This window comes from Faecalibacterium sp. PGM34 (assembly GCF_054456555.1).
This window is the reverse complement of sequence record NZ_CM136898.1, coordinates 391,883-449,553: the sequence shown is the minus strand read 5'-3', so window position 1 is coordinate 449,553 and position 57,671 is coordinate 391,883. Positions and strand designations below refer to the sequence as shown.

General features: G+C 59.0%; 48 protein-coding genes and 1 tRNA gene (2 of these 49 running past the window's edge). 28 read left to right on the top strand and 21 right to left on the bottom strand.

Translation table 11 applies throughout. From position 1 onward, the window contains the following. The 4 genes from ACXPUX_RS02225 to ACXPUX_RS02210 all read left to right on the top strand — a co-directional run. A protein-coding gene (locus ACXPUX_RS02225; protein ID WP_458829700.1) for an RpiB/LacA/LacB family sugar-phosphate isomerase crosses the window boundary here: on the top strand, positions 1-310 show its final stretch. 326 nt of this gene lie to the left of the window's left edge; only the last 310 of its 636 coding nucleotides appear in the window; its start codon lies off the left edge, out of view; it ends in the stop codon at positions 308-310. A gap of 15 nt (positions 311-325) precedes the next feature. Further along, positions 326-742 (top strand): DUF1622 domain-containing protein, encoded by a 417-nt coding sequence (locus ACXPUX_RS02220; protein WP_458829698.1) that lies wholly within the window; start codon positions 326-328, stop codon positions 740-742. A 235-nt stretch (positions 743-977) separates the two neighbouring features. After that, positions 978-2,717 carry an ammonium transporter gene (locus ACXPUX_RS02215; protein WP_458829696.1) on the top strand — a complete coding sequence of 580 codons (1,740 nt, stop codon included), beginning with the start codon at positions 978-980 and terminating at the stop codon, positions 2,715-2,717. 262 nt (positions 2,718-2,979) lie between these two features. Further along, on the top strand, positions 2,980-3,252 hold the full coding sequence (locus ACXPUX_RS02210) for a type II toxin-antitoxin system RelB/DinJ family antitoxin (protein WP_458829694.1): 273 nt from the start codon (positions 2,980-2,982) through the stop codon (positions 3,250-3,252). 90 nt (positions 3,253-3,342) lie between these two features. Here ACXPUX_RS02210 and thrS read toward each other — a convergent pair whose 3' ends face one another. Then, positions 3,343-5,127, bottom strand: coding sequence for a threonine--tRNA ligase (thrS, locus tag ACXPUX_RS02205; RefSeq protein ID WP_458829692.1), 1,785 nt, complete (start codon positions 5,125-5,127; stop codon positions 3,343-3,345). A 475-nt stretch (positions 5,128-5,602) separates the two neighbouring features. On the opposite strand from thrS, the gene ACXPUX_RS02200 reads away from it, so the two are divergent. Beyond that, positions 5,603-6,523, top strand: a complete 921-nt coding sequence (locus tag ACXPUX_RS02200) for a nucleotidyltransferase family protein (protein WP_458829690.1) — start codon at positions 5,603-5,605, stop codon at positions 6,521-6,523. A gap of 92 nt (positions 6,524-6,615) precedes the next feature. Here the strand turns inward: ACXPUX_RS02200 and ACXPUX_RS02195 are convergent, their stop codons facing one another. The 3 genes from ACXPUX_RS02195 to malQ all read right to left on the bottom strand — a co-directional run bounded on the left by ACXPUX_RS02195 (position 6,616) and on the right by malQ (position 9,636). Further along, on the bottom strand, positions 6,616-7,056 hold the full coding sequence (locus tag ACXPUX_RS02195) for a hypothetical protein (protein ID WP_458829688.1): 441 nt from the start codon (positions 7,054-7,056) through the stop codon (positions 6,616-6,618). A gap of 60 nt (positions 7,057-7,116) precedes the next feature. Further along, complete coding sequence (locus ACXPUX_RS02190) at positions 7,117-7,923, bottom strand: GGDEF domain-containing protein (protein WP_458829686.1); 807 nt, start codon at positions 7,921-7,923, stop codon at positions 7,117-7,119. 147 nt (positions 7,924-8,070) lie between these two features. Then, positions 8,071-9,636, bottom strand: a complete 1,566-nt coding sequence (gene malQ / locus ACXPUX_RS02185; RefSeq protein WP_458829684.1) for a 4-alpha-glucanotransferase — start codon at positions 9,634-9,636, stop codon at positions 8,071-8,073. A gap of 490 nt (positions 9,637-10,126) precedes the next feature. On the opposite strand from malQ, the gene ACXPUX_RS02180 reads away from it, so the two are divergent. The 7 genes from ACXPUX_RS02180 (at position 10,127) to ACXPUX_RS02150 (ending at position 17,613) form a co-directional block, all read left to right on the top strand. Then, positions 10,127-11,317 carry an alanyl-tRNA editing protein gene (locus tag ACXPUX_RS02180; RefSeq protein ID WP_458829682.1) on the top strand — a complete coding sequence of 397 codons (1,191 nt, stop codon included), beginning with the start codon at positions 10,127-10,129 and terminating at the stop codon, positions 11,315-11,317. Continuing rightward, positions 11,314-12,081 (top strand): tRNA (guanosine(46)-N7)-methyltransferase TrmB, encoded by a 768-nt coding sequence (trmB, locus tag ACXPUX_RS02175; protein ID WP_458829680.1) that lies wholly within the window; start codon positions 11,314-11,316, stop codon positions 12,079-12,081. Before ACXPUX_RS02180 ends, trmB begins: the two co-directional genes overlap by 4 nt. Next, entirely contained in the window at positions 12,074-12,253 is a 180-nt protein-coding gene (locus ACXPUX_RS02170) for a DUF6472 family protein (protein ID WP_458829678.1), read from the top strand. The genes trmB and ACXPUX_RS02170 overlap by 8 nt, the downstream gene beginning before the upstream one ends. 15 nt (positions 12,254-12,268) lie before the next feature. Next, entirely contained in the window at positions 12,269-13,354 is a 1,086-nt protein-coding gene (locus ACXPUX_RS02165; RefSeq protein ID WP_458829676.1) for a putative ABC transporter permease, read from the top strand. Positions 13,355-13,542: 188 nt separating this feature from the next. Next, a complete protein-coding gene (locus ACXPUX_RS02160; protein ID WP_458829674.1) occupies positions 13,543-16,209 on the top strand; it encodes a bifunctional diguanylate cyclase/phosphodiesterase in 2,667 nt (888 codons plus the stop codon). Positions 16,210-16,543: 334 nt separating this feature from the next. Next, complete coding sequence (locus ACXPUX_RS02155) at positions 16,544-17,287, top strand: AzlC family ABC transporter permease (RefSeq protein WP_458829672.1); 744 nt, start codon at positions 16,544-16,546, stop codon at positions 17,285-17,287. After that, positions 17,284-17,613, top strand: coding sequence for a branched-chain amino acid transporter permease (locus ACXPUX_RS02150; RefSeq protein WP_458829670.1), 330 nt, complete (start codon positions 17,284-17,286; stop codon positions 17,611-17,613). The genes ACXPUX_RS02155 and ACXPUX_RS02150 overlap by 4 nt, the downstream gene beginning before the upstream one ends. 65 nt (positions 17,614-17,678) lie before the next feature. Here the strand turns inward: ACXPUX_RS02150 and ACXPUX_RS02145 are convergent, their stop codons facing one another. Continuing rightward, complete coding sequence (locus ACXPUX_RS02145) at positions 17,679-18,632, bottom strand: asparaginase (protein WP_458829668.1); 954 nt, start codon at positions 18,630-18,632, stop codon at positions 17,679-17,681. 168 nt (positions 18,633-18,800) lie between these two features. On the opposite strand from ACXPUX_RS02145, the gene ACXPUX_RS02140 reads away from it, so the two are divergent. Continuing rightward, entirely contained in the window at positions 18,801-19,658 is an 858-nt protein-coding gene (locus tag ACXPUX_RS02140) for an NAD(P)/FAD-dependent oxidoreductase (RefSeq protein WP_458829666.1), read from the top strand. Between the two features lie 5 nt (positions 19,659-19,663). Further along, a complete protein-coding gene (locus ACXPUX_RS02135; RefSeq protein WP_458829664.1) occupies positions 19,664-20,350 on the top strand; it encodes a Crp/Fnr family transcriptional regulator in 687 nt (228 codons plus the stop codon). Positions 20,351-20,407: 57 nt separating this feature from the next. Here ACXPUX_RS02135 and ACXPUX_RS02130 read toward each other — a convergent pair whose 3' ends face one another. The 3 genes from ACXPUX_RS02130 to ACXPUX_RS02120 all read right to left on the bottom strand — a co-directional run bounded on the left by ACXPUX_RS02130 (position 20,408) and on the right by ACXPUX_RS02120 (position 24,198). Then, positions 20,408-21,391, bottom strand: coding sequence for an aldo/keto reductase (locus ACXPUX_RS02130; protein WP_458829662.1), 984 nt, complete (start codon positions 21,389-21,391; stop codon positions 20,408-20,410). A 133-nt stretch (positions 21,392-21,524) separates the two neighbouring features. Continuing rightward, positions 21,525-23,129 (bottom strand): peptide chain release factor 3, encoded by a 1,605-nt coding sequence (locus tag ACXPUX_RS02125; protein WP_006735394.1) that lies wholly within the window; start codon positions 23,127-23,129, stop codon positions 21,525-21,527. A 202-nt stretch (positions 23,130-23,331) separates the two neighbouring features. Further along, the gene (locus ACXPUX_RS02120; protein ID WP_458829660.1) at positions 23,332-24,198 is read right to left on the bottom strand and encodes a bifunctional GNAT family N-acetyltransferase/class I SAM-dependent methyltransferase; all 867 of its coding nucleotides are present in this window, start codon (positions 24,196-24,198) and stop codon (positions 23,332-23,334) included. 205 nt (positions 24,199-24,403) lie between these two features. Here ACXPUX_RS02120 and ACXPUX_RS02115 point away from each other — a divergent pair, with 205 nt between their 5' ends. Then, positions 24,404-25,783, top strand: coding sequence for a S1C family serine protease (locus tag ACXPUX_RS02115; protein WP_458829658.1), 1,380 nt, complete (start codon positions 24,404-24,406; stop codon positions 25,781-25,783). Positions 25,784-26,209: 426 nt separating this feature from the next. Here the strand turns inward: ACXPUX_RS02115 and pulA are convergent, their stop codons facing one another. From pulA to ACXPUX_RS02090, 5 genes are all read right to left on the bottom strand, one after another. Beyond that, positions 26,210-28,126 carry a type I pullulanase gene (pulA, locus tag ACXPUX_RS02110; RefSeq protein WP_458829656.1) on the bottom strand — a complete coding sequence of 639 codons (1,917 nt, stop codon included), beginning with the start codon at positions 28,124-28,126 and terminating at the stop codon, positions 26,210-26,212. A 296-nt stretch (positions 28,127-28,422) separates the two neighbouring features. Then, on the bottom strand, positions 28,423-30,180 hold the full coding sequence (locus ACXPUX_RS02105) for a tyrosine-protein phosphatase (RefSeq protein WP_458829655.1): 1,758 nt from the start codon (positions 30,178-30,180) through the stop codon (positions 28,423-28,425). A 124-nt stretch (positions 30,181-30,304) separates the two neighbouring features. After that, positions 30,305-31,033 (bottom strand): glucosamine-6-phosphate deaminase, encoded by a 729-nt coding sequence (nagB, locus tag ACXPUX_RS02100; protein ID WP_458829654.1) that lies wholly within the window; start codon positions 31,031-31,033, stop codon positions 30,305-30,307. Between the two features lie 201 nt (positions 31,034-31,234). Beyond that, positions 31,235-31,771, bottom strand: coding sequence for an ECF transporter S component (locus ACXPUX_RS02095; protein WP_458829652.1), 537 nt, complete (start codon positions 31,769-31,771; stop codon positions 31,235-31,237). A 16-nt stretch (positions 31,772-31,787) separates the two neighbouring features. Continuing rightward, positions 31,788-32,168: a hypothetical protein gene (locus tag ACXPUX_RS02090; protein ID WP_458829651.1), complete on the bottom strand. Its 381-nt coding sequence runs from the start codon at positions 32,166-32,168 to the stop codon at positions 31,788-31,790. A gap of 14 nt (positions 32,169-32,182) precedes the next feature. On the opposite strand from ACXPUX_RS02090, the gene ACXPUX_RS02085 reads away from it, so the two are divergent. The 7 genes from ACXPUX_RS02085 (at position 32,183) to ACXPUX_RS02055 (ending at position 40,414) form a co-directional block, all read left to right on the top strand. Further along, positions 32,183-33,034: a transketolase gene (locus tag ACXPUX_RS02085; RefSeq protein ID WP_458829649.1), complete on the top strand. Its 852-nt coding sequence runs from the start codon at positions 32,183-32,185 to the stop codon at positions 33,032-33,034. A gap of 1 nt (position 33,035) precedes the next feature. Then, on the top strand, positions 33,036-33,983 hold the full coding sequence (locus ACXPUX_RS02080) for a transketolase family protein (protein ID WP_129872703.1): 948 nt from the start codon (positions 33,036-33,038) through the stop codon (positions 33,981-33,983). A gap of 508 nt (positions 33,984-34,491) precedes the next feature. After that, on the top strand, positions 34,492-36,195 hold the full coding sequence (locus ACXPUX_RS02075; protein WP_458829647.1) for a peptide ABC transporter substrate-binding protein: 1,704 nt from the start codon (positions 34,492-34,494) through the stop codon (positions 36,193-36,195). A 135-nt stretch (positions 36,196-36,330) separates the two neighbouring features. Beyond that, positions 36,331-37,266, top strand: a complete 936-nt coding sequence (locus tag ACXPUX_RS02070) for an ABC transporter permease (RefSeq protein ID WP_458829645.1) — start codon at positions 36,331-36,333, stop codon at positions 37,264-37,266. Next, a complete protein-coding gene (locus tag ACXPUX_RS02065) occupies positions 37,267-38,370 on the top strand; it encodes an ABC transporter permease (RefSeq protein ID WP_112091310.1) in 1,104 nt (367 codons plus the stop codon). It begins immediately after the preceding gene. Positions 38,371-38,383: 13 nt separating this feature from the next. Next, a complete protein-coding gene (locus ACXPUX_RS02060; RefSeq protein ID WP_458829643.1) occupies positions 38,384-39,481 on the top strand; it encodes an ABC transporter ATP-binding protein in 1,098 nt (365 codons plus the stop codon). Beyond that, positions 39,482-40,414 carry an ABC transporter ATP-binding protein gene (locus ACXPUX_RS02055; protein ID WP_458829642.1) on the top strand — a complete coding sequence of 311 codons (933 nt, stop codon included), beginning with the start codon at positions 39,482-39,484 and terminating at the stop codon, positions 40,412-40,414. Between the two features lie 1,314 nt (positions 40,415-41,728). Here ACXPUX_RS02055 and ACXPUX_RS02050 read toward each other — a convergent pair. The 5 genes from ACXPUX_RS02050 to ACXPUX_RS02030 form a co-directional block, all read right to left on the bottom strand. Continuing rightward, entirely contained in the window at positions 41,729-42,637 is a 909-nt protein-coding gene (locus tag ACXPUX_RS02050) for a sugar ABC transporter permease (protein ID WP_458829640.1), read from the bottom strand. Beyond that, entirely contained in the window at positions 42,634-44,073 is a 1,440-nt protein-coding gene (locus ACXPUX_RS02045; protein WP_458831135.1) for a carbohydrate ABC transporter permease, read from the bottom strand. Before ACXPUX_RS02045 ends, ACXPUX_RS02050 begins: the two co-directional genes overlap by 4 nt. Positions 44,074-44,201: 128 nt before the next feature. Continuing rightward, a complete protein-coding gene (locus ACXPUX_RS02040; protein ID WP_458829638.1) occupies positions 44,202-45,482 on the bottom strand; it encodes an extracellular solute-binding protein in 1,281 nt (426 codons plus the stop codon). Positions 45,483-45,772: 290 nt separating this feature from the next. Beyond that, on the bottom strand, positions 45,773-46,804 hold the full coding sequence (locus ACXPUX_RS02035; RefSeq protein WP_458829636.1) for a LacI family DNA-binding transcriptional regulator: 1,032 nt from the start codon (positions 46,802-46,804) through the stop codon (positions 45,773-45,775). Positions 46,805-46,946: 142 nt separating this feature from the next. Then, positions 46,947-48,929 (bottom strand): beta-galactosidase, encoded by a 1,983-nt coding sequence (locus tag ACXPUX_RS02030; RefSeq protein ID WP_458829634.1) that lies wholly within the window; start codon positions 48,927-48,929, stop codon positions 46,947-46,949. Between the two features lie 1,060 nt (positions 48,930-49,989). On the opposite strand from ACXPUX_RS02030, the gene ACXPUX_RS02025 reads away from it, so the two are divergent. From ACXPUX_RS02025 to ACXPUX_RS02000, 6 genes are all read left to right on the top strand, one after another. After that, positions 49,990-50,436, top strand: a complete 447-nt coding sequence (locus ACXPUX_RS02025; protein WP_005937050.1) for a plasmid mobilization protein — start codon at positions 49,990-49,992, stop codon at positions 50,434-50,436. After that, positions 50,399-51,961, top strand: coding sequence for a relaxase/mobilization nuclease domain-containing protein (locus tag ACXPUX_RS02020; protein ID WP_458829632.1), 1,563 nt, complete (start codon positions 50,399-50,401; stop codon positions 51,959-51,961). The genes ACXPUX_RS02025 and ACXPUX_RS02020 overlap by 38 nt, the downstream gene beginning before the upstream one ends. Before the next feature lie 189 nt (positions 51,962-52,150). After that, positions 52,151-52,606 (top strand): CHC2 zinc finger domain-containing protein, encoded by a 456-nt coding sequence (locus tag ACXPUX_RS02015; RefSeq protein WP_458829630.1) that lies wholly within the window; start codon positions 52,151-52,153, stop codon positions 52,604-52,606. After that, positions 52,569-53,894: a DNA primase family protein gene (locus ACXPUX_RS02010; protein WP_458829628.1), complete on the top strand. Its 1,326-nt coding sequence runs from the start codon at positions 52,569-52,571 to the stop codon at positions 53,892-53,894. Before ACXPUX_RS02015 ends, ACXPUX_RS02010 begins: the two co-directional genes overlap by 38 nt. A 493-nt stretch (positions 53,895-54,387) precedes the next feature. Beyond that, the gene (locus tag ACXPUX_RS02005; protein ID WP_458829626.1) at positions 54,388-54,693 is read left to right on the top strand and encodes a helix-turn-helix domain-containing protein; all 306 of its coding nucleotides are present in this window, start codon (positions 54,388-54,390) and stop codon (positions 54,691-54,693) included. 14 nt (positions 54,694-54,707) lie between these two features. Beyond that, a complete protein-coding gene (locus ACXPUX_RS02000; RefSeq protein WP_117530134.1) occupies positions 54,708-56,111 on the top strand; it encodes a site-specific integrase in 1,404 nt (467 codons plus the stop codon). 155 nt (positions 56,112-56,266) lie between these two features. Here the strand turns inward: ACXPUX_RS02000 and ACXPUX_RS01995 are convergent. The 3 genes from ACXPUX_RS01995 to ACXPUX_RS01985 form a co-directional block, all read right to left on the bottom strand. After that, a tRNA-Lys gene (locus ACXPUX_RS01995) sits at positions 56,267-56,342 on the bottom strand. Between the two features lie 105 nt (positions 56,343-56,447). Next, positions 56,448-57,074: a hypothetical protein gene (locus ACXPUX_RS01990; RefSeq protein ID WP_458829624.1), complete on the bottom strand. Its 627-nt coding sequence runs from the start codon at positions 57,072-57,074 to the stop codon at positions 56,448-56,450. Between the two features lie 259 nt (positions 57,075-57,333). Continuing rightward, positions 57,334-57,671, bottom strand: the 3' portion of a protein-coding gene (locus ACXPUX_RS01985) for a hypothetical protein (RefSeq protein WP_458829622.1). The gene runs 64 nt beyond the window's last position; 338 of the gene's 402 nt are visible here — the last part of the coding sequence; the start codon falls outside the window, past its right edge; its stop codon occupies positions 57,334-57,336.

The following is a 57,671-nucleotide window of genomic DNA, read 5'->3' as shown; positions in this document are numbered from 1 at the left end:
CGCCGTTGCCATGCCCTTTGCCAAGGGCTTCGGCTGGGGCGGCGAGCTGAACCTTGAGTACTGCTTCGAGAAGCTGTTCGGCTTTGGCCACGGTCAGGGCTACCCCAAGGAGCGCGTTGTGCCCGAGCAGCGCAACAAGAAGATTCTGGACGGCGTGCGCGCCGCCACCTTCAAGCCCCTCATCGAGTGCCTGAAGAGCATCGATCAGGATCTGCTGAAGGGCGCTGTGGCCGGTGCAAAGTTCTCTGAGCTGTTCTTCGCCTCCTGCAAGGACGAGGAGCTGGCCGCTTACGTCAAGACCCTGCTGTAAGCTGCGGAGGAGATCATGCAAGGACTGACCCTGTTCAACCTGAACCTCACACACCTGCTGGATGCCTTTCTGGAAACTGCAGTGCCCATGATCGCCGGTCTTGCCGAGGTGGTGGGTCTGTTCATCATCATCACCAGTCTGGCCAAGGCCACCTTCTACTATGTCCGCGCCACCTTCTTCAACGACCACCGGGACTTCCACCATGAAATGAGCAGCGGCCTGACCACCGCGCTGGAATTTCTGATGTCGGCAGAGATTGCCAAGACCTTCCTGCTGCAAAATCTGGATTCCGTGGTGCCGCTGGCGGCTACCTTTGCGCTGCGCGCCTTGATGAGTATGCTGCTGCACTGGGAGATGGAAGGCGGCCACCGCCCGGCCAACGCCAAGGAAAAGAATAAGTCCGGCTCCCCGAAGGACGGCGAAAACGGCTGACAGGCAAAACATTTGCCAAACTTTAGCAGGGCAAAGTTTCGCCGTATTGTGAAAAACGTAAAACCTTGAGATGAATACTTGACAGGTTTGCACAAAGAGACTATACTCGTGCCATCGAAAGCAAAGGCGCTGACGGAAGCAATTCCGCCAGCGCCTTTTGTGTTTTCGGGGATACTGACGCACGGAGAGAATAGAGGGCTCCCTGTGCAAAAAACGACCGTAGGAGGTAGGAAAAATGTTCAACTCCGTCAACACCTGTTGGACGCTCGTGGGAGCGTTCCTAGTGTACTTCATGCAGGCCGGATTCGCCCTATGCGAAGCCGGCTTCACCCGGGCAAAGAATACCGGCAACATCCTGATGAAAAACATGATGGATTTCTGCATCGGCACGCCCTGCTACTGGCTCATCGGCTTCGGCCTGATGTTCGGCGGCACCGGCGCACTGATCGGCGGTTTCGATCCCTTCATTCAGGGCGATTACAGCCACTTGGGTCTGGACATCCCCCTGTGGGTGTACATCGTGTTCCAGACCGTGTTCTGCGCTACGGCAGCCACCATCGTCTCCGGCTCCATGGCCGAGCGCACCAATTTCAAGGCCTACTGCGTGTACTCCGCCGCCATCTCGCTGGTGGTGTACCCCATCTGCGGCCACTGGATGTGGGGCGGCGGCTGGCTGCAGAGCATGGGCTTCCACGATTTTGCAGGCTCCGCAGCCGTGCATAATGTGGGCGGCGTCATCGCTCTGCTGGGCGCTTGGATGCTGGGCCCCCGTATTGGCAAGTACGATAAGGACGGCAACCCTCACGCCATCCCCGGCCACAACCTGACCGCCGGTGCTCTGGGCGTGTTCATCCTGTGGTTCTGCTGGTTCGGCTTCAACGGCGGCTCTTCCCTGAGCCTGTCCACCGATGCCACCATGACCCTGACCGGTCTGGTCTGCTTCAACACCAACCTTGCCGCAGCCGTTGCTACCTGCGTGACCATGATCTTCACTTGGCTGCGCTACGGCAAGCCGGACGTCTCCATGACCCTGAACGGTTCTCTGGCTGGCCTTGTGGCTATTACCGCAGGCTGCGATACCGTCTCCCCCTTCGGCGCTTTCTTCATCGGCTTTGTGGCCGGTATCCTTGTGGTGCTGAGCGTGGAATTCTTCGATAAGATCGCCAAGGTGGATGACCCCGTAGGTGCTGTTTCCGTCCACTTTGCAAACGGCGTCTGGGGCACCATTGCGGTGGGTCTGTTCTCCACCGGCTCCAACACCGCCCACGCCGGTCTGTTCTACGGCGGCGGTCTGGCACAGCTGGGCACCCAGCTGCTGGGTCTGGTCTGCGTGGATGCCTACGTTGTGATCGTGATGTTCATCGTCTTTAAGATCATTGATAAGACCCTTGGCCTGCGTGTGCCCGCCGAGGTAGAGATCGACGGTCTGGACATCCACGAGCACGGTCTGACTTCCGCTTATGCAGGCTTTGCCATCTCGGATGCCAACTCCGCTGCTATGACCCCCAACGAGAACACCGATCTGGGTGAGGACGATGTTACCAAGGCTTCGGCAACGCAGGTGGATGCCGCCGTGCCGGTGGTGCGTGAGCCCGTGATCCACGATGGCGTCTACGACACCGGGATGCACAAGGTGTCCATCATTGCAAAGCTGGCTAAGTTCGATCAGCTCAAGACTGCCTTGAATGATCTGGGCGTCACCGGCATGACCGTGACGCAGGTCATGGGCTGCGGCATCCAGAAGGGCACCCCTGAAAAGTACCGCGGCGTGCCGGTGGATACTACCCTGCTGCCCAAGATCAAGGTGGAAGTCATCGTCTCCCGCATCAGCGTGGACGCTGTGGTGGAAGCCGCCAAGAAGGCGCTGTACACCGGCCATATCGGCGATGGCAAGATCTTTGTCTACAACGTGACCCGCGTGGTCAAGATCCGCACCGGCGAGGAGGACTACGCCGCTCTGCAGGACGTGGAGTAACGCTCCACAAGCTTTTCCGCTGTTCCCGCTGCGGCGGCAGCCCGGCTGCTCCGACACAGTCCCCGCCGCCCGGCGTGACAGATAGATCGTTCTCCTTTTTCCTTTTCCTTTTTTTGTTCGAGTCAACAGTAAGTCGAAAGCCCCGCTCCTGCGCACAAGGGAGTGGGGCTTTTGCTGTGCCGCGAATTTGTAAATTTTATGTGCAGCGTATTGCAATCTTCGTGCAATGCACATATAATAAAGGCGAAAGGAGCTGATCTGTATGGCAACTACCAATGTCAGTATTCGGATGGATTCCGACCTGAAGGCGCAGGCCGATGCCCTGTTTGCAGAACTGGGCATGAACCTTTCCACCGCGTTCAACATCTTTGTGCGGCAGTCCTTGCGGGAGGGCGGTATTCCCTTCGAGATCCGCACCGAGCGCCCGAACAAGGAGACCGTGGCCGCTATGCTGGAAGCAGAGCATGTCGCGGCAGACCCGAAGGCAAAGAAGTATCGGGATCTGGATGAGCTGTTTGCGGATCTGGAAAAATGAGAGAAACAAAGCTGACCATCATCCCCACCCGTGAAAAAAAGTACCCCGGAAACGCCGACAGGCGTTTCCGGGGTACTTATCATTTATACCTTACAGGCTGCGGGTGCGGATCTCGGTGGTGACCTTGGCGATGAAGTCCTCAAGGCTCATCTCGGTGGTCTCGCCCTTACGGTCGCGCACGGAGATATTGCCGGCCTCGGCTTCCTTGGCGCCCAGCACCAGCATATAGGGCACGCGGTCTACCTGCTGTGCGGCACGGATCTTGTAGCCGATCTTCTGGTTGTCGTCATCCAGCACAACGCGGACACCGGCATCGGCCAGCTTCTCGGTCACATCCTGTGCGTACTCCAGCGTCTTTTCGGAAACGGGCAGCACCTTGACCTGCGTGGGAGCCAGCCAGGTGGGGAACTTGCCCTTGGTCTCCTCGATCATATAGGCCATGAAGCGGTCCAGAGAGCCCAGAATTGCGCGGTGCAGCACCACGGGGGTCTTTTCGGAGCCGTCCTTGTCCACATAGGTCAGGTGGAACTTTGCGGGCAGGCAGAAGTCCAGCTGGCAGGTGGACAGGGTGTACTCGGCACCCACGGCGGGCTTCACGTTCACGTCCAGCTTCGGGCCGTAGAAGGCAGCCTCGCCGATCTCCTCGGTGAAGTGGATGCCCAGCTCGGTCAGCACCTCGCGCAGAGCGCTTTCGGCGTGGTTCCACATGGCATCGTCATCGTGGTACTTCTTCTTGTCGGCGGGGTCACGCAGGCTCAGCACGCAGCGGTAATCGGTGATGTTGAAGTCCTTGTACACCTCAAAGATCAGGTTGCACACGTCTGCCACTTCGCTCTTGATCTGCTCCGGGGTGCAGAACAGGTGGGCGTCGTTCTGGCAGAAGTGACGGCCGCGCTCGATGCCCTTCAGGGTGCCGGAGGACTCGTAGCGGAAGTCGTGGGCGATTTCGCCGATGCGCATGGGCAGGTCACGGTAGGAGTGGGGACGGTTTGCGTAGATCATCATGTGATGGGGGCAGTTCATCGGGCGCAGCACATAGCTTTCGCCCTCCATCTCCATGGCGGGGAACATGTTCTCACGGTAGTGATCCCAGTGACCGGAGGTCTTGTACAGGTTCACAGTGCCCACGCAGGGGGTCATGACGTGCAGATAGCCGCGCTTGCGCTCCTTCTCCTTGATATAGTTCTCCAGCTCCTGCCAGACGGTGTAGCCTGCGGGCAGGAACATGGGCAGGCCGCGGCCCACCAGATCATCGGTCATAAACAGGCCCATCTCCTTGCCGATCTTGCGGTGATCGCGCTCGCGGGCCTCCTGCTGCTCCTTCTCCCATGCGTCCAGCTCCTCCTGATTGCGGAAGGCCACGCCGTTGATACGGGTCAGCATCTTGTTTTCCTTGTCGTTCTTCCAGTATGCGCCGGACTGCTGAGTGATCTTGAAGGCCTTCAGTGCCTTGGTGTAGGTCAGGTGAGGTCCGATGCACATATCCACGTACTCGCCCTGCTGGAAGAAGCTGAACTCGGTCTCGTTGGCAAGGTCTGCCATGTGCTCCACCTTGTAGTGCTCCTGACGCTCCTCCATCAGCTTTTCAGCCTCGGCGCGGGGCAGGATGAAGGGCTTGATGGGCAGGTTCTCCTTGACGATCTTGCGCATCTCTTTTTCGATGTTGGCCAGATCCTCGTCGCTCAGCTTCTGGTCACCCAGATCGACATCGTAGTAGAAGCCATTCTCGGTGGCAGGGCCGAAGGCAAAATCAGCCTGCGGATACAGGCGCTTGATGGCCTGTGCCATAACGTGAGCAGCGGTGTGACGGATAACGTGCAGCTCCTGATCCTGCGGGCACTCGTCCACATGACCGTCCTTGTAGATGATCTTCATAGTAGGTTCTCCTTTGACAATGTGGTTTGAACAAAAATAAAAAGCGCTTCACCCCGTAAAACTCACGGGATGAAGCGCCGATCAAATGTCTGCGTTCCACGGTTCCACCCGAATTGCGCGTTCCCCGGCGGGGAAACGCGCCCCTCGCAGTGCTGTAACGGGCACGCCCGGCAGAGGTTCGCCTCTGCACTCTGCGGTGGTAGAAGCCGGGGTCATGGCAGGCTGCTTGCAGCACCCGGAAACCCGGGGCAGCCCTCTCTGCGGCATGAAAAGCGGGGCTTCAGTTTGTCCGCATCAATGTTTTGGACAGGATGAAACTACGCTGATTGTAGCACGCCGGAGCAAAAAAATCAAGGGATAGCGGCAGAAATGTAAAAACTTCCCTCTGCACCTTGCCACAGGCGGCGAAGCAGTGTATAATAGCCTCAGAACGCTACAACGCCGGAAACCCCGGCAGATACAGGAGGAATTGCAGATGAATAAACCGGTACTGGTCGTCATGGCAGCCGGCATGGGCAGCCGCTACGGCGGCATGAAGCAGATCGACCCGGTGGGCCCCAACGGACAGGTCATTATGGACTATTCTCTCTACGACGCCCGCCGCGCCGGCTTTGAGACCGTGATCTTTGTCATCAAGCACGAGATCGAGGACGCCTTCAAGGCTGCCATCGGCGACCGCGTGGCGAAAGCAATGAACGTGAAGTACGCCTTCCAGCAGCTGGAAGAGCTGCCCGCCGGTTTTGCCGTGCCGGAGGGCCGTGTAAAGCCCTGGGGCACCTGCCACGCCGTGCTGGCTGCAAAGCCCCTGATTGACGGCCCCTTTGCGGTCATCAATGCAGACGACTACTACGGCCCGGAGGCGTTTCAGGTGATGTACGATTACCTGTCCACCCACGCCGATGATGATTTCTACCGCTACTGCATGGTCAGCTATCTGCTGAAAAACACCCTGTCCGAGAACGGCAGCGTGGCACGCGGTGTGTGCATCAAAAACGAGGACGGCACCCTGCAAAGCGTGACCGAGCGCACCCGCATCGAGCCCTGCGACGGCGGCGCACACTACACCGAGGACGGCGGTGAGAGCTGGGTGGATCTGCCCGGCGACACCCCCGTGAGCATGAACCTGTGGGGCTTTGGCAAGAGCTTTCTGGACGAGGCCGAGCAGCGCTTTGCGGGCTGGCTGACCGAGAATCTGCCGGTGAATCCCCTGAAGTGCGAGTACTTCCTGCCGCTGGTGGTGACCGAGCTGATCGAGGAGAACAAGGCAAAAATTCAGGTGCTGCGCAGCACCGATAAGTGGTTCGGCGTCACCTACCGGGAGGACAAGCCCTTGGTGGTGGATGCCATTGCCCGCAAGACCGCCGAGGGTCAGTACCCCGAGAAGCTGTGGGAGTGAGTGCCCGCAATAGCGGAAAATTATTTTAAGCAGAACAAAGTCGGACAGCCCGCAGGCTGCCCGACTTTGTGTTTTCATGGGGTGGAACGTATTTACAAAAACCGTTCCAGCTGGATGCGGTTATCCTCTTCAAAATCCTGCAGCCGCTGGGCAAGGCGCTTTGCGCCCGGGGCGGCGTTGGGGTAGTCCTTGCAGCTTTTCACGCAGTCCACCACCCCCATGCCGCTGCCCTGCGTGAGCATCTCCGCCAGATTGCGGGTGGACTTGTCCGTAAGAGTTTTAAGGCTGATGCCCATTTTCGTGTTCAGCTTTGCCATGGTGCTCTGCCCCTGTGCACTGCCGCCGCAGGCTTCGATGGCGGTGTGTGCCTCCTGATTGAGCTGGTGGTAGATGTTCCGCTGGCGCAGCAGCTCGGCCTTGAACTGCACATCGTTGGTCATGGGTAAGATCTGCTCCAAGGTATTTTTGCCCATCTCGGTGTTCTGCACTACCGCTTCCAACAGGTTCAGGTTATCGTTTTTCTGGTTTTCCATACAAAAAATCCCCCTTTGGCACCTAGTATGTGTCCAAAGGGGGATTTTATGCGTTGTTTCTCAGCAGATCTTATTGCCGCCGGAGATCTGGATGCCGCGCAGCCGCTCGTCACAGATGGCGTACAGGCGCTGCCAGCAGTTGGCGGCGCTGTCCAGCTCGTCCAGCCCTGCCACTGCGACGCTCAGGGTAAAGGGCACCCGCTTCATCATGCCCATGGAGGTGACGCACTCGTGGGGCATTCCGGCGTAGATGTTCCGCATCTGCTGTGCCAGCTGCCCGCCGTCCATGTCCAGACAGCCTACCACAAAGGTGGTGCCGGTCAGGCGGCAGACGATCTGACTGCCCGGAATGTCGAAATACTTTTTCCACTGGTTTGCCACAAAGCAGATCAGCTGATCCATCACCGGCTGACCGTAAGTGTCCCGCAGCTGTGCACCGCTATCCAGCGATATCAGCGCCACGGCGGCCTTGCGCCCCTGCTCTGCCCAGCGGTCCAGCTCGGCGGCGATCACGGTCTCCAGATAGCGGCGGTTGTACACGCCGGAAAGAAAATCGTGGTTCAGATCCTCGCGGCACAGCTCCCGCTCGCGGGCGCTCATGCGCTCTTCCGGCAGCAGATTGCCCGCCAGCGGGGCAGACATGGTGATCCGCCACAGCTTGCCGTCTGCCCGCACCGTGCGGTGCAGCACGCAGCTTACCCGGCCGTTGCACAGGCTATAACTCACCTGTAAGCCCTCGTCCTGCCAGCCGGTGTCCTGTGGCAGCTCGTCCAGCAATACCGTTTCAAACGCAGCCTGTGCGCCCTCGGCAAAGGCGCGCAGATCCTGCTCTGTCCATTCTCTGTCCATCTGTAATTTCCCCATCATCAGTACGCGCCGCCGCTTCCGACGGGCGAAATTCCAATTTTCCCACAAATCCGGGAACTTACGGCTATTATACCATTGAAATACAAATTTTTCCAGCAAAACGCACAAATTTTTACGGCAATTTTTACAATTTCGTCAGATTGCTAATTATTTCACGTTTTGAACGTCTGCATTGCAGCGGCAGTACACGGCGCACTCAGCTTCGATCTGTGCGGCAAGGGCTTTGGAGTCAAAACCGGCCTTGGCACGCCATGCCCAGTTGCCGCCCAGCTTGCCCGGGGTGTTCAGGTGCGCCTCGGCACCCAGACCCAGCCAGTCGTACATGGGAATGATGGCTCTGTCCGCCACCGAGCCCAGCGCCGCCCGCAGCAGGGCGGTGCGCGCGGCTGCGGTCTTGACCGCTGCCACCTCCTTGGCGGTGGGCTTGCAGGGGGTAAGGTGCAGATAGGCCGCAGCGGTGGCTTTTTCCTTTTTGGAAGCGCCGTTCTCCCACCAGTCGGTCAGGGTGGTGTTGTCGTGGGTGCCGGGGTAGACCACACCGTTCTTGACGTGGTTATGGGGCAGATACTCGTTGTCCCCGCCGCCGAAGGCAAACTGCAGCACCTTCATGCCCGGGAAGGTGCTGTCGGCCAGCAGCTTGCGCACGCTGGGGAACAGCTCGCCCAAGTCCTCTGCGATGATGGGCAGCTTGCCCAGTGCGGCCTCCAGTGTGTCGAACAGCTCCATGCCGGGGCCGTTCTCCCACTTGCCGGTGCGGGCGGTGGTGCTGTCTGCCGGGATGGCCCAGTAGGTGTCGAAGCCGCGGAAGTGGTCGATGCGCAGCAGGTCGTAGATGCCCAGTGCATGGCGCACCCGGCGCACCCACCAAGCGTAGCCGGTCTTTTTGTGGTACGCCCAGTCGTACAGGGGGTTGCCCCACAGCTGGCCGTCTGCGGAGAAGTAGTCCGGCGGGCAGCCTGCCACCCGGGCAAAGCGGCCGTCGGCGTCCAGCTCAAACAGCTTGCCGCCCACCCATGCGTCCACCGAGTCGGCAGAAACATAGATGGGGATATCGCCCAAAATCTGCACGCCCTTTTCGTTGGCATAGGTCTTGACGGCCTGCCACTGGACGCTGAACTTGTACTGCACAAACTTCCAGAAGCCGATCTCCTCTTCATTTGCGGCGGCAAAGGCGGCCAGCGCGGCCTTGTCGCGGCGGCGGTAGGGTGCGTCCCACTCCACCCAGTTCTTCATCTTGTTGGCGACCTTCAGCGCCATGTACAGGGCATAGTCCTCCAGCCAGTCCTCGTTGGCAAGGGTAAAGGCGTAGTAGTCATCGGGGTAGTAGTAGGCACAGCCGTGCAGCCCGGCGCACTGGCTGCGCCATGCGGCGTAGGCCTTGCGCAGCACTGCAAAGCGGCTGACATACAAAGTGCCGTAGTCCACTTCCAGCGGGTCTTTGCCCCAGCTTTCTGCCTTGAGGTCTGCGGCGGTCAGCAGACCCTCTTTTTCCAGCGTTTCCAGATCCACAAAATAGGGGTTGCCCGCAAAGGCAGAGCAGCTCTGATAGGGGCTGTCGCCGTAGCCGGTGGGGCTGAGCGGCAGCAGCTGCCAGATCGTCTGCCCTGCCGCAGACAGGAAATCCACAAATTGAAATGCCGCCTTGCCAAAGCAGCCGATCCCGTAAGGGCCGGGCAGACTGGATACCGGCATCAGAATACCACTTTCACGCATGATCCGTTACCTTCCTCGCTGTCAATTTTCGGGAATATTCGTTGTTTCCTATCATAACATAACCGCAAACTATTTTCCACAGGCAAAAATCGTGGTATACTGAAAAAGATGACGCTTTGAACTCCCTCAGGCAAAGCCTGACGGCTTTGCCAGCTCCCTCTGGGAGGGAGCCTTTGGCATGGCGGGAAAGTTTCTTGTTGCGTCTGAAACTTTAGTGACAGGGCTAACGGCGTGCGCCCTCTCCGTCATCGCTGCGCGATGCCACCTCTCCCAAAGGGAGAGGCAAGAGCACTGCCGGAAGCTTCCTCTTTGCACCTAATACTTTAGCGATGCGCTTTACGGCTTGGCTCTCCCTTTGAGGAAAGACTTCCCCCGTTCCGGGGGAAGATGTCACCGCAGGTGACAAAAAGGGGAATCTGGCGCGGGAGCGCCTGAGAGGGCGTGCGCTCCCCCATTTTCAATCGTTCTATCTACAGGAGGTACTCGCGCTATGCAGCGCACAGAAAAATACTTTGAGCAGGACGCCTTCCGCACCGGGTGCGAAAGCGTCATCCTTGCCGCAGAGCCGGACGAAAAGACCGGCGGCGGGCGCATCGCGCTGGACGGCACGGTGTTCTACCCGGAGGGCGGCGGTCAGCCCGCCGACCGGGGCACGCTGACCCTGCCGGACGGCACGGTGCTGCAGGTGCTGGACGTCCACGAGCAGGCGGGCGTCATCTGGCATACGGTGGATGCCCTGCCCGCTGCCGCAGCGCCCGGCGCAGCCGTGACCGGCTGTATCGACTGGGACTGGCGGTTCGATAAGATGCAGCAGCACACCGGCGAGCATATCCTTTCCGGCATTTTGCACCAGATGTTCGGGGCGGAGAATGTGGGCTTCCATGTGGGCACCGAGGCGGTGCGCATGGACACCAGTGTGCCCATCAGCCCCGAGGGGCTGCGGCAGGCCGAGCTTGCCGCCAACCGCATCGTGTGGCAGGATGTGCCGGTGCTCATCAGCTACCCCACCCGGGAGGAGCTTGCCGCCCTTGTCTACCGCTCCAAAAAGGAGATCGAGGGGCAGGTGCGCATTGTGACCATCCCGGGCGCGGACGTCTGCGCCTGCTGCGGCACCCACACCCGCACCACCGGTCAGGTGGGGCAGATCAAGATCCTTGCCAGCGAGAACTACAAGGGCGGTGTGCGGCTGAGCGTGGTGTGCGGCGCCCGTGCACTGGCGGCGGCGCAGGCCATGCGCGCCCGGCAGGCGGAGATCGGTGCGCTGCTCTCTGCCAAGGCCGACCAGACCGCTGTGGCGGTGCACCGGGTATACGATGAGTATACCGCGCTCAAGTTTACACATTTCGGACTGTGCAGCCAGCTGTTTGATGCCCTTGCGCAGCTGACAGCGCCCGATGCAGACGCCATCCGCATCCTGCCGGGGCTGGACCCGGACGGGCTGCACCGGCTGGCTGTGCGCTTGACCGAGGCCACTACCGGCCTGTGTGCCGCCCTGACCCCTACCGAAAAGGGCACCGGCTACTGCCTTGCCCGGCGGGACGGCGATGTGCGCGCCCTGACCAAGGCTCTGAACGCCGCGCTGAACGGACGCGGCGGCGGCAAGCCCGGCATCTGTCAGGGCAGCTGCGCCGCCACCCCGGAGCAGGTGGAGAGATTTTTGAAGGAGAACAACAAACTATGAGAATGCGTTTCAAACCCTATGCCCACGACGAACTGATGGCCGCGGATTTCCATGTGCACGAGCCCCTGATCTGGGGCGGTAAGTGGCACGGCCAGTACGCCCGCCCGGAGCAGCCCTTTATTCTGGAGCTGGGCTGCGGCAAGGGCGGCTTCATCTCCCAGCTGGCCTGCGCCCACCCGGAAAACAACTATCTGGGCATCGATATCACCGACAAGGTGCTCATCCTTGCCAAGCGCAAGATCGAAGCCGCCTATCAGGCAGCGGGGCGCCCCATCGACAACGTCAAGATCATGAGCACCGATATCGAGCGCATCAAGGGCGTCATCACCCCGGAGGATACCGTCAGCCGCATCTACATCAACTTCTGCAACCCGTGGAGCAAGAACGACTCCTCCCACAAGCACCGCCTTACCTACCCGCGCCAGCTCATCGCCTACCGCGAGTTTTTGAAGGACGGCGGCGAGATCTACTTCAAGACCGACGACGATGATCTGTTCCGGGACAGTGTGGAGTACTTCCCCGCTTCCGGCTACGACATCGAGTGGATCACCTACGACCTCCACGAGAACGAGCCGGAATGGAACATCCGCACCGAGCACGAGGGCATGTTCACCGAGATGGGGATCAAGATCAAGGCGCTCATCGCCCGCAAGAAGCCCGGTGCCGACAGCGTGACATGGGTAGACCCCAAGGTGCTCAAGCGGATGGCGCGGGAAGCTGCCGCCGCCGAAGCCGCCACGCAGGAAGGCGAAGCCAATGTCTGACCCCTGTGAGCTGTGCCTGAATAATGTTCAGGACGAATACGGCAGCTATTACTGCGCGCAGGGCGCTGCGCTGGACGAGGACGAGATGGCGCGCTATCTTGCCCGCAGCACCGCTGCCTGCCCCTTTTTTGAGCCGGGGGACGAATATAAGATCGTATCCAAACAGAACTGAAGAACGGAGGTGCCTATGGTAAGCTTTCTTACCGATACCGTGGTATGCGGCTTTTCGCTGTACCATATTCTGGCCTATTTCCTGATCTACTCCTGCATGGGCTGGTGTCTGGAGGTCATCTATGCCGCCGCCACCACCGGTCAGCTGGTGAACCGGGGCTTTTTGAACGGCCCGGTCTGCCCCATCTACGGCTTTGGCATGATCATCGTGCTGTTTGCCCTTACGCCCTTGCAGCACAGCATCCTGCTGCTGTATCTCGGCGGCGTCATCCTGCCCAGTGCGCTGGAGCTGGTGGGCGGCTGGGCACTGTATAAGCTCTACCACACCCGCTGGTGGGATTACAGCGATTTTCCCTTTAACATCGGGGGCTATATCTGTCTGGAATTCTGCCTGCTGTGGGGCGTGGGCACGCTGGTGATCATGCGCATCGTGCACCCGGTGGTGGCAGACCTTGTAGATCTGATCCCGCCCTTTGTGGGGGTCATCCTCATGTGCTTTTTGTACGCCGTGTACGCAGTAGACGTGGTGGCTACCGCCATTGCCGCCTCTGCGCTGGCCGATACGCTGGACACCATGGAGCAGCTGGGCGACAGCATCCACGCCGTCAGCGACGCCATGACCCAGCTGCTGGGCACCACCACCCTGAACGCCGACCAGAAGCTGGACGAGGGACGGCTGCAATTCAAGCTTGCCGCTGCCGAGGCGCGGGACGCTGCTGAAAAGCGCCCCTCTGCCCGTGAGACGCTGGCTGCCATCCGCGCCAAGGCCGCCGAAGCCAGCGAAGCTGCCCGCCGCGCCAGCGAGGACGCCCGCCTGAACGCTGCCGAAGCCGCCAACGCCGCCCGTCTTGCCGCCAAGGGCACTGCCGAGCGCGCCGCCGAGCTGCTGCAACTGGAACAGCTGGCCGCAGAGCTGCAGCAGCGCAGCGAGGAAATGCAGACGCAGCTGCTGCGCACCCCCCGCATCGTCGGCCCGCGCCGTATGCTGCGTGCCTACCCCAAGCTCCGGCACGGCAAAAAGCTGCGCAGCCTGCCCACATTGCGGGAGATGCTGCACCGCACCGAGCAGGAAAACAAGGACGACAACAAGAATACCAAATAACCCCGAATGCCGCACCGGCACTGCTGTGTGTGGCGTTTTTGTTGCACTTTGCTTGAATAATGTTGTTAGAAAGTGTGAAAAAATTATTTCAAAACCGCTTAAACCGTGTTATACTGATTATAAAGTATATAAACTGACCGCAATCGACTTGTCCGTATTGAAATCTATCCAAATTGTGAGGAATCGTCATGTCAGAGGAACGAAAGACCAAAACAGATGCCGCCGCACCGGTATCTGCTGCGTTGGAGCGGATCGACCGCAAGGACGCATTTTTGCAGGCCCTGCATACATTCCTGACCGCGCATCAGGGAACAGAATGGGCTGTCGCCGCTGTGGATATCCAGCACTTCAAGCTTTATAACGAGCTTTACGGCACCGAAAAGGGCGATGCTCTGCTGGAAACGGTGGCAAACTGTCTGTTGGGTTACAGCAAGCAGACCGGCTATCCTGTGGGCTATTTTGGAAACGATGACTTTTTCCTGTGCCTGCCGGACGAAAAAGCCGAGCAGACCGCCGTGCTTGCCACGCTGCAGGCCTGCATGGCTGCTGGCAGGCAGGATGTCACCTTCTTTGTGGTAATGGGCGTGTGCCCCATGCAGGCAAACCCCGGCGCAGATGCCGCCACCCTGTGCAACTACGCGCAGATCGCCGGCGTAACGACCGACAGCGGCTACCTGCACCGCTTTGAGTCCACCATGCTCAACGAACTGAAAGAACAGCAGCAGCTGTTGGGCGAGCTGGAGCGCGCACTGGACAACCACGAATTCTGCTTCTTCCTGCAGCCCAAGTGCAACAGCATCACCCGCGCCATCGTGGGCATGGAAGCGCTGGTACGCTGGAACCACCCCACCCGGGGCTGTGTTCCCCCCGCCGAGTTCATGCCGCTGCTGGAGCGCACCGGCCTTGTGACAAGGCTGGATCAGTACATCTGGGAATCCGTCTGCCAGACCTTGCAGAAGTGGCAGGAGAGCGGCAGCAACCTTGTGCCGGTATCGGTGAACGTTTCGGTGCAGGATATCCTGAATCTGGATGTGCCGCAGATCTTTGCAGATCTGGTGGAAAAATATAAGCTGGAGCCCAAGCTCCTTCTGGCTGAGATCACCGAGACCATGGTGGCCGAGGACACCCAGATGGTGGAAAACGCCATTCAGGGCCTGCACCGCAAGGGCTTCTCGGTGATGATGGACGACTTCGGCAGCGGGTATTCCTCGCTGAATATGCTCAAGGATACCAACGTCGATGCCATCAAGCTGGACATGAAGCTCATCGACATGAATCAGGAGAACCGCAGCAAGGGCGTGCAGATCGTGGAGTCGGTGGTGGATATGGCACACCGGCTGAACCTGCCCATCATCGCCGAGGGTGTGGAGACCCCGGAACAGGTGTCCATGCTGCAAGCCGCAGACTGCCTGTATTCGCAGGGCTACTACTTCTTCAAGCCCATGCCGGTGGAAAACGCCGAAAAGCTGCTGGCAGATCCAACCAATCAGAATTACTGGGATCTGCGCCGCGACCTGATGCGCCGTGACCGCCGGGTGGAGAACCCGGGCACCGAAAAGACCGCGCTGGCCTTGCAGGCGTACCAGATCTTTACCGATAATGTGCTGGAGATCTCGCTGCTGAACCTTGCCACCGGTGCGTACCGGGTGATCAAGCGGGACGCCCGCCTGCTGGGTGCAGATCTGGAAAAAGAAGAGGATTTTGTCAATTACTGCGACCGTCTGGTGAACGAGAAGATCGTGCACGAGGAGGACACAGACCTGTTTTTGGAGCAGACCGATCTGGAGGCCTTGCGCGCTGTGCTGTACCACGCCACCGCGCCGGAGTTCTACCGCTACCGCGAGAACGTGTCCGGCCAGTACGTCTGGGTCACCACAGAGGTGCTGCCCTGCCGGGGCTGCTGCGCCCAGAACCCGTGGGCGACCGTGCTGGTGCGCAACGATGCACAGGCCGACCAGCTCAGCGAGGAGCTGGACTTCTCTTACAGCCACGACACTCTGACCGGTCTTGCCAACCGCAGCCGGTACGAGGCCGACCTGCGGGAGCTGCCCCACAGCGGGTACGAATCCGTGGTGTGCACCTACATTGATGTGGTCGGGATGCACGAGGTAAACGAGCATCTGGGTCACCGCAGCGGCGACACCCTGCTGTGCTGTCTGGCAAATGCCGCCCGCAAGTTCTTTGCTACCAGCCGGGTGTACCGCATCGGCAGCGATGAATTTGTCATCCTGACCCCCAACGAGCCGCCTTACAGCGTGTGGAGCACTGCGGACCGGATGCGCGCCTTTCTGAAGGAAAAGGACTATGTTATTTCCGTAGGCATCCAGCAGACCGCCGACCTGCGCCATCTGGACGAAGCTGTCGCCAAGGCCGAGGCTGCCATGCGGCAGGACCGGCAGGCTTACTACGACCACAACGGCCACGCCCGCCAGCTGGAAGGTCTGAACGAAAAGATGGAGCGCACCCTGCAGGAAAAGCGGGATGCCGAGCACTTTTTAAAGGTGCTTGCCCCCAAATACAAGACAGTGATCGTGGTGAACCTGCAGGAGGACACCGTGCGCCCCGTTATTGTGCCGGACTACTTCCAGTCCGTTCTGGACACCTGCGGCGGCTCTTTCCGCGCTGCGCTGACCAACTACCGCGACACGCTGGTAGCGCCCGAGGACAGAGAAAACTTTGCAAAGCTGTTCGATTTCGGCCTTGTGCGCAGCACCGTGTTCAGCAGCAACCTGCTGGAGCACCGCTACCGCAAGACGGACGGCCGCAGCTTCTGCATCCGTGTGACCCCCTACTCCCGCAGCGGCTCCCACATCAACGAGGTGCTGTGGATCTTCGCGGATGAAGAGGTAGAGTAAAATATTTTTATAAACTATAAAAGCAGCCAGACCGTCCGGTCTGGCTGCTTTTGCGTTTGACGCAACCCTCTCAGTCATCGCTGCGCGATGCCAGCTCCCCCGAAGGGGGAGCTTTGGCATGGAGGGAAAGCTTCTTATTGCACTTGACACTTTAGCACGAAGGGCAACGGCGTGCGCCCTCTCAGTCAAAGCCGTAGGCTTTGACTGAGAGGGCGCAGTCCGTCGTCTTGCAAATGCGCCGGGATGTGCTATAATAACAATTGCGTATTTCATACAATATATGTGGGTATATGGGCGCAATGCCCGCTGTTCCCGCAAAGCAAGGAGCTTTTTTATGCAGCATCTGTCCCAAACCGTTTCCCCCGCTCTGCCGCACCCCTGCCTGCGGGCGCTGCGGGCGGCTTTTCCGCAGACCATCCCGGTGCTGGCGGGTTATTTTGTGCTGGGGCTGGGCTACGGCATCTATGTGCAGTCCTTGGGGCTGCCGGTATGGATGCCCATGCTCATGGGCACTGTCGTGTACGGCGGCTCGCTGGAGTTCGTACTGGCAAGCCTGCTGCTGGGCGCGTTTTCGCCGCTGTCGGCCTTTCTGATGGCGCTGATGATCCAGGCGCGGCACCTGTTCTACGGCCTTGCCATGCTGGAGCGCTACAAGGGCTACGGCTGGCGCAGTTTTTACATGATCTTTGCCATGAGCGACGAGACCTTTTCCATCACCTGCTCGGCAGCGCCGCCGGAAGGGGTGGACAAGGGCTGGTTCATGTTCTTCATCACCCTGCTGGATCAGATTTACTGGGTGGGCAGCGCCGGGCTTGGGGCTGCGCTGGGCACGGTGCTGCCCTTCAGCACCGAGGGCGTGGATTTCGTCATGACCGCAATGTTCACGGTCATCTTCCTGAACCAGTGGGAAAAAGATAAGCAGCACGGCAGTGCCCTCATTGGCCTTGCCGTGCCGCTGGTGTGCTTGATGATATTCGGTTCCGGCAGCTTTCTGCTGCCGTCCATGGGCGGCATTCTGGTGCTGCTGCTGGCCTTGCGCCGTCCGATGGAAAAAGCAGCCGGGGAGGTAGAGAAATGACAGCAGTTCAGATGGGGTTTACCATTGTGGTGTGTACCGCCGCCACCATGCTTACCCGGTTTTTGCCGTTTCTGATCTTTTCCAGCAAGGAGCAGCAGCCGCCGGAGGTGGTGCGGTATCTGGGGCGGGTGCTGCCCGCCGCCATCTTCGGGGTGCTCATCGTCTATTGCCTGAAGGGCGTTACCCCGTTCTCCGGCAGTCACGGCATCCCGGAAGCGCTTGCGCTGCTGGCTACCATCGCGCTGCACAAGTGGAAGCACCAGACCCTGCTCAGCGTAGCCGGGGGCACCCTTTGCTATGTACTGCTGGTGCAGCTGGTATTCTGAAAAAAGCGGCTCAGTGGTAGAAGGTGTCAAAGTTCACCTGACGGTAGAACCGCTGCTGCAGCTGGTCAAAGCTTTCGCAGTTCTGTGCCAGCAGCCACATACTTTTGGTCACCACGGCCTCGATGGTCATATCGTGGGCCTCTGAAGAAGCGGAAGCGGTTGCGCACCCGCTTGCCCACCTCGTACACGCCCACGTCGCTGCCCTCGTAGGTGACCTGCGTGGTCATGATGAGCACCTTGTGGGTGGTCTCGTAATCGCCCAGCCCGGCGGCAAAGGCGTCCATCAGCTGCTGCGGGATGCCGCCCACGCCAAAGCTTTCCACGATGACGCAGTCGTACAGGCGGAAGATCTCCGGGATGAGCGCCGGGGACATGCCCGGGGTCAGCTTGAGCAGGAATACCCGGCTGTCCAGCGTGCGGCTGAACTCCACCGGCCCGGTGGGCCACGGCGAGGGGATGTACCGCACCAGCCGGTCGCCCTGCACCAGCGCCAGCTCCGGGAAGTTGACCGAGGCAAAGGCGTCGTAGCTGATGGTCTTGTTCTTCTTGGCGCGGGTGCCCGCGATGACGTGCCCGCCGAACACCACCATCACGCCCCGGCTGCCCGGGTCAATGGCGCAGATCACGCTGTCCCGCAGGTTTTTCTTGGCATCCGTGATCTCGTTGGAGATGGGCTGCTGCGCGCCGGTAAGGATGATGGGCTTATCCGCGTTCTGAATTAAATAAGAGAGCGCCGCCGCAGAGTAGGCCAGCGTATCCGTGCCGTGGCAGATGATAAAGCCGTCGTACAGGGCGTAGTTTTCCTGAATGGCGCGTGCCATCATGAGCCAGTGCTCCTGCCCGAGGTCGGTGCTGTCGATGCTGCACAGCGCCAGCGTTTCCGGGCAGCACAGCTCCTTTAGTTCCGGCAGATGGGCAAGCAGCTCCTCGCTGGTAAGCACGGGCTTTAACCCCTGCTGGGTGCGCACGCTGGCAATGGTGCCGCCGGTGGTGATGAAAAGCAGACGTTGTTTGGACATAAAGCAAAAGCCCCCTGTGGCAGAAATTTCAACATGACAACAGTATAGCACACGCCCCGGGGCTTGAACAGTGCCCGCCGCCCAAAAAGTTTTTGCGACCCGGTCACAGAAATCTGCGCGGCTTTGGTGTATAATAAGGGCAAAAGAACCATGCAAAGGAGCAACACCATGTCCAACATCGTCATTGTAGGTTCCGGCCCTGCGGGGGTGTCCGCTGCCCTGTACGCCGTGCGCGCCGGGGTGCAGACCACCGTGCTGACCAAGGGCTCCGGGGCGCTGGCGCGCGCCGAAACAATCGAAAACTATTACGGCTTCGCCCAGCCGGTCTCCGGGCCGGAGCTCGAACGCCGCAGCATCGAGAACGCCCGGCGGCTGGGGGTGCAGTTCGTGCAGACCGAGGCCGTGGGGCTGACATGGACCGACCGTCTGACCGTGGAAACGCTGGCAGGCGCGTACCCGGCAGACGCGGTCATTCTGGCAACGGGTGCTTCCCGCGCGGTGCCCCGCATCCCGGGGCTGACCGGGCTGGAAGGCCACGGCGTAAGCTGGTGCGCCGCCTGCGATGCCTTTTTCTACCGTGGAAAGGACGTGGCGGTGCTGGGCAGCGGCGAGTACGCCCTGCACGAGGTGCAGGCGCTTTTGCCGGTAGTAAAAAGCGTCACCCTGCTGACGGACGGCGCAGCCCTGACCGCAGACTTCCCGCCCGAGGTGACCGTCTGCACCCAGAAGGTGGATGCTATTCTGGGCGAGCAGACCGTCACCGGCGTGCAGCTGGCAGGCGGCGCGGTGCGGGAGGTGTCCGGCGTATTTGTGGCGCTGGGCGTGGCGGGCAGTACCGCACTTGCCCGGAAGCTGGGCGCTGCCGTAGAGGGAAGCCGCATCGTGGTGGATGACAAAATGCAGACCACCGTGCCCGGCCTGTACGCCGCCGGCGACTGCACCGGCGGGCTGCTGCAGGTGGCAAAGGCCGTTTACGAGGGCGCACTGGCGGGCACGGAAGCCGCCAAGGCGCTGCGAAAGGGGTGAACTGCATGGCCGAAACATCTCCGCACGCCCGGTGCCTTGCCTGCGCGTTCCCATTCTGGGAGCAGCTGACCCCGGAAGAGCAGGAGCGGCTGTGCCGCTTTACCCGCCCGGTGCATTACGCCAAGGGTGCCCGGGTGCACAGCCCGCTGGAAAGCTGTGTGGGCATCCTTTTGCTGCGCAGCGGGCAGCTGCGCTCCTATCTGCTGTCCGAGGACGGCAGGGACGTGACGCTGTACCGCCTGTTCGGCGGGGAGGTGTGCATCCTGTCCGCCTCCTGCGTGATGGACGCGGTGAACATCGACCTCTACATCGACGCCGAGGAGGATACCGAAGCGCTGTGCATCAGCGCGGGCATCTTCCGACAGCTGATGCAGGAAAACGTCTATGTGCGCTGCTACGCCTACCAGATGACGGCAGAGCGCTTTTCTGACACCATGTGGACAATGCAGCAGATCTTGTTCATGAGCGCCGACCGGCGGCTGGCGATCTTTCTGACCGACGAGCTTGCCAAGACCGGCGGCGCGGACGTCCGCATGACCCACGACCAGATGGCAAAGTACATGGGCTCTGCACGCGAGGTGGTGAGCCGGATGCTCAAGTACTTTGCGCAGGAGGGCTGGGTGCGGCTGTACCGCGGCGGCGTGCAGGTGCTGGACAAGAAAAAGCTGCAAGCGCTGGCAAGGGGAGAATAAGAGGCAAAAAACAACACCGGAGCGTCCGAAGATGCTCCGGTGTTGTTCTGTTTATGCTCAGGAGATCGCGTCCACGTCCCACTTCATGCGGACGGCGTCGGCGCCGTCCAGCTTGATGTGCAGCGCACCGGCGTTGTCCAGTACCTGCTCCGGCTTGCGGGCACCGCACAGAACGTGCAGTTCCGGTATCATGCGGGCGGTCATAGCGATGACCAGCTGCGCCATGGTGCAGTCGTACTTCTCGGTCAGATCGCTCCACTTTGCCAGCAGCTCCAGCGCCTGTGCCCGGCGGGTGGGCTGGAAGCAGGGGTTCGTGTTGCGGGTGCTGCCCTCCGGGTAGGTGGTGTCCATGGTCACCTTGCCGGTCAGAAGCCCCTGCTCCAGCGGGGAATACGCCTGTACCGAGACACCCAGCTCCTTGCAGGTGGGCAGCAGCTGCTTTTCAATGCGGCGGGTCAGCAGGCTGTACTTTTCCTGAATGACGTCCAGCTGGCCGTACTTGCAGTAGCCCCGGATGATGTCGGAGGTAACGTTGGAAGCACCGATGGCGCGGATCTTGCCCTGCTCCTTCAGCTTCATCATGGCTTCCATGGTCTCTTCCAGCGGATACACGCCAAAATCCGGGCTCTGCCAGTGGGTGTACAGCACGTCCAGATGGTCGGTGTGCAGACGGCGCAGGCTGTCCTCCACGTCCTCGATGATGCTCTTGGCGGAGAGGTCGCGGTACACCTGTACGCCGTCCACTACCTTGTGCAGGATGGGAGACTCGTGCCGCCACTCCAGGCCGCATTTGGTGGAAAGCACCACCTTGTCGCGGTCGATGTGCTTCATGGCCTCGCCCACCACTTCCTCGCTGTGGTACAGCCCGTAGATGGGCGCAGTGTCAATCCACTGGATGCCCTGCTCCACGGCGGTCTGGATGGCCTTTACGGACAGTGCATCGTCGTTATCGCCCCACCATGCACCGCCGCCGATGGCCCATGTACCCATGCCCAGAAACGGCACGGCAATACCGCTTTTGCCAATATTGATATTCTGCATATACTTTACCCTCCATGCCAGCAGTGTTCCCCGCAATGGGAACCCTCATTCCAATATCTGGCATACTTTGTTGTGTTTTTTATTCCATAAAAAAGAACTGCGGAGCGCAGGTACACTCCGCAGCGCTCTTTTATCAGATGTTGCCGAACTCGCTCAGCTGCAAGCTCTCGTTGTGGGTCTCGGCCCAGCGCACCGCCCAGTCGGAGGTGAACAGCAGCAGACGGTTGCCCTTCATGTCCTCCACAGCCTTGGTGTCGCTGGTCAGGTCCAGATCCCGCAGGTTGTAGGTGTCGGGGTCGTTCTGCACCCAGCGCAGCTGCTCAAAGGGCAGCTGCTGCATCCGAATTTCCACATTGTACTCGGTGTTCAGGCGGTACTCCAGCACTTCCAGCTGCAGCACGCCCACCACGCCGACCACCACTTCTTCCATGCCGCCGCCCACTTCGCGGAAGATCTGGATGGCGCCTTCCTGCGCGATCTGCTCCATACCCTTCACGAACTGCTTGCGCTTCATGGTGTCCTTCTGCTCAATGCGGGCAAAGTGCTCCGGGGAGAAGGTGGGGATGCCCGCGAACTGAACCTTCTTTTTGCCGGTACACAGGGTGTCGCCGATGGAGAAGATGCCCGGGTCGAACAGGCCGATGATGTCGCCGGCGTAGGCCTCGTCCACGATGGCGCGGTCCTGCGCCATCAGCTGGGTGCCGGTGGCAAGCTTGATGTTCTTGCCCTCCTGCACATGATAGGCTTCCATGCCGCGCTCGAACTTGCCGGAGCAGATGCGCATAAAGGCAATGCGGTCGCGGTGGGCCTTGTTCATGTTGGCCTGAATTTTAAAGATGAAAGCGGAGAACTCGTCCCGGCAGGGGTCCACCGGCTCGCCGGTCAGGCTGTCCACGCGGGCCAGCGGGGCGGAGGTGAGCCGCAGGAAGTTTTCCAGGAAGGGCTCCACGCCGAAGTTGGTCAGGGCAGAGCCGAAGAACACGGGGCTTAATTCGCCGCGCAGCACCTTGTCCAGATCAAACTCCTCGGCAGCGCCGTCCAGCAGCTCGATCTCGTCCACCAGCTGCTGGTGCAGGTAGGGGGTCAGCAGCTCGTCCAGTGCGGGGTCGCCCAGCTCAGCCTCGGTCTCGCTGACCTTCTTCACGCCGTTGGCGCGGCCGTCGCTGGAAAAAGCCAGCACCTTGCGTGCGTTGCGGTCGAACACGCCCTTGAACTCCTTGCCGCAGCCGATGGGCCAGTTCATGGGGTAGGTCTTGATGCCAAGGATCTCCTCGATGTTCTCCATCAGCTCAAAGGGGTCGCGGGCTTCGCGATCCATCTTGTTGATGAAGGTAAAAATGGGGATATGGCGCAGGGTGCAAACCTTGAACAGCTTGATGGTCTGCGCCTCAACGCCCTTTGCGGCGTCGATGACCATGACGGCAGAGTCTGCCGCCATCAGGGTGCGGTAGGTATCCTCCGAGAAGTCCTGATGGCCGGGGGTGTCCAGAATGTTCACGCATTTACCGGCGTAGTTGAACTGCAGCACCGAAGAGGTGACCGAGATACCACGCTGCTTTTCAATGTCCATCCAGTCGGACACGGCGTGCTTAGCACTCTGCTTGCCCTTGACGGAACCAGCCTGATTGATGGCTCCACCATACAGCAGCAGCTTTTCGGTAAGGGTGGTCTTACCTGCGTCGGGGTGGCTGATGATGGCGAACGTCCTGCGGCGTTCGATCTCTTCACGATTTGTCATAGATCGTAGTTTCTCCTATAAAAATTGCCTTTGCAAGGCAGAGAATAAATGGCAGACAGATGGTGTCTTACATGGGAGCCTCCATCCTGCTTTCTGAGAAACCCCTCTCCGGCCTGATGTCAGCCGTGACTGAGAGGGTTCTTGTTTTTACACATACGCACCTTATTCTATACGAAAACGCGTGATAATGCAAGGGTTTTCGTTATTTTTTCAGGATCAGGCAGGGCAGCGGGGCAGTTTCGGCCCAATTGGCAAAATCACACACCAGAACGGTGAAACTTTTCAGCGGAAGTGCCCGCAGAAAGCGCAGCACCGCCTGTTTTTCGTCCGAGCCGATGACCGCCCCGCTGTACAGGATGGCGCTCACGATGCCGCCGGGGCGCACCGCCTGCAGCGCTGCCTGCAAGGCGGGGATGCTGCTCTGCGCGGTGGAAAACACCCCGTGGTCTGCTCCCGGCAGCCAGCCGAAGTTGAACATGACTGCATCGGCGGTGCCGGGCTGCACATACTGTAATAGGTCGGCGTGGCTGCCGCAGATAAGGCTGTACCGGTCGGCGGGCACATTTGCCTGTTCCAGCCGGGCGCGGGTGGAGCGGATGGCTTCGGGCTGCACGTCAAAGGCCAGCACCCGCCCGGCGGGGGCAGTCAGATTGCACAGAAAGGCGGTGTCGCCGCCGTTGCCGCAGGTGGCGTCCACGCACAGCTGCGGATGCACCAGCCGGGCGGCTAAAAAGTCCTGCACGAACTTGACCGCCGTTAAATCCGGGGTGCGGCGGCGCACCAGCTGCCCGCCCTCGGCGGCAAAGCCGAATTTGCCCCAGAAGGCAAGCTCGGCGGCGTTTTCCGGCAGCGGGGCGGTAAAAATCGTGGCGGCTTCCCGGTCATAGCCGCCAAAGCTGCGCAATACTTCTTTTAACAGGTAGGAGCCGTAGCCCTTGCGCCGCCACCGGGGCAGGATGCACAGGGCGGCAAGCTGTGCGCCCCTAGGGGCGGCAGAGAGGGTGCATTCTCCGATGCAGTCCTTTTCTTTATACAGGGCAAACCCCTGTTCGGTGCGGCGCAGTTCCATAAAAAAGCTCCTCCTTGACGGGCTGATGTTCTTCCCTTACAATAGCAAGCAGCGGCGCGGCTGTCAAGGGCAGAAAAACAGGACCGTATTTCACATATTCTTCACGGCGCAAGCGATTCATTTTCACATTTGACAGTTACAATAGGGACAGTTCAAAGGAACAGATGTCCCTTCGGACCAGCCTTTGAGGGAAGGATGTAGTAACATGGAAAACGAGAACAAGTGGGAATACGATTATTCCGCTTCCAATAACGAGACCGGCTACCCCAACGTGGGCAGCAGCGGCATGAACACGGCAAACCAGTATAACGAGCCGGAGGCGCAGCCTGCGCGCCCGGTGTATACCGCCCCGGCAGACGGCGGCAGCGTGCCGCCCACCCCGCCGGAGCAGCCGCAGTACAGCGCCCCGGCGCAGCCGGAAAAGCCCCGCCGCAAGAAGTTCAATGGCAAAAAGCTGGCACGCAGCGCCGTGGCGCTGGTGCTGGCGGCTGCCATGGGCTTTGCGGGCGGCTTTGTGGGCGCAAAATACGGCGGCGGCAGCAAGGTGGTCATCCAGCAGGTGGAGCGCCCGGCCAGCTCTGACAGCAGCACCGACAGCACCGGCAATTCCATCAGCGCCACCAGCGGCACCGGCCTGAGCACCGCACAGGTGGCTGAGATGGTCAGCCCCAGCGTGGTGGTCATCACCACCGAGCAGGTGGTCTACTCCCAGTGGTCGTGGTACGGCCAGAGTCAGGTGGAGAGCGGCGCGGGCAGCGGCGTCATCATCAGCTCGGACGGCTATATCCTCACCTGCGCCCATGTGGTGAGCGGTGCATCCAACATCACCGTGAGCATCGGCGACAAGGATTACGCCGCTACGCTGGTGGGCGAGGATACCACCAGTGATATCGCCGTGGTCAAGGTCGATGCTACCGGCCTGACCCCTGCCACCGTGGGCAACAGTGACAGCCTGAAGGTGGGCGAGAGCGTCATGGCCGTGGGCAACCCCTTGGGTGAGCTGGGCGGCACCGTGACCAGCGGCATCGTCAGCGCACTGAACCGCAGCGTCAGCATTCAGGGCTCCAGCTCTGTCAACACTATGTCCCTGATCCAGATGGATGCCTCCGTCAGCCCCGGCAACTCCGGCGGTGGCCTGTTCAACATGAACGGCGAGCTGGTGGGCATCGTCAATGCAAAGTCCTCCGACAGCGATGCCGAGGGTCTGGGCTTTGCCATCCCGGTAAATGACGCCGTGAAGGTGGCGCAGGAGCTGCTGGAAAACGGCTATGTGACCGGCCGTCCCTATCTGGGCATCAGCTACTATGCCGTGACCGACGCCCAGACCGCCGCCCAGCTGGGCGTGAACGCCTACGGTGTCTACATCGTGGAAGTGGTCAAGGGCGGCCCTGCCGACAAGGCGGGCCTGCAGGCCGGTGACCGCATCGTGAGCATGGACGGCAGCGAGGTTGCCACCCAGAGCGACCTTGGCACCCTGATGCAGAACCACAAGGCCGGCGACACCATCGAGATCACCGTCGCACGCGGCGGCCAGATGCAGACCGTTACTGTCACCCTTGGCGAAAAGGGCGCGGAGAATAACTGAAAATAGTAAAAAGGCTGTTGCACGGAATGTGCAGCAGCCTTTTTTAGGTTGTGAAAAAACTCCCCCAGTCGCCTACAGCGACAGCCCCCCCGGGAGCGAGCCCTCTCAGGCGCTCCCGCGCCAGATTCCCCCTTTTGTCACCTACGGTGACATCTTCCCCCGGAGCGGGGGAAGTCTTTCCTCAAAGGGAGAGCCAAGCCGTAAAGTTCATCACTAAAGTATTAGACATAATGAGGAGGTTTCCGGCAGTGCTCTTGGCTCTCCCTTTGGGAGAGCTGTCACCGCAGGTGACTGAGAGGGCGCACGCCGTTAGCTATATTTTAAAGTATCAAGTGCAGTGAGAAACTTTGCCGCCATGCCAAAGGCTCCCTCTCCGAGGGAGCTGGCAAAACCGTCAGGTTTTGACTGAGGGAGTTCGTTCTTTATTTACACCGCACCAAAAACAGTCGCGCTGTACGGCGCAAGGGGGGCATTGCCGGTAAAAACGCGGCTGGGGCCGCGCCACAGGCTGGAAGAAGTGCCGTCACTCAGCAGTTTCCATTGCCCGGCGGGCAGGGCAACGGTGCAGGTGGTGTCGGTGGGGTTATAAAAGACGCACAAAGCGCTCCATGCCGCGCCGTCACCCCAGACGGCGGGCAGCGTCCAGCCCACCAGCGGCTGTTCCAGCGCAAAGAACCGCAAAGCCTCCGGGGCGTGACGGTCGGTGCTGCCCAGCCGGGGAAAGGCCGCCCGCAACGCCAGAAGCCCCCGGTAGTAGTCCACGAGGGCGTGGTACTGCTCGGCGCGGTTCCAGTCCAGACGGTTCAGGGCGGGAGAAGAGCGGTAGCTGTTCCCTACCCCCTTTTTGGTGCGGGCAAACTCCTCGCCCGCCTGCATGAAGGGCAGGCCGAAGCTGGTCAGGTAGATGCCCGCTGCCAGCCGGTTCTGCGCCAGCGCCACAGTGTCCCGGGCGGTGAACTCCGGTTTTTCGTAACGGACGCAGAGCAGCTTGTCCCACAGGGTAAAGTTGTCGTGGGCGGAAACATAGCTCACGATCTGGCTGGGCGCGTGGGGCGGCAGACGGTCGCTGCGGCACCATGCCGCCACCGCCGCGCCGATATCCCAGAAGCTGCCGGGCTTGCCCTCCACATAGCCCGGCTCGCGGGCATCGAAGCAGCCGCCCTTGATGGCGTCCCGGGTGTCGTCACAGAAGATGCCCACCCGCTCGTTGAGCATGGCAAGGTTTGCCTTGTTGGCCTCGTACCGGTGCAGCTGGCTGGCACCACCCTGCCACGGCTCGCCGTACAGCAGGATATCCCGCCCGCCGGGCAGCCTGTCCAGTGCGGCACGCACCGCGTTGATGCTCTCGGCGTCGTACAGGCCCATCAGGTCGAACCGGAAGCCGTCGATATGGTACTCCTTTGCCCAGTAAAGGATGGAGTCGATGAGGTACCGCCGCGCCATGGGGCGCTCGCTGGCAAACTCGTTGCCGCAGCCGCTGCCGTTGGAAAAGCTGCCGTCCGGGTTCTGGCGGAAAAAGTAATAGGGCACGGTGTCGTTCAGGGGGTTCTCGGTGCGGTAGGTGTGGTTATACACCACGTCCATCACTACCCCGATGCCCGCCGCATGGAGGGCGGCGATCATCGCCCGGCACTCCCGGATACGCACCTCACCCCGGGTGGGGTCGGTGGAGTAGCTGCCCTCCGGCACGTTGAAGTTGGTGGGGTCGTAGCCCCAGTTATACTGCCGCAGCAAAGGCCTTGCCTCGTCCACGCTGCCAAAATCAAAAATGGGCATCAGCTGGACGTATTTTACCCCCAGCCGCTTGAGGTAGTTCAGGCAGGTGGGGTGGATGCCGTCGCCGTGCAATGTGGTGCCCTGCTGGGTAAAGGCCATATATTTGCCCCGCCACGCCGGGCGTACCCCGCTGGCGGCATCCTGCGAGAAGTCCCGCACGCTCACCTCCCACACGGCGCGCTGCGCCGGGGGGATAGTGGGGCGCACATCCCGCTCCCACCCGGAGGGCGCGGTGCGGGCAAGGTCTACGATCATGCTGCGGACGCCGTTCACCCCCGCCGCCCGGGCGTAGGGGTCGCCGGTCTCGCGGGTGACGCCGTCCACGGTGACGGCAAAGGTGTAGTAGCGGCCGTGCTGCTCCCCGGGCAGCCAGATGCTCCACACCCCCTGCGCCCCGCGCACAAGGGGCTTTGTGCCCAGCACGGCACCGCCGTCTCCTTTATGATATAAGGTCACGGTGACGGCTTCGGCGGTGGGGGCCCACAGCCGCAGACAGGTGCCGCCGGGGGTGTAGTCCGGCCAGGGGGCCGGTATAATAGTTTTCGCAGTGGAAGGGTTCGTTTTCAAACAGTGTTTTCCACTGGGCAGGCGTTTTTGCAGCCATGGTCAGCTTCATTCCTTCTTAAAAGATTCGTTTTATTCAGTGTATCGGACAACAGGCTTTTTTTCAAGAGGAAATCAACTTTTACCACGGAAATCAATTTTCCGTAGGAAACCAGCGCAGCAGCTGCCGTTCCCGGTTGCAACCCCTTTCCATGAAAATGGGGTTCAGAAACGCCCGCAAGCGTTTCTGAACCCCGAAATTATAAAAATTCTTTCCGCTGAAAATGCCCAGAGCAATGCGGAGGGCATTCCAAATCGTCTCACTCCAGATACATCCGCCGCAGCCGCATCAGGCGGGCGGGGGTCAGGCCGTATTCGGCCTCCAGATAGCTCTCGGCGCTGCCGTAGTCCTGCCGGATGGTGCGCAGCACAAAGGGCGCAGTCTCCGGGTCTACCCCGGCGGCAGTCTGCCAGCGCATCCGCTGCGCCGGGTCGGCGGCGATCTCCGCCGCATGGTCGGCCATGGCCTTTTCGATCTCGGCGGCGCGGCAGAGGTTGGTGCGGGCATAATCCGCGCAGATGGTCTCGTCCGAAGCACCCAGCGCCAGTAAGATCAGCATGGCGGCTACGCCGGTGCGGTCCTTGCCTGCCGTGCAGTGGAACAGGATGGGCGTCTCGCCGGCTTCCAGCGCCCGGAACAGCTCCTTGAACGCCTTGTTGCCGGTGAGCATCTGCCGGTACATCAGCTGGGTGAGGCTCATCCCGGCGGGGACGCTCTGCACCAGCCGCTGGATGTCGTTGGGCGAAAAATCGATCTCCTGCCCGGAGGCATCCCGCAGGCCGCAGATCTGCACCAGCCGTGCGCCGTCCGGCACATAGTCCGGCAGCTTGGCGGCCTCTGCGCCGCTGCGCAGATCAAGGATGAGCCGCAGCCCCAGCCCGTCCAGCCGTGCACGGTCGGCTTCGCCGGTCAGCCGCCCGGTGGGGAAACCGCGGTAGATCTGTCCCCACTTTACGGTCTTGCCTTCGTCGGCATGGTAGCCGCCCAGCTCCCGGAAGTTGTTGCCGCCCGCAAAGGGCAGCTGGGTGCCCGGGGCGGGATGCTCCGGGGCAGCCTTTGCGGCGGCGCTGGAAAGCACCGGCGCGGTGTAGAAGGGCTTTGCAGGGCGACCCCGGCGGGGCGGCAGGCTGGCGGTGCTGCCCAGGACTTCTAACAGGTAGCTGCGCAGCAGGTCGATGTAGGCAGAGCTGGTGTCCCGCCGCTGCACCAGTGAGACGCACAGCGGGGGCATATCTTCCAGCAGCACGTCCCGCACCCGGTCCAGCTCCCGGCGCGCGCCGGGCTCGTAGCGGGTCAGGCAGGTGCACAGCTGCTCCTGCACCAGATAGTAGGCCTGATAAAAGCTGGGGCCGATCTCGGCGTTGGGCGCAAAGCCCGCCCGGGCACAGGCCGCCCACAGCGGGCTGAACAGATCCTGCCGCAGGCTGGGCAGCAGCACCCGCTGCCCGCGCAGCTCCGCCAGCGGGATGCGCTCCTTTTCCCAGAAGGGATGTCCCCGGGGCACCAGCAGGCAGGCGGGGTCTGCCCGCAGGGTGGTGCGCGCCAGCACCGGCGCAGCGCAGCCAAGGTCGATGACAAGGCCCGCGTCCAGCTCGCCCTGCTCTACCCCATCGGCCACGGCATCGTTGTCCAGCAGGCGGAAGCGCATCTCCACATGGGGGTACTGCTGCCGGAACTTGTCCAGCTGGGTTTCCAGCCCGGGCAGATAGTCCGGTACCAGCGCCACGCTGATGCCGATGCGCACCGGCTGGGCAGACTGGATCTCTGCCCGCAGCGCGGCCTGCATCTGCTGGAACTGCTCCACCACCGGGGCGGCGTGGCGCTGCAGGCTCATGCCACGGTCGGTGAGCGCCAGCTTGTGGTGGGCACTGATGAACAGCGGCCCGCACATTTCGGCCTCCAGCGCAGAGATGCTCTGGCGCAGCGCCTGCCGCGACAGGAACAGCCGCTGTGCGGCGCGGGTATAATTCATTTCTTCGCACAGGGTCAAAAAGTAGTGCAGCTGGCGGATATCCATGGTCTCCTCCCGGGAAAGTTTGTTCTGGACAAAGAATACCGCTTTTCCGGCGGAATGTAAAGAGAAGGGCAGCAAAAAGCCGCTGCACGGCGGCAGCCGTGCAGCGGCTCAGAAGCTTGGAGGATCAGATCAGGCTCAGAGCCTCTTCGTCAGCCACCAGAATGAAGTCCGGGTGCATCTGCAGGATGCTTGCGGGCACCTCGGGGGTGACGGGGCCGAAGAAGGCCTTCTTGACGATCTCGGCCTTGCCTGCGCCGTTGACCACCATCAGCACCTTGCGTGCCTGCATGATGGTGCGGATGCCCATGGTGTAAGCCTGCTTGGGCACCAGATCCACGTTGCCGTCAAAGAAGCGCTTGTTGGCCTCGATGGTCTCCTGGGTCAGATCCACGCAGTGGGTGCCCAGATCAAAAGCATCGTGGGGCTCGTTGAAGCCGATGTGACCGTCATGGCCAATGCCCAGCAGCTGCAGATCCACGCCGCCCACGCTGCGGATGACCTCGTCATAGCGCTTGCACTCGGCCTCGGCATCCATGTTGGTGCCGTCCGGCAGGTTGATGTGGGCGGGGTCGATGTTCACATGGTCGAACAGGTTGCGGTGCATAAAGCTCCAGTAGCTTTCCGGGTGATCCTTGGGCAGGCCGCGGTACTCGTCCAGATTGACGGAGGTGACCTCAGAAAAATCCAGATCTCCCTCGTTGTAGCGCTCCACCAGCTTCTCGTAGATGCCAACGGGGGTGCCGCCGGTAGCCAGACCCAGCACACAGTCCGGCTTCATGATGACCTGCGCAGAAATGATGTTTGCTGCCTTGCGGGACATATCAGCGTAGTCCTTTGTACGAATGATCTTCACGATAAACGACCTCTCTTCTTCATTTACTCTTTGTGGGCGGTGCACAGCGGCACACGCCCGCATCTGGTTCAAGTTTATCACATTTGCCGACGGAAAGCCACAAAACGGCACAATTTTTCCGGTTTTCCGTTTCTTTTGGAAAAAGTGCCTTAAAAACCGGCTGAAGTACCGTTCTTTTGCACAAAAGGCGCGCGCGGGGGGTCAGTCTGCAAACCCGCCCTTCTGCAGGGCGGTGAGCAGCAGCGGGATGAGCACCAGCTGTGCCACGATGCCCGGCACAGCGGTGAACAGTGCCCCGGACAAAAAGGCACTGAAGGGGAAGCTGCCGCCGGTCAGCCCCGCCAGCACAAACCGCACGATGCCCCACACGATGCGCCCGGACACCATGGCGGTCAGCAGCACGGCGTAGAGCGCGGGCAAAGTGTGCTTTGCCCTGCGCCACAGCAGCCCGGACACCAGCCCGTAGGTGGCCAGCTCAAAGGCCATGGAGATGGCCACCGGAAACATGGGCGGCGTGCCGAACAGCACCGAGCGCAGCAGCGGGGCGGCAAAGCCCACAGTCAGCGCCCACGGGCCGCCCAGCATAAAGCCGCACAGCAGCACCGGGAAGTGCATCGGGCAGAGCATATTGCCCACCTTGGGCACCTGACCGGTGAGCAGGGGCAGCACAAAGGCCAGCGCTAAAAACAGGGCGGCAAGCACCAGCTGCCGCACGGAGGGAGTGTTTTTGGTTTTCATAAGGGTTCCTCCTTTTTCAGCCGCAAAATAAAAAGGAGCCTGCCCCGGCATTCCATGCCAAAGGCAGACCCCTTCGTGGCGTCTGTTTCAAAAAAAATATTGCTTGCAGGGGAAGCGGCAGGCTGCTGCCCGCCCGTGCCCGGCTTCCTGCCGGAACGATGGTCAAAAGTATAACAAACCATTTTGCCCCTGTCAAGCGGGGCGGGATGTCTGCAAAATAGACAAAAATCGGTCTATTCGCCAAAAAATTTCCCCGGGGCTGTACATTTTGCTGGAAGAAGCTTGACCTTTTTGCGCAGAATGGATAATATAAAATTGAAAAAGAGCGCGCTGCGGCAATCTTGACGCCGGGGCGCTGACGAGAGGCTTTTTTGAGCGCATGAATTCTGAGGTTCATACGGGAGGACCATCATGACAAATGCTGAAAAACTTACCCTGAAAAAGCACGCCTGCCACATCCGCATGGGCGTGATCGAAGGGACCCACAGTGCAGGCTGTGGTCATCCGGGCGGCAGTCTGAGCATCGCAGACGTGCTGTCTTATCTGTACTTTAAGGAACTGAACATCGACCCTGCCCAGCCTAAGATGGCGAGCCGCGACCGTCTGGTGCTGTCCAAGGGTCACGCCGCCCCGGCGCTGTACGCAGCGCTGGCAGAGCGGGGCTTCTTCCCGGTGGAAGAGCTCAAGACCCTGCGCAAGATCGGCAGCCGCCTGCAGGGCCACCCCAACATGAACAGCGTGCCCGGCGTGGATATGTCCACCGGCAGTCTGGGTCAGGGCATCTCTGCCGCCTGCGGCATGGCGCTGGGCGCAAAGCACGCCGGCTCTGCCGTGAACGTTTACGCCATTCTGGGCGACGGCGAGGTGGAAGAGGGCGAATGCTGGGAGGCCTTTATGTTTGCCGCCCACTACGGCCTTTCTAACCTGTGCGTGATGCTGGACCGCAACCATCTGCAGATCGACGGCACCACCGAGACGGTTATGAGCAGCGCCCCGCTGGAGGATAAGCTCCGCGCCTTCAACTTCAATGTGGTCACCATCAACGGCCACGACTTCGACCAGATCGAGAGCGCCGTGCAGGCTTTCCACGCTGAGAGCGAAAAGCCCACCTGCATCATTCTGGATACGGTCAAGGGCACCGGAGTTTCCTATATGACCAATGCCGTTGCATGGCACGGCAAGGGCCCCAACGACGAAGAGTATCAGGTGGCCATGAACGAGCTGAACGCCGCCTATGCCGCGCTGGAACAGGAGGAGAACTGAGATGGCAGACGTGAAAAAGATCGCGACCCGCGACAGCTACGGCAACACCCTGAAGGAGCTGGCCGCGGAAGGCCACGATGATCTGGTGGTGCTGGACGCCGATCTGGCCGCCGCTACCAAGACCGGCATGTTCCAGAAGGCATACCCGGACCGTCACTTTGACTGCGGCATTGCCGAGGGCAACATGGTAGGCGTGGCCGCAGGTCTGGCCGCTATGGGCTATGTGCCCTTTGTTTCCAGCTTTGCCATGTTCGCAGCCGGACGTGCCTTTGAGCAGGTGCGCAACTCTGTGGGCTACCCCCACCTGAACGTGAAGATCGGCGCTACCCACGGCGGCATCTCCGTGGGCGAGGACGGCGCTTCCCACCAGTGCTGCGAGGACTTTGCCCTGATGCGCAGCATCCCCGGCATGACCGTCATCTGCCCCGCTGATGATATCGAAGCACGCGCCGCTGTGCGCGCCGCCTACGCCATGGAAGGCCCCGTCTACCTGCGCTTCGGCCGTCTGGCTGTGCCGGTGTTCCACGATGAGGCCAACTACCACTTTGAGCTGGGCAAGGGCGAGCAGCTGACCGAGGGCAACGACATTGCCATCATCGCCACCGGCCTGATGGTCAACGAAGCCCGCATGGCTGCCGAGCAGCTGGCTGCCGAGGGCATCCACGCCCGGGTCATCAACATCCACACCATCAAGCCCCTGGACGAGGAGATCGTCCTCAAGGCTGCAAAGGAGTGCGGCAAGGTCATCACCGCCGAGGAGCACAACGTCATCGGCGGTCTGGGCGAGGCCGTCTGCGCTGTCCTGAGCGAGAAGCAGCCCACCCCCGTGCGCCGCGTGGGCGTGCAGGACGTGTTCGGCTGCTCCGGCCCCGCATGGGATCTGCTGAAGAAGTTCGGTCTGGACGCTGCCACCATCTGCAAGACTGCTCACGAGATGCTGGGCAAGTAAGCGCTTTTTACAGCAGTACGAATTCGATTTTTAAAGCCGCCGCACAAAACACTGTGCGGCGGCTTCTTTTTTGTCTCAGTAATTGTCCTCTGCACAAGGACAACGGCGAAATGAAAGCCTGCGTTTTGTCTGCGCTTTATATCGAAAAGAAAAGCGTGCGACTGGATTTATAAAATAAATAGAGTCGTTCAAAAACAAGAGATAAAAAAGGAATAACACGATTGTTCAAGTATGATTGTTTAAAAGTGAAATATGCTCATGGGCTGAAATTGTACAAAAATCATGGGATTTTTTGGGCATTACGTTAGACAAACCGCAGAAATGAACGCACAACGCGGACAAATTTTGCAAAACCCCTTTTCTTTTGCGGAAAGGAGCGGTATAATGCCGTCATAGCACAAGGGAGTGCATAGTTCCAGAAGGAGGAACGGACATCCCTTGTGTATTTTTAGAACGTGACGCTTTATCAGAGTATAAAGCTAAAGCAGTAAAGAGAGGGGAAATATCTATGAGATTCGATCGTCGTATTTCGCGCCGCAGCTTCCTGGCAGCTGCCGGTGCTACCTCCGCTGCGCTGGCTCTGACGGCCTGCGGCGGCTCTTCCAGCTCGGTGGCGGCTTCTTCCGCCTCCGGCACTGCCTCCTCTGCAGCTGGCACTGCACAGGGCGGCACCCTGAACATCATGCTGGAGACCGAGGTCCAGTCGCTGGACCCGCAGGTAGCCACCGACGGCACCTCCTTTGAGGTCATCGCAGACTACACCGACGGTCTGATGCAGATGGATGCAGACGGCGCAGCAGTTCCCGCCATTGCAGAGACCTACGACATCAGCGAGGACGGCAAGACCTACACCTTCCACCTGCGGGATGCCAAGTGGTCCAACGGCGAAGCCGTTACCGCTGCCGACTTCGTGTTTGGCTGGCAGCGCGCTGTGGACCCCGCCACCGCTTCCGAGTATTCCTATATGCTTTCTGATATCGGTCAGGTGGTCAACGCGGCCGAGATCATTGCAGGCGAGAAGCCCGTCACCGATCTGGGCGTGACTGCTGTGGACGACAAGACGCTGGAAGTCCAGCTGAACGTTCCCGTCAGCTACTTTTTGAGCCTGATGTACTTCCCCACCTTCTATCCGGTCAACGAGGCGTTCTACAACACCTGCAAGGATACCTTCGGCACCAGCCCCGACACGGTGCTGTCCAACGGTGCGTTCAAGCTGACCGACTACCAGCCTGCCGCAACCGCCTTTACGCTGGAAAAGAACCCCGATTACTACGATGCCGACAAGATCGCTCTGGACAGTCTGGCCTATCAGGTCATCAAGGACAGCCAGCAGGCACTGATGAGCTACCAGACCGGTGCTCTGGACATGACCCTGCTGAACGGCGAGCAGGTGGATCAGGTCAAGGATGACCCCGAGTTTACCAGCGTGGGTGCCGGTTACCTGTGGTACATCAGCCCCAACATCGGCGGTGTGCCGGATCTGGCCAACGAGAACCTGCGCAAGGCCATCAACTTTGCACTGGATCGTGACGCCATTACCGGAGACGTGCTGAAGGATGGCTCTGCCCCCTGCTACACCGCCGTTCCGCCGCAGTTCGCCACCGGCCCCGACGGCAGCGACTTCAGCGCCGATCAGACCAAGTTTGCAGAGTTCTGCGCTTATGATGCCGACAAGGCCAAGGAATACTACGAGCAGGCCAAGACCGAGCTGGGCAAGGACTCCTTCACCTTTAACATGGTGGTGGATGCCGACGACGCACCCCAGAAGGTGGCACAGGTCGTCAAGGAGCAGCTGGAGACCACGCTGGCAGGCTTTACCCTGAACCTGACCGTGGAGCCCAAGAAGCAGCGCGTGCAGGATATGCAGGACGGCAACTTTGAGATCGGCCTGACCCGCTGGGGCCCCGACTACGCCGACCCCATGACCTATCTGGGCATGTGGGTCACCGGCAACTCCAACAACTACGGTCTGTGGAGCGATGCCGACTACGATGCCATCATTGACGAGTGCACCACCGGTGACCTGTGCACCGACCCCGAGGGCCGCTGGGCTGCCCTGTACGAGGCAGAGCAGATCGTTCTGGAGCAGGCGGTCATCTTCCCCCTGTACGGCCAGTGCAATGCCGAGATGGTCTCCTCTGCCGTTACCGGCGTAGAGTTCCACCCTGTGGCACTGAACCGCGTGTACAAGAACGCTGCTAAGAGCGAGTAAAACTGAAAGCACACTGAACAAGGCCGCACAGTGGCCCGCAAAGAGCCACTGTGCGCCTTTTTGGCATTGTGCCTGTCCGCGGCAGACGAACGACTGACCGCGAGATCCCGGAAGGAAAAAGGGGGTCCACCCAACGTGAAAAAATATACGCTCAAGCGAATCCTGACCTCGCTGTTTACGCTGCTGGCAATTCTGCTGGTGCTGTTCATCCTGATGCAGCTGATGCCCGGTTCGCCCTTCAATGATGAAAAGCTGACGCCCGATATGCGGGCAGCCCTGTATGCAAAGTACGGCCTTGACCAGCCTATCTATATCCAGTTCTTCCGCTATGTGGGCAATATGCTCCGGGGCGATCTGGGTGTCAGCTACAATATCTCCAAAAATACGCCCATCTCCCAGCTCATCCAGTCCCGTCTGCCCATCTCCATTCAGGTGGGCGGCATGGCGGTCACGCTGGGTGCGCTGGTGGGTCTGGTACTGGGCATCCTTGCCGCTTTGAAGCGGGATACCGTGGTGGACTCCATCGCCACCATCATCTCGGTCATCGGCGTATCGGTGCCGTCCTATGTGTTCGCGCTGGCGCTGAGCTATACCTTCGGCTTCAAATTCCGCTGGTTCCCCATGCTGTTTTCCGCCAAGGATATCTTTGGCTCCAGCGTGCTGCCCAGTATTTCGCTTTCCATGTTCACCATGGCGTCCATTGCCCGCTTTACCCGCAGTGAGATGATCGAGGTGCTGGATTCCGATTATATGCTGCTGGCTGAGAGCAAGGGCATCTCCGGCCCGGCGCTGATCTTCCGCCACGCGCTGCGCAACGCCCTGATCCCCATCATCACGGTGCTGGCACCGCTGATCGTGGATCTGATGACCGGCTCGCTGGTGGTGGAAAAGATCTTTGCCATCCCCGGCGTGGGCAGCCTGCTGGTGACGGCCATCCAGTCCAACGATTACAACGTGGTCATTGGTCTGAGCTTTATCTACAGCGCCATGTACATTGGCATCATGCTGGTCGTTGACCTGCTGTACGGCATCATCGACCCGCGCATTCGTTTGGCAAAGGGGGACGACTAAATGGCAGAAAAAGCGATCCGGCTGGGCGGCGAATCCACCGCCGATGCCATTGTCAGCGCCGTGGATGCAATGTACACGGAGCACACCTTTGCAGAAAAGGATTTTGCCCTCAAGCACAACGAGGACGAGATCAGCGTAGATACCAACTTTGCGGCGCAGAACTTCTGGAAGGAAGCGCTCATCCGCTTTTTCAATAAGAAGAGCGCCGTGCTGGGGCTTGTCCTCATCGTGGTCATCGTGCTGCTGGCCGTATTTGGCCCGGGCATGAACAGCTACACCTACTCCGGGCAGGATCTGAGCCAGAAAAACTTTGCGCCCCGCGTGCCGGGCATTGAGCAGTTCGGCATTCTGGACGGCAGCGAGAAGATGAGCACCACCACCGGCACCAAGGTGACCAACGCCTATCAGGAAAAAGACAAGCTGGACGTTTACTACTGGTTCGGCAGCGACCTGTATGGCCGTGACATCTGGACCCGTACATGGGAAGGCGCCCGCGTCTCGCTGATCATCGCGGTGGCGGCAGCCATCATTGATATGCTTATCGGCATGAGCTACGGCCTGATCTCCGGCTACTTTGGCGGCAGGGTGGATATGGTGATGCAGCGCTTTCTGGAAGTGGCCAACGGTATCCCCCGGCTGGTCATCGTTACCCTGCTGCTGCTGGTATTGCAGCCCGGCATGGTGACCATCATCTTTGCCCTGATGCTGACCGAGTGGGTGGGCATGAGCCGCATTGCCCGTGCCGAGATGCTCAAGCTGAAGGATCAGGAGTTCGTTCTGGCGTCCCGCACGCTGGGTGCAGGCAGCTTCTTCATCATCTTCAAGGAAGTGCTGCCCAACATCATCGGACCCATCATCACGCAGGTCATGTTCAGCATCCCCACCGCCATCTTCACCGAGGCGTTCCTCTCCTTCGTGGGTCTGGGCATCCCGGTGCCGCAGTGCTCGCTGGGTTCTCTGATCAGCGAGCTGTACAACAGCTTCACCACCCACCCCTACCAGATCATCCCGCCCATCGTGGTCATGAGCCTGCTGATGCTCAGCTTCAATCTGGTAGCGGACGGCCTGCGCGAGGCGCTGGACCCCAAGATGAAGAGTATGTAAGGAGGAACACCCCATGCCTGAAACGAAAAAAGAACAGGTCTTGTCGGTGCGAGACCTTGATATCACCTTTAAGACCACCGCAGGCCCGGTGCACGCCATCCGCGGCGTGAACATCGACCTGTACAAGGGCGAGACGGTCGCGCTGGTGGGCGAGTCCGGCTCCGGCAAGTCGGTCACCATGAAAGCCGCCATGGGCATTCTGGCCAAGAATGCCACCGTGAACAGCGGCAGCATCCGGTTCAGCTACCACCACGCCGACGGCAGCCCGGAGACCGTGGACCTGCTGCAAAAGGACAAAAAGTGGATCCGCCGCCACATCAACGGCAAGCGCATCGCCATGGTGTTCCAGGACCCCATGACCAGCCTTGACCCCACCATGACCATTGGCAAGCAGATCATGGAGGGCATGCTCTGGCACTTCAAAATGCCCAAGGCGGAAGCCTACAAAAAGGCGCTGGAGCTGCTGGAGGAGGTGGGCATCACCGATGCCGAAAAGCGGATGAAAAACTACCCGCACCAGCTGTCCGGCGGTATGCGCCAGCGCGTGGTCATTGCCATTGCGCTCTCCTGCGACCCCGACCTGCTGATCTGTGACGAGCCTACCACCGCGCTGGATGTGACCATTCAGGCAAAAATCCTGGAGCTGATCCGCCGCATCCAGAAGGAGCGCGGTATCTCGGTCATCTACATCACCCACGACCTTGGCGTTGTGGCAAAGGTGGCAGACTATGTGGACGTGATGTACGCCGGCAAGATCGTGGAGACCGGCACCATCGACGAGATCTTCTACGACCCCAAGCACCCCTACACATGGGGTCTGCTGTCGGCTATGCCCGACCTTGACACCGCCGACGACCGTCTGTATACCATTCCCGGTTCGCCGCCGAACCTGCTGCACGAGAAGCCCGGCGATGCCTTTGCACCCCGCAACCGCTTTGCGCTGAACATCGATGACGAGATCGACCCGCCCATGTTCAAGATCAGCGATACCCACTATGCGGCAACATGGCTGCTGAACCCCCGCGCCCCCAAGGTGGAGATGCCGCCGGAGCTCAAGGAGCGCATTGCCCGCATGAAAGCAGAAGCAAAAAAGATCGAGGAGGCGGAATAAATGGCAGCACAGAGCACGACCCCGCTGCTGAAGGTCGAAGGGCTGAAGCAGTATTTCCGCGTCAATAAGAATTTCACGGTCAAGGCGGTGGACGATGTCAGTTTTGAGATCTACCCCGGCGAGACCTATGGTCTGGTGGGCGAGTCCGGCTCGGGCAAATCCACCATCGGCCGCAGCATCATCCGCCTGTACGACCCCACTGCGGGCAAGATCACCTTTGACGGGCAGGATATCAGCGGCCGCCTGACCCATGCGCAGAACAACACCCTGCGCACCCAGATGCAGATGATCTTTCAGGACCCCATGGCGTCCCTGAACCCCCGCAAAAAGGTGGAGGACATCATCGGCGAGGGGCTGGATATCCACCACATGTACAAAACGCAGGCAGAGCGCCGCGAAAAGGTGGAAAAGATCCTTGCCAAGGTCGGCCTTGCCCCGGAGCACGCCGAGCGCTACCCCCACCAGTTCTCCGGCGGTCAGCGCCAGCGCGTAGGCATTGCCCGCGCCCTCATCATGAATCCCAAGCTCATCATTGCGGACGAGTGCATCTCGGCACTGGATGTGTCCATTCAGGCACAGGTGGTCAACCTGATGAAGGATATTCAGCAGGAGACCGGCACGGCCTACCTGTTCATCGCCCACGACCTGTCCATGGTCAAGTACATCTCCGACCGCATCGGTGTGCTGCATCTGGGCCACCTGCTGGAAACCGGCACCACCGAGGAGATCTTCGAACACCCCATCCACCCCTACACCCGGAGCCTGCTGTCGGCCATTCCGCTGCCGAACCCGGTGGTGGAAAAGCGCCGCGTGGCAGAGACCTATGACTATGCCACCTCCGGCATCGACTATTCCAAGGGCACCAGCCACCATTTGGAGGGCAGCCACTACGTCAAGTGCACGGACGAAGAGTTTGCCAAGTGGTGTAAATAAGACCTGATAAAAAACGGAACTGCGCGTTTTTAGCGCAAATGACGGTTTGCTTTATAGAAAAAGCCCGCCCACCTGTGGAAAACCACGGTGGGCGGGCTTTTTGCGGTTTATCGTTCGTGCCGCTGTAAAAGCATTCAGAGGGCGGCGGTCTGGGATACCAGCCGGAAGAGCATTACGGGCAGCGTGCTGTCTGCAAAATCCAGCGTAAAGTAGGGGTCGCACCGCCGCGCCATGTACGCAAGCGCACAGTAAGGCACCCTGAGTGAATAAGCAAGACAGCTGCCGCACCGGCTACGCACCGGTACGGCAGCTGTTTTTTGCATCCTTCAGGGCACGTTCTGTTTCTCAGACAGGCTGACCATCCAGCTGCGCCTGCGGAACATCACAAGGGACAAGGCCAGCCGGAACGCTTCCTCGGCGTTGAGCAGGGCATATACACCCATGATGCCCCACCGCAGCCCGTAGGCAGCCAGCAGGCACAAGGGAATGCCGACGCACCATGTTCCCAGACAGTCGATGACCAGAATGATTTTTGTCCTGCCGCCGCTGCGCCGCATCCTGATGAATGGTGGTCAGGGCGGGAATGTTTTCCCGGCTTGCCAGCGTATCGTCAAAGCCGATGATCTGCACATCCTCCGGGACGCGGATCCCCTGTCCCGACAAGTTCGCGTTTGCGAGCGGAGCGCAGCAATGAAAGCCCCGGTGGAGCTTTTAAGTGACAGAGCGGTCTTGCGCAGCAAAATAGAGGGGCTTTGCCCCGATAAGCTCGGCTCACGATGCACAGAATGCAGACAATGCAAGGAAAAACACGGCTTTCCCGCCGGTGTGCAAAAGTGTGCAGAGCCCCAGAAAATGGAAAACCCCACGATGAATCTTGCGATTCTTCGTGGGATTTTGGTGCGCTCGAGGGAACTCGAATCCCTGGCCCTCTGATTAAAAGAATCAAAGGTGCATCATTCGTCAAATTTCAAAAGTTCGAAGAAACGTTATTTTTGTCGTATCATCGCAAAACACGCCTTTGTACATACCGCATTGTTTGCATACAGTGTAATGCTTTGCAACCGTTATCCAGCTATTCAGGTGTGCAAAAAGTGTGCAAAAATGTGCAGACGGGCAAAACAAAGCCCAATGGACAAATCAACCACCGGTTTTATGGCAGGGTTTAGGACATCCGAACAGACACCGTTTGATATAGAAATGAGGTTCACCATGAACAAACTGCTTTCCTGCCGCTACTGAGAAAAAGCAATCCCCACAGCCGCAAAAAGGACTGTGGGGATTGCTTTTATGGTGAAGGAGAAAGAGAATAACGTGTTAACCCTTGTCCGCGCCGGAGGTGATGCCCTCGACGTAGAACTTCTGCATGATGACAAACAGGATGGAGATGGGGATGGACACCAGCACACCGCCTGCACAGAAAAGTGCAAAGTAGTTGTTGATCAGGGTCTTTTGCAGCATGTTGTACAGGCCGATGGCCACTGTCCAGTCGGCAGAAAGGCCGGAGTTCAGGATCATTTTTGCCATCACGAAATCGGTCCACGGCACCATGAAGGAGCTGATGATGGTGTACACCAGAATGGGTCTGGACATGGGCAGAACGACCTGAAAGAATACCCGGGCGTCGGATGCACCGTCCAGCTTGGCGGCCTCCCGCAGGGAGATGGGAATGGTGTCGAAAAAGCCCTTGCAGATCAGGTAGCCCAGACCGGACGAACCGGCGTAGACCATGATGAGGCCCGCATAGGAGTTGGTCAGGTTGAGGTACTTCAGCACGAAGTAGACGGCGATCATAGCCAGCACACCGGGGAACAGGTTGACGATGACCGAGAGGTTCTGCAGCAGCTTGCGCCCCTTGAACCGGCAGCAGCTCAGCGCATAGGCCACCATCAGCACAAAGCAGGTGGAGATCACACAGTTAAAGCAGGCCACCACAAGGGTGTTGGCGAACCAGCGCGGGAACTGCGCCACAGAGTCCGGGTGGAACAGGATGTTGACGTAGTTGCTTACCGTGTAGCTTGCCGGGAAGAACCGCCGCACATTGATGCCCCGGTCGGTGGAAAAGGAGGTGACCAGCAGCCACAGAATGGGCACCAGCCAGATACCTGCCAGCAAGGTCAGCAGAAGATGCCGCAGAACACTGCGGACCGTGCGGAGGATGCGCCCGCGGCGCAGCTGCGCTGCGGTTTCGGTCGTGCGTGCCGGAGAAACAGTTGCCTGTGTCAAGAGAACGTCGCCTCCTTTTTATTAAGGAATCGGAAGCAGACCAGCGTGAACACGGCACAGATGATGAACACCATAATGCCGATGACAGCGGCCATCTTGTAGTTGTACTGTTCCTGCGTCAGGCGGAACAGCCATGTGACCAGCAAGTCCACCTCTTTGGCGCTGGAGGATGCCAGTGCCTGATCCTTTGTAATGTAAACGTCCTGCGTGAGCAGGTAGATGACGTTGAAGTTGTTGACGTTCTTGACGAAATCCGTGACCAGCGCAGGTCCCTGCACGCTGAATAGATAGGGCAGCTTGATGTGGATGAAGCTCTGCCACGGCGATGCACCGTCGATGGTGGAGGCCTCCAGCATATCGGTGGGAATGTTCATCAGCACGCCGGTGGCGATGAGCATCTGGTAGGGCACGCCCACCCAGATGTTGATGAGGACGATCATGAACTTAGCCCAATGCTGATCGGTCAGGAAGGGAATGTGGTTCATGTTCTGCCCCAGCAGGCCGATGGTCTTTAAAAAATCGGTCACGCCCGCATTGGTCATCAGGGTGTTGAAGATGCCGGCGTCCGAGAAGAAGTTGCGCACCAGCAGCAGGGTGACGAACTGCGGCACCGCAATGGTGACCATGAACAGGGTGCGCCAGAGCTTCTGGCACTTGGTCTTTTTGTTGTTGATGAGCATGGCCAGAAATACGCCGCCGAAAAAGGTGGTGAAGGTGGCAAAGAAGGCCCACACCAACGTCCAGCCCAGCACTCGGCCAAAGGCGTAGCTGAAGGTCACCGTCAGCGACTGCCCGCCGAACAGGGCGGCAAAGTTTGCCAGCCCCACCCATGTGAACAGGGCGGCGGGCGGCATATGCTGCTGATCGTAGTTGGTAAAGGCAACAGCGATCAAAATGAACAGCGGGATGATGGTGAACACCACCACACCCAGCACCGGAAGGGTGAGCAGGGTAACGTAGAACTTTTCGTTCAGGTACAAGGTGATATCCTGCCGGAAATTGTTGGGCTTTTTGCCAGCGGCCTTCTGCGCCTGTAATGCGTAATTGCTCTGCACCACCAGCATGGCAGCAGCGATCAGCGTTACAATGACCACCAGCGCGATCACGCTGAGCAGCAGGATGGCAAACGAGTTGTCGTAGTTGTTGACCTCATTCTTTAAGGTAAGGGGGTTGAACTGCATTTCCATCTGCACCGTGCCCAGCGTACTGAACTTTTTCAGCGCCGGAATGCCGGAGGTGCCCAGAAAATACAGCCCCAATCCCTGCACCAGCGTTACCAGCAGCGCCTTGATGAGCTGGCCGTGGCCGATGTAGCCCAGACCCCAGACAAAGAGGGATAGCTTTGTAAAAATATCTCCGTGAACAAATGCGTGACCGAACTTCTGAAGGAAATTCGGCTCCCGGCCATCCGCGCGCAAGGGCGGCGTAAGGACCATTTCTGCCACAGAAGTCAACTCCTTTCTACTTGCAGAGGGTTTATGGCAAACAAAATGCTGATTTTTGTCTTGCGATAAAAAGCGGGCACACCGCATTCTGCTGCGTGCCCGCCGGGAAAAACCGGAACTTACTGTGCCACAGGTGCGGTGATGCCGGCCACAGCGTCATCCACCAGCTGCTGCGTGGTCTTGCCCTGCGTGTCGCCGGAGGCGAGGATCTCGCCCAGACTTGCGGCGGAGCTCCAGTAGTTTGCGCCTACCCGCTGCAGGGTAGCGTAGGAGCTCTGCTCAGCCAGTGCGGCAATGGCGGGTGCAGACTGCACAGCCTCGGAAGCATTGGCATTGATGTTGGAGGGACCCAGTTTGCGGTCGTTGAAGCGCTTGTTCTGGTTGTCCTCGTTGGTGATGAAGTCGGCCAGCATCATGGCAACGCCCACGTTGGCGCTGTGGGGGTTGACGCCCACCAGCTTGTAGCCGGAGAAGGAGCCCATCTGGACCTGTGCGCCGTTCAGGGTGTAGGTTGGCAGCTTGGTGGCGGCGTAGCCCTCGCCCCAAGCCTCCTCGGCGGTGCTGGCGTTCCAAGTACCGGAGATGGCGGCGCAGCAGCTGCCGTCCTTGATGGCAGAAACGATATCAGCATCTGCGCCGGACTTGAAGCCGGGGTTTGCGGTGATATCCAGAATGGCCTGCGTTACGTCTGCGCCGGGAGCCTCGTTCCAGTTGCAGACGGTGTTGATACCGTCGTCTGCCAGCGTTGCCACCAGACCGGCACCGGCGTAGAAGCTGTAAATGTACCACGCATCGTTCACACTCATCATGAACTTTTTGCCGGCAGCTGCAGCCTTTTCCAGCATGGTGTCCATGCTCTGCACGTCCTCGGCGCTCAGAATGCTTGCATCATAGTACAAGAAGTAGCCGTTATCGGCGGTCATGGGGTAGGCGTAAAGCTTGTCGTTCATGGTGGCAGCGCCCACAGAGCCGGGCAGGTTGCGGCTCTTCACGTCGTCCGGGTTCAGCAGCACTTCCTGCAGCGCACCGGCGTTTACCAGCTCGTTCAGCTGGTCGTCTGCAAAGGCGAAAACGTCTGCGGCAGACTCCGGGTCAGCCAGAACGGTGTCCTTTGCGGTGGACTCAGACTGCACGCCGATCTCGATGGTCACGTTGCCCTTGTCCGCATTCTGCTCGATAAAGGCGTCTGCCATCTCGCGCAGCATGGTCTGATCCTCTTCTGCGCCCCACATGGTCAGCTTCACATCACCCCAGCTCTCCGCAGCAGAGGCAGCCGTGCTGGAAGCGGCAACGGAGGAAGCGGTGCTGTTGGAAGAGCCGCCGCAGGCGGTCAGCGCACCGGCAGCAGCCATCGTACCCATAGCAGCAAGGAATTTACGGCGGGAAATCAGCTTTTTCATGATCCAGTTCTCCTTCGTTCTCAATCTGAAATCTTCGGGCGCTCTTTGTTGCGCTCACAAGTTGCGCACATCTGAGCAACTGTTTTTCTGTACTCATAGGATACCGCATTCTTTTGCTCCCGTCAATGGACGAAATTCACGGTATTATTGAGTCAAAACTGGAAAAAGTGACGGTAAAATTAGGATACATGGGCAAAAGTGCGCAACTTTAGAGCAACCTTTGTCATGCCCTTTGTCATGCAAAGAACAAAAATGCCCGCTCCGGGAAAGGAGCAGGCACAAAAAGCGCGTTATTTGATGCTGCGGGCGCGTTCCATCCACTTGGTAGAGTCCCGCAAAATGACCTGATAGCCTTCCAGCTGCCGCATGACCGTTTCCTTTCCGGCCAAACGATCCAGCAGCATCCGGCAGGCGGTCTTGCCCAGCTGCTCGGCATCATACTGCACTGCCGAGACCGAGGGTGTAATGCTGGCGAGCATGGAGCTGTCGTACAGACTGGCGACCCGCAGGTCGTTGGGCACGAGGATATGCCGCGTCCGCAGCTCCCGCATGACCTCAAAGGCGATCTCATCATCGCCGCAAAGGATGCAATCTGCCTTCTGCTCCAGCGCAGCCTCCAGTGCATCGAGCGTCTGCCCGGCAGATTCCACGCCGGAATGAACCAGCCGCTGGTCTACCGGTACGCCAAATTCCGCGAATCCGCGCAGATAACCGCGTGTGCGGTCGGTGTTGACGGCGTAGATGGTACTGCCCACCAGCAGCGCGATCCGCTTGGCACCCAGCTGCAAAAGGATGCGTGTCATTTCGCAGGCAGCCGCCACCTGATCGTTGTCTGCCTGCGGGATGGTCTTGTCTTCGCTGCGTCCGATGAGCACAAAAGGTGTCTCGTATTGCCGCAAAAGTTCGATGCAGGGATCATCCGCCATGGCGTAGGTCAGGATCACGCCGTCCACCTTGTGGTTGGCCAACTGCCGCTGCAGCTGCGAATACTCGGTGTTGGAGGCGTAGCAAAGCATCAGGTCATAGCCGCGCTGGTCTGCCATGATGCAGATGCCGCCCATGCACTTGCGCAAAAAGGGCAGATCCAGCGCAATAAACCGCTGCGGTACGATCATGGCAATATTGTTGGTGCGCAGCTTTTCGCCGCTCTGTGCGGAAACAGGCTCGGAGCGGGTGCGCCCCATATAGGCGTACACCTTGGCGCGGGTCGCCTCGCTGATGCGTCCCTTGCCGGAAAGTGCGCGTGATACCGTTGTTTTAGAAACACCAAGCGCATCGGCCACCTGCTCGATCGTCATTTTTTCGGTTTCCTTTGCAGCCACAGGATATCCTCTCCTTTTCACAGAACTGCGCAACAGTGCGCCACCCCAGCATACCGGGATAAGCCCGCTTTGTCAAGTACGAAAGCAAACAAAAAGCGTTCTGCTTTTTCGGCAGAACGCTGAAAGTTGATGTTTTTGCGCCTTACAGGATCTGCTCGCCGTTTTTCCAGACGGCCGTTCCGTAACGGTTCAGCGCAACACCGCCTACTTCGACCGGATGTTCATTGCAGTTCTGTACAAAGACGAATGTACCGCGCCGCGCGGCCAGAACGCCGTCCGGCAGTGCCTCCGGCCAGGCCGGGGTCAGGCCGACTTCCTTTACAGCAGCACGATAAAATGCGCGATAGAACGCAGCATCAAAACGGCTTGCCAGATAGTAGGCACGGCCCTCCCCGTAGGAGTGGACAGCCACGGCAGGGCAGCCGACAAAGTAGTCCTCGGCGTAGACGCTCAGCGGTGTGGCAGGGTCGGTGTCGTTCAGACTTGCGACCTCGCATAGGACCGAAGCCTGCGTTTCCGGCAGGGTCACGCCATCTACGGGGGCGCAGCGGCGCACCTCGCCGTCATACATCCCGTCAATTTCGGTGCGGCGCAGGCCCAGCAGCTCGGTCAGGCCGTAGGGCGTATCCCCCAAGCGACACAGGTCGCTTTCATCCACCACACCGGTCCAGTATGTAACCACGACCGTACCACCATTCCGGGCAAAATCACAGAGTTTTTGGGCAAAGGCATCGGTCAGCAAATAAACTATCGGAACAACGACCAAGCCATAACCCGTCAAATCGGATTCCTGATTCACGAACTCCACCGCAATGCCTTCCCGCGCAAGAGCATTGTAGTGCAGCTTCAGCTCGTCCCAGTAGCCCATCCCTGCATTGCGCGGGCCGCAGGAACCTTCCAATGCCCACTTGTTTTCCCAATCGTGGACGATCGCCGCCTGCTTCTCGCGGCAGACTGTTGCAATCTCCGAGAGCACTTCCAGCTTTTGGCCCACACCGACTGTTTCCCGGAAGGGACGGGCATCCTCCCGGCCATCATGGCCGACGACTGCACCATGGAACTTTTCTTCAGCGCCGCGGCTGGCTCGCCACTGGAAGTAAAGCACACTGTCCGAACCATGTGCAACCGTCTGCAGAGCCGCAAGCTCCGCAATGCCGGGGCGCTTCTGTTTGGAGATCGGCTGCCAGTTGGTAAAGCTGGGGCTGGATTCCATCAGCAGGAAGGGCTTGCCCTTCATGGAGTAATACAGGTCGTGCATCAGGGCCGTATCCAACGCTGTTTCTTCCACTGTTTCGCTGGGCTTGTGCCATGTGGGATAGTTGTCCCAGCTAGCCACGTCGATCTCCTTGGACATTTTGAAATAGTCGATGCCGTCAAACCGGTACATCATGTTTACCGTGAACTTTGCATCCGGCGCAAATTCTTTCACGGTATCACGCTCATATTTCAAAAAATCAATGTGTCGGTCACTGACAAAGCGCTTCCAGTCCAGCGCAAGACCCTGCACGGCATTTTCCCCCTGCGGGGCAGGGCTTTCGATTTGTTCCCAAGCGGTATAGTCGTGACTCCAGAACCGGGCGTTCCATGCCTTGTTCAAGGCATCCAAAGAGCCATACCGTTCCTTGAGCCAGCAGCGGAACGCGGCCTGACACAGCTCGCAATGGCAGTCGCCGCTCATCTCGTTGGAGATATGCCAGAGCAGGACAGCCGGGTCATTGCCGAACCGCTGCGCCAGCATCTGGTCGATGATGCGGACTTTTTCCCGGTAAACCGGCGATGTATAGCAGTAATTCTGCCGCCGGTTGTACAGCTCCCGGACCCGGTCTGCCCGGACTCGGCGCACCTCGGGGTATTTGTGTGCCATCCAAGCGGGGCGGGCCGCACTGGGCGTTGCAAGGATCGTATAGATTCCATTGGCATACAGGTTATGGACGATGTCTGCCAGCCAATCCAGCTCAAATACCCCCTCCTGCGGTTCCAATGTGAACCATGAGAACACGCCCAGCGTCACAGTATTAACGTGTGCCTTTTTCATCAGTTCGATGTCCTGCGCCAGAATATCGGGCCGGTCCAGCCACTGTTCCGGGTTGTAGTCTCCGCCATGAAGTAATCTGAGCTGCTGCATGATAGCGGCCTCCTTTGGTTGCGCAAATTGCGCAACATTTTTATCGGATAAAGTTGCGTTTGATACAGAGTATAGCAAGAACCTCCACAAGATGCAATGCGCCTTTATGGAATTTCGTTGCAATAAGTTGAACGTTTGATGCGGTACAAGAAACCATCCATGGATGCTTTGGAAGATTCCACAACGTTCATGGGGGATTTATAGGCAGGTTGTCAAAATGCAGAAATACATTGATTGAACGGGAAAGCGCTTGAACGCCGTGCTATAAGTCCTACTATCACTGCTTTACTGCAATAAAATTTGCAAAACCATCTTGACGCGCTCCGCAATTCATGATACCCTTTATCGCAAATCCCACCAATTTTGTAGAAAAGTACAGAACGGCGAGGATTTATTTCCCATGAAGATTTTTACCGCCCCGCAACACACCCGATTCATTTTGCCGCTTACTTCATCCGACAAAATCATCGCTGCGCTGCGTGGGCGGTATTTTTCTTTTTCACAAATAAAATCTTATGTAGTTGTACAATCTCCCAAAATTTGTTTTTGGTTGTTGACAGCACAACTTCAAAGTGTTATTCTTGCGCTTGAAAGAAGCAGGTTGTAGTGTCCGCACTGCGCCCGGCTTTCTTCATACTGTACCTTGAATCTTACATAAGCCGTCTGAACGAGATACTGCGCCATGACCTCACACTTTCTGTGGGCGAGCCGGACAACGCCGCTGCAAAACAGGGGCAGGAACTGCGTTCGGTGTGAACGGTGACCACGAGCAGGGGCTTTGCCTTTTCACACGTTTTGCTCTGCAAAATCTTCAACGTGCATTGCGGTTCGACTTCTGAAATTTTCAGTGTTGCACGGAAAGGGCGAAAGCAAGTATCGACCTGTGGCCACAAATTTTCAATGCTTGAAAATGTTCTGTCACATGGTCTGCCACTTGTTGGGGAGTGCCTTCCCCAAACCCTGCTCTAGCTTCGCACCGTTGGTGCGAATGCGGCGTGTCGCATTACATAGCCCTCTCCATCCCGGAGCGGGCATTTATCATTTTCACAGGAGGTCGAATATGACTGAAATGAAAAGTCCGAACGTACACGCACGAGAGAACCGCAATGACACGCCGCGAAAACGAAAGACACACATCATCAAAGTCAGGGTGACCGCAGAAGAAAAACTGCGGATCGCATACGCCTGCAAAGAACTCCACCTCACCCAATCCGAACTCGTCCGCCGCGTCCTGTACGGCGTGAACGTCAAGCACACCGTTGTGGTGGCACAGGGCGGCGAGGATGCACTGGCGGCGCTTGCTGCCTTGTCTGCCCAGTGCAGCAAGGTGGGAAGCAACCTCAACCAGCTTGCACGGCACTTCAACTCCGGCGGCAAAGACACCGAGCAGCTCCGGGCGCAGATTCTGGAGGAACTGTCCGCACTCACGAACTTTCGGCTGAAAGCCGAAGAAACGGTTGGTGAACTGTATGGCAACCATCAAGCATTTGACCTCGAAAAACTCTAACTATGCCGCCGCCGAAAGCTATCTCACCTTTCAGCACAACGAGTACACCGGTCTGCCCATTCTGGACGAGAAAGGCAGACCCAAGCTGCGGGATTCGTACCTGCTCGACACCCTTGAGTGCGGCGAATCTTCGTTCGCTATGGCCTGCCTGATCGCCAATCGCAAGTACGGCAAGAACGGCGGGCGGGAGGACGTGAAGACCCACCATTATATCATCAGCTTCGACCCGAAGGACGCAGTAGAGAACGACCTGACCATGGAGCTGGCGCAAGCCCTTGGCTTGCAGTTCTGCAAGGACAACTTCCCCGGTCATCCCGCCATCGTCTGCACCCACCCGGACGGTCACAACAGTGCCGGGAATATCCACGTCCACATCGTCATCGGCAGCTTGCGCGTCCGCACCGTGGAACGGCAGCCCTTCATGGACAAGCCGTGCGACTGGGAAGCGGGCAAGAAGCACCGCTGCACCTCTGCCATGCTCCGGCACCTTCGTGTCGCAGTCATGGAAATGTGCGAGCAAGCCGACCTGAACCAAATCAACCTGCTGGAAGCCCAAGGCGACCATGTTTCCGAGCGGGAGTATTGGGCGCAGCGGCGCGGACAACGCCGCCTCGACCATGCCAACGCCAAACTTGCCGCCGAAGGGCAGCAGCTCACCCAGACCGTCTACCAGACCGAGCTGGACAAGCTGCGAAAGCAGATCTACTCCGTGCTGAACAAGACCACCACCTTCGAGGAATTTTCTGCATTGCTCATGCAGGAACACGGCATCGCCGTGAAGGAGAGCCGAGGCCGGTTGAGCTACTGCCCGCCCGGTCGGACAAAGTTCATCACCGCCAAGAAACTGAGCAAGAAGCTGGAAAAGGAGCAGGTGCTGACCGCCCTCTCCCAGAACATCCAGCTTGCCGTCACCATCCAGCCCAACAGCGAGAAGAAGCCGGATAAGATCAGGAAACTGGTTGACATTCAGGCGAAAGTTGCTGCGGGCAAGGGCATCGGCTATGAGCGTTGGGCGAAAAAGTTCAACCTCAAACGCTGGTCGCAGACCTTGTGTCTCCTGCAGGAGAAGAAGCTGCTCAGCGAAGATGCCCTGCACCAGCGCATTGCCGAACTGCAAACCCAGCACGACGATGCACTGGCGGTGGTCAAAGACTTGGATGCCCGCATGGTCTCCCTCAAGGAGCTGCGCGGGCATCTTGTGGTCTATCGGCAGTACAAGCCTCTTGCACAGAAGCTCCAGACTGTGCGGAATCCCGCCAAGTTCAAGGAGCAGCACCGTGCAGAGTTTGCTGTGTACGAGGCCGCTTGCGCCTATTTCAAGGCCAATGGGCTCAGGACGCTGCCGGACCTCAAAAAGCTGGATGCCGAATATCAGACCCTTTCCTCGGAGAAAAACGGGTTCTACACCCGCTACAAGAAAGCGCAGATCGAACTGCGTGAACTCCGCACCGCACAACAGAACGTGGAAGCCTTCTTCCGCAAGGAGGAGCGCAGCCACGCCGTACCGCAGCAGGAGGTCAAATGAACAACACTCTGACGGATCGATGTGTGAATAAACCCAACCTCACCCACGCCCCTCACCGGGCTTCGTCCTTTCGCCTGTACCCCACCCATTGGGACGGAGGGTAGCACCTCTGTCTTTTCGGACGTAAAAAGCGCCATCTCGACCCGGCAGGCAGCGGAGCTATACGGCTTCGCCGTAAACCGGAACGGCATGATGCGCTGTCCCTTCCACGGGGATAAACACCCCAGCATGAAGGTGGACAGCCGTTTCCACTGTTTCGCCTGTCAAGCAGATGGCGATGTGATCGATTTTGTCGGCAGACTTTTTCAACTTTCTCCCTATAAGGCTGTGGAAAAGTTGAAGGAGGACTTCGGCATGGCACTTGCCGACGGCAAGGTGCGGCTTGCTCTCCGCAGACCGCCCACCGTCCGGCAGCAGCTGCTGGACTATTACCGCTGTCTGCAGCGTTGGCGGGTCCGATACGCACCGCAGTCACCCACAGAAGAACTTCACCCCTGCTTTCTTGAAGCGATAAAGAACCTTGACATCGTTGAATATTATCTGGACTGTTCGGTGCTCCCGGATCCGCAGACCGAAATCGAGCTACGGAAGTATTGGGAGGGATTGCATGAGCGACTGGAAAAAGAGGAACGAAGATTGGCGTGATGAGGACGAACTGGAAGAAGAGGAAAAATGCGAATGCCCTTGGGTAGACAGTAAGGGCAAAGTGCGTGAAACCGCTTACTGCCAGTACCTTTTAGAGAAACACCCCATGATGTGCCTGAAACAGAAGCTGTTCGACCAGAACGGCGAGGTAGACGAGGACGCACTGCTCTACGAAGTCCACAGCGACCTCCGTGACTTTGTGCTCGACAACCTTGCCAAGAAGGAGAAGCAGGTTCTGGACGCACTCCGTATCGAAACCTATACCCCTGAATGGAAACCCCAGCTTGACCGCATCCATCTCCAGAACGGAACCTACTTTCTGGACGAGCGGGGCTTTGTGCCGGAAAAGGAGCTCTGCCTGAACCGGCTCCCCGTGGAATACCAGCCCGATGCCCCCGCACCGACCAAGTGGCTGGAATTTTTGGACGGTCTGCTCATCCCGGAGGACATTCTGACCTTGCAGGAATACCTTGGCTATCTCCTGATCCCGTCTACCAAGGCGCAGAAGATGCTGGTCATGACTGGCAAGGGCGGCGAGGGAAAATCCCGCATCGGCTTGCTGCTGAAGAAGCTGTTCGGGGAAGCCTCTCACTCCGAATCCATCCTCCGCATCGAAACGAACCGCTTTGCCAGTGCAAATCTGGAGTATAAGCTGGTCATGGTCGATGACGACCTGAACATGGTGGCTTTGCCCGAAACACGGAACATCAAGTCCATCGTCACCGCCGAAGACCGTTTGTGCATTGAGCGAAAGAATAAGCAGGCTGTCCAAGGTCTGCTGTACGTTCGTTTCATCTGCTTCGGCAATGGCAACCTTGTGGCTGCTCACGATGACAGCGACGGCTTCTGGCGCAGACAGATCCTCATCACGGTGAAAGACCGTGACCCTGCCCGGGTGGATAACCCCTTCCTCATCGAAGAGTTGTCCGAGGAGCGTCCCGGCATCCTGCTGTGGATGCTGGAGGGGCTGCACCGTCTGCTGGCGAACAACTACCAGTTCACCATCAGCGATCGCTCCATCCAGAACCTCGAAGCAGCCATGGCGGACAGCGACAACCTGACCCAGTTCATGCAGGCAACGGCGTATGTCCGCTTCAAGCCCGACACCGAGGAACGCTCCACCTACCTCTATCGCGCCTACACCAAGTGGTGCGAGGATAATCTGGAATCGCCTGTTCCGCAAAAGAAGTTCAGCCAGTTCCTGCTGAAAAATGCAGGGAAGTATGGCCTGACCTTCTCCAAGCACATCGAGGGAAAGTTCGCGTTTGCGAGCGCAGCGCAGCAATGAAAGCCCCAGTGGGGCTTTTAAGCGACAGAACGGTCTTGCGCAGCAAGATGGAGGGGCTTTGCCCCGACAAGTTCTGTGGCTTCCGGGGCGTATGCGTCCACCCCTCCTTTGCTGCGGCATAAAACACACGAAAAGTGAAAATCTCCCGCCCCACGCGCCCCAAAGCATTTATTTTTACCTGTTATCGTTGCTTTCTCCGGGCGCGTATCCACCCTTTCCGGGCGGATGCGGGGCGGCAACACGCCCTTCGGGGCAGGAGAGAAGGCAAGATGCGCCCCAAAAGGGCGCATACAATTCAGCCATGCGCCCTGTAAAATCAGCACAGGAAGGTACTTTTGTGTGGTTTGGGGCGCGTGGGGCGCGTAAATTCAAGTTCTCGCACTTTTTTGGGCTGCTGCTTCGGGTCAGGAGCGGCAGGCCCTTACATATTTACCGGCCCACAGGGTGCAGCTCAACCGGAGCTGCACCGGGTCTGGAGAAGTGCAAAGGAGACATGCCTATGACGAATGTCCGCAAAAATTCCGCCAAACTGACTCGTGAGGACTTGAAAATCGCGCCCGAATCCCCTACAATGAAATTGTCCGAAAACCCTGCCGTAGAACCTTCTGACCAGACCAGCAAAACCGTCCGACACGCCCCGCTCGTTTACCGGGTGGAGGAGATCGCCCAACTGTTGGCGATTTCCAACCGTGCTGCGTACAATCTGTGCAACACCACGAAAGACTTCAAGGTGATCCGCCTTGGTACCAGCATCCGGGTAAGCAAGCAGAGCTTTGACGATTGGTTTGCTGCGGTCTGAGGGAGGGAACATCTATGGCATCTATTCTCAGGCGCGGAGATTCCTACTCCGTTCGTTTCAAATACAAAGACCATGCTGGCCGGATTTGTGAAGGCTGGGAGAGTTTCAAAACCAAGAAGGAAGCGCAAGACCGCAAGATCTCGGTAGAGAAAGAACTCTTGGACGGTACTTTCCTCATACCCGATGCAATGACGGTAGCGGAAATGCTGTACAAGTGGCTCCCCATCCAGTCCAGCAAGCACAAGTGGGCACCCAAAACCTACACCCACACGGTAGCCATGATTCAGAATCTTGTCGTGCCCTATCTCGGCAAGAAGCAGATTCAGAAGGTTCAGACGTATGACCTCGAACAGTTTTACGCCACGCTGAGCCGGACACCGCGCGGACTGTATAAGCAGGGTGTCAAGCAAACGCTCACCGACAAACAGAAGCGGCAGTTTCTGACGGGTGCTTCCATCCGGGAAGTCCACGCCATGCTCAAGACTGCTTTTTCCTATGCCGTTGAGTGGGGGCTGCTTCTCAAGTCACCGATTCCGAGAGAAGCCCCGAAATCGACCTCGGAAGAACGTGCCATCTGGGACGAAAAGACCATGCTTGCTGCGTTGCAGACCATGACCGACCCTACGCTCCACCTTGCTGTTCATCTGAGCATGATTCTCTCGCTGCGTGTCGGAGAGATCCTTGGCTTGCAGCCGGGAGACATCGACTTCGATGCAGCGGATGGACGTGGGACCATCACGGTCGGCAGGAGCTTACAGCGCACCGAAAAGGCTGCACTGGAAAAGACCGACCCGAATCAGATCTACCACATCTTCCCCGACCAGCGTGAGGGCAGCAGCTCCGCACTGGTGCTGAAGAAGCCGAAAACCAAGAAATCCAGCCGCACCCTTTATCTGACGAGACCCTTGAAAGAGGAACTGCTGGCTTGGCTGGAAAAGCTCCGTCAGGACGAGCTTGCCATGGATGGCAGGTATCGCAACTGCGGCCAGCTCTTCCGCTTGCCCAACGGTATGCCTGTTGCCCCGGAAGCCCTTTCTAAATGGTACCGCACTTGGCGTGCGGAGCACCCGGAGTTTGAGAAGATCGTGTTCCACGGTCTGCGCCACTCCAGTGCCACTTACCAGTTGATTGAATCCGGCGGCAACATTAAAGCCGTGCAGGGCAACACCGGTCACGCCACCACCGGCATCCTGATGGATACCTACGCCCACACGCAGGACAAGCCCCGGTTGGAATTGGCCGAGAAGCTGGAAGCAGACTTCTATTCACAGGACATCGGTTCCCCCAAATCCGGCTCTGTGCCGGTAAAAGAAAATCTGCCGGACAGCATCCAGATCACCCCGGAAGGGATGCTGAAAGTTGTCCGACAGATGAACCCCGAGCAGCGGCGTGAGTTCACCCGCCTGCTGTTCGCCTGAAAAAAGTATGGAAAAAACGCTCACGATGCACAGAATGCAGACAATGCAAGGAAAAACACGGCTTTCCCGCCGGTGTGCAAAAAGTGTGCAAAAGTGTGCAGAGCCCCAGAAAAAGGAAAATCCCACGAGGAATCTTACGATTCTTCGTGGGATTTTGGTGCGCTCGAGGGAACTCGAATCCCTGGCCCTCTGATTAAAAGTCAGATGCTCTACCGGCTGAGCTACGAGCGCATATTCTGCGGCAAAACAATACCGCCGAATAATATTACCACAATTGGCTGCAAAATGCAAGAGCAGCGCTCAAAAAAGCGGAAATTTCAGTATTATACAGAAAAATCACTCAAAAAACCTTTGCGCCCGGCGCTGCAGCAGCTCCACCAGCAGTCCGGTATAAATGCTGACCATCGAGGGCGTCTCGCCCAGATCCATCGCCTTGCGCTGGGGCAGGTCGGCCAAGCGTCCCTTGTACAGGCACTTCAGCTGGGGCAGCAGGGTGTAGTCGTTGGGGTGCATCAGGGTGCTGTCCTTGGGCAGCGCCAGCGCACCGCTTTGTTCCAGCACTTCGCTGACGAACTGGGAGCAGAAATAATGGTGGCGGCGCTGCCAGCGGATATGCAGCCCGCACAAGATCAGCCCCAGCGTGTTGAAGCTGTACTCCTCGCTGTGACGCATGAACTCCTCGGCGCAGTGCAGGGCGCGGAAATAGGCCTCGTCGGACACCTCCAGCGTGTACAGCGCACAGGGGGCGTCGTCCCGCAGACGGAAAACGCCCTTGTTCAGGTATTCTTTGCTGGGACCCGCCGGGAACATGGTGTAGCCGTTTTTGCGGGTGGAGCTGTATAGGCAACTCAGCTCTGCATCAAAGGCCATAGAAGCGTGAGTATAGCTGGCGCCGGTGGCAGCATAGACCAGTTTGGACAGCAGCGTGCCGGAGCGGGTGAGCAGGATGTAGATGGTTTTCATGGCAGTTTCCCTTATGTCAGCCCCCGGCAAAGGGGGAAAAGTATCATCTATATACAGAACCAGTATAGCATAAGTAAGGTCCCTTTACCACTAAAACGTTTCTTCTGGCCAAAATATTGCAAAAAAGGGCAAAAACAGCAGCCCAAAGCTGTTTTCAGGGCTCTGGGCTGCTGTTTCTCACAAGTTCTTGAAACTGTCAGCGGCACCCTGCTACAGGGGCCTCTCCATTTAGCCGTACAAAAATCGCTCTCCCCGGAACTCAGTGCTTTGTCGCCGACCACCCGTGGCAGTACCGGAGCGACTCTCCCTCGTCCACAGTCCATGTGCCGGACTTGTATCCGCAGGAACCGCAGACCTGGTAATACGTAGCATGCTGATAATAGACTTCGTCCGTCCCGTGGGGATAATGGATGCATTTTACTTCCTCCGGTCCGGTCTCAAATGTGTCTTTTTTTGGGGTTACGCAAGACATTTTCCCACAAGCGTCGCACTCACTGCTCCTGGCAGGAACCGGCTCTGCCTCCTCCAAGGCCTCCTCGGACGTGGAAGCCGCCGTTTCTTCCAATGGATCATCGTCATAGCTTTCTGCATCCGCAA

Coding starts and splice junctions, on each gene's coding strand:
- ACXPUX_RS02220 (WP_458829698.1), top strand. CDS start 326: ATGCAAGGACTGACCCTGTTCAACCTGAACCTCACACACCTGCTGGAT.
- ACXPUX_RS02215 (WP_458829696.1), top strand. CDS start 978: ATGTTCAACTCCGTCAACACCTGTTGGACGCTCGTGGGAGCGTTCCTA.
- ACXPUX_RS02210 (WP_458829694.1), top strand. CDS start 2,980: ATGGCAACTACCAATGTCAGTATTCGGATGGATTCCGACCTGAAGGCG.
- thrS (WP_458829692.1), bottom strand. CDS start 5,127: ATGAAGATCATCTACAAGGACGGTCATGTGGACGAGTGCCCGCAGGAT.
- ACXPUX_RS02200 (WP_458829690.1), top strand. CDS start 5,603: ATGAATAAACCGGTACTGGTCGTCATGGCAGCCGGCATGGGCAGCCGC.
- ACXPUX_RS02195 (WP_458829688.1), bottom strand. CDS start 7,056: ATGGAAAACCAGAAAAACGATAACCTGAACCTGTTGGAAGCGGTAGTG.
- ACXPUX_RS02190 (WP_458829686.1), bottom strand. CDS start 7,923: ATGATGGGGAAATTACAGATGGACAGAGAATGGACAGAGCAGGATCTG.
- malQ (WP_458829684.1), bottom strand. CDS start 9,636: ATGCGTGAAAGTGGTATTCTGATGCCGGTATCCAGTCTGCCCGGCCCT.
- ACXPUX_RS02180 (WP_458829682.1), top strand. CDS start 10,127: ATGCAGCGCACAGAAAAATACTTTGAGCAGGACGCCTTCCGCACCGGG.
- trmB (WP_458829680.1), top strand. CDS start 11,314: ATGAGAATGCGTTTCAAACCCTATGCCCACGACGAACTGATGGCCGCG.
- ACXPUX_RS02170 (WP_458829678.1), top strand. CDS start 12,074: ATGTCTGACCCCTGTGAGCTGTGCCTGAATAATGTTCAGGACGAATAC.
- ACXPUX_RS02165 (WP_458829676.1), top strand. CDS start 12,269: ATGGTAAGCTTTCTTACCGATACCGTGGTATGCGGCTTTTCGCTGTAC.
- ACXPUX_RS02160 (WP_458829674.1), top strand. CDS start 13,543: ATGTCAGAGGAACGAAAGACCAAAACAGATGCCGCCGCACCGGTATCT.
- ACXPUX_RS02155 (WP_458829672.1), top strand. CDS start 16,544: ATGCAGCATCTGTCCCAAACCGTTTCCCCCGCTCTGCCGCACCCCTGC.
- ACXPUX_RS02150 (WP_458829670.1), top strand. CDS start 17,284: ATGACAGCAGTTCAGATGGGGTTTACCATTGTGGTGTGTACCGCCGCC.
- ACXPUX_RS02145 (WP_458829668.1), bottom strand. CDS start 18,632: ATGTCCAAACAACGTCTGCTTTTCATCACCACCGGCGGCACCATTGCC.
- ACXPUX_RS02140 (WP_458829666.1), top strand. CDS start 18,801: ATGTCCAACATCGTCATTGTAGGTTCCGGCCCTGCGGGGGTGTCCGCT.
- ACXPUX_RS02135 (WP_458829664.1), top strand. CDS start 19,664: ATGGCCGAAACATCTCCGCACGCCCGGTGCCTTGCCTGCGCGTTCCCA.
- ACXPUX_RS02130 (WP_458829662.1), bottom strand. CDS start 21,391: ATGCAGAATATCAATATTGGCAAAAGCGGTATTGCCGTGCCGTTTCTG.
- ACXPUX_RS02125 (WP_006735394.1), bottom strand. CDS start 23,129: ATGACAAATCGTGAAGAGATCGAACGCCGCAGGACGTTCGCCATCATC.
- ACXPUX_RS02120 (WP_458829660.1), bottom strand. CDS start 24,198: ATGGAACTGCGCCGCACCGAACAGGGGTTTGCCCTGTATAAAGAAAAG.
- ACXPUX_RS02115 (WP_458829658.1), top strand. CDS start 24,404: ATGGAAAACGAGAACAAGTGGGAATACGATTATTCCGCTTCCAATAAC.
- ACXPUX_RS02105 (WP_458829655.1), bottom strand. CDS start 30,180: ATGGATATCCGCCAGCTGCACTACTTTTTGACCCTGTGCGAAGAAATG.
- ACXPUX_RS02095 (WP_458829652.1), bottom strand. CDS start 31,771: ATGAAAACCAAAAACACTCCCTCCGTGCGGCAGCTGGTGCTTGCCGCC.
- ACXPUX_RS02090 (WP_458829651.1), bottom strand. CDS start 32,168: ATGAACCTCAGAATTCATGCGCTCAAAAAAGCCTCTCGTCAGCGCCCC.
- ACXPUX_RS02085 (WP_458829649.1), top strand. CDS start 32,183: ATGACAAATGCTGAAAAACTTACCCTGAAAAAGCACGCCTGCCACATC.
- ACXPUX_RS02080 (WP_129872703.1), top strand. CDS start 33,036: ATGGCAGACGTGAAAAAGATCGCGACCCGCGACAGCTACGGCAACACC.
- ACXPUX_RS02075 (WP_458829647.1), top strand. CDS start 34,492: ATGAGATTCGATCGTCGTATTTCGCGCCGCAGCTTCCTGGCAGCTGCC.
- ACXPUX_RS02065 (WP_112091310.1), top strand. CDS start 37,267: ATGGCAGAAAAAGCGATCCGGCTGGGCGGCGAATCCACCGCCGATGCC.
- ACXPUX_RS02060 (WP_458829643.1), top strand. CDS start 38,384: ATGCCTGAAACGAAAAAAGAACAGGTCTTGTCGGTGCGAGACCTTGAT.
- ACXPUX_RS02055 (WP_458829642.1), top strand. CDS start 39,482: ATGGCAGCACAGAGCACGACCCCGCTGCTGAAGGTCGAAGGGCTGAAG.
- ACXPUX_RS02045 (WP_458831135.1), bottom strand. CDS start 44,073: ATGGTCCTTACGCCGCCCTTGCGCGCGGATGGCCGGGAGCCGAATTTC.
- ACXPUX_RS02040 (WP_458829638.1), bottom strand. CDS start 45,482: ATGAAAAAGCTGATTTCCCGCCGTAAATTCCTTGCTGCTATGGGTACG.
- ACXPUX_RS02030 (WP_458829634.1), bottom strand. CDS start 48,929: ATGCAGCAGCTCAGATTACTTCATGGCGGAGACTACAACCCGGAACAG.
- ACXPUX_RS02025 (WP_005937050.1), top strand. CDS start 49,990: ATGACTGAAATGAAAAGTCCGAACGTACACGCACGAGAGAACCGCAAT.
- ACXPUX_RS02020 (WP_458829632.1), top strand. CDS start 50,399: ATGGCAACCATCAAGCATTTGACCTCGAAAAACTCTAACTATGCCGCC.
- ACXPUX_RS02015 (WP_458829630.1), top strand. CDS start 52,151: ATGATGCGCTGTCCCTTCCACGGGGATAAACACCCCAGCATGAAGGTG.
- ACXPUX_RS02010 (WP_458829628.1), top strand. CDS start 52,569: ATGAGCGACTGGAAAAAGAGGAACGAAGATTGGCGTGATGAGGACGAA.
- ACXPUX_RS02005 (WP_458829626.1), top strand. CDS start 54,388: ATGCCTATGACGAATGTCCGCAAAAATTCCGCCAAACTGACTCGTGAG.
- ACXPUX_RS02000 (WP_117530134.1), top strand. CDS start 54,708: ATGGCATCTATTCTCAGGCGCGGAGATTCCTACTCCGTTCGTTTCAAA.
- ACXPUX_RS01990 (WP_458829624.1), bottom strand. CDS start 57,074: ATGAAAACCATCTACATCCTGCTCACCCGCTCCGGCACGCTGCTGTCC.